General features: G+C 39.6%; 61 protein-coding genes and 2 riboswitches (2 of these 63 running past the window's edge). Of the genes, 40 read left to right on the forward strand and 21 right to left on the reverse strand.

Annotated elements, in window-relative coordinates:
* Positions 1-380: the 5' portion of a phosphatidylglycerophosphatase A family protein gene (locus ACFFGV_RS09860; protein WP_377347231.1), read on the reverse strand. Its footprint begins 118 nt before the window's first position; 380 of the gene's 498 nt are visible here — the first part of the coding sequence; it begins with the start codon at positions 378-380; its stop codon lies beyond the left edge, outside the window.
* A gap of 172 nt (positions 381-552) precedes the next feature.
* Between ACFFGV_RS09860 and ACFFGV_RS09865 the strand changes: the two genes are divergently transcribed.
* The 6 genes from ACFFGV_RS09865 (at position 553) to ACFFGV_RS09890 (ending at position 7,561) form a co-directional block, all read left to right on the forward strand.
* Positions 553-1,533, forward strand: a complete 981-nt coding sequence (locus ACFFGV_RS09865; protein ID WP_377347234.1) for a YutH/CotS family kinase-like spore coat protein — start codon at positions 553-555, stop codon at positions 1,531-1,533.
* A gap of 71 nt (positions 1,534-1,604) precedes the next feature.
* Positions 1,605-2,573, forward strand: a complete 969-nt coding sequence (locus ACFFGV_RS09870) for a 2-hydroxyacid dehydrogenase (RefSeq protein ID WP_377347237.1) — start codon at positions 1,605-1,607, stop codon at positions 2,571-2,573.
* A gap of 272 nt (positions 2,574-2,845) precedes the next feature.
* Entirely contained in the window at positions 2,846-4,147 is a 1,302-nt protein-coding gene (locus ACFFGV_RS09875; protein WP_377347239.1) for a homoserine dehydrogenase, read from the forward strand.
* The gene (thrC, locus tag ACFFGV_RS09880) at positions 4,147-5,208 is read left to right on the forward strand and encodes a threonine synthase (protein ID WP_377347242.1); all 1,062 of its coding nucleotides are present in this window, start codon (positions 4,147-4,149) and stop codon (positions 5,206-5,208) included. The genes ACFFGV_RS09875 and thrC overlap by 1 nt, the downstream gene beginning before the upstream one ends.
* Positions 5,205-6,128 (forward strand): homoserine kinase, encoded by a 924-nt coding sequence (gene thrB / locus ACFFGV_RS09885; protein WP_377347246.1) that lies wholly within the window; start codon positions 5,205-5,207, stop codon positions 6,126-6,128. The genes thrC and thrB overlap by 4 nt, the downstream gene beginning before the upstream one ends.
* A gap of 179 nt (positions 6,129-6,307) precedes the next feature.
* Positions 6,308-7,561 carry a dicarboxylate/amino acid:cation symporter gene (locus tag ACFFGV_RS09890; RefSeq protein WP_377347249.1) on the forward strand — a complete coding sequence of 418 codons (1,254 nt, stop codon included), beginning with the start codon at positions 6,308-6,310 and terminating at the stop codon, positions 7,559-7,561.
* 120 nt (positions 7,562-7,681) lie between these two features.
* Here ACFFGV_RS09890 and ACFFGV_RS09895 read toward each other — a convergent pair whose 3' ends face one another.
* Entirely contained in the window at positions 7,682-7,903 is a 222-nt protein-coding gene (locus ACFFGV_RS09895) for a NifU family protein (protein WP_377347253.1), read from the reverse strand.
* Positions 7,904-8,097: 194 nt separating this feature from the next.
* Here ACFFGV_RS09895 and ACFFGV_RS09900 point away from each other — a divergent pair, with 194 nt between their 5' ends.
* The 4 genes from ACFFGV_RS09900 (at position 8,098) to lipA (ending at position 10,714) form a co-directional block, all read left to right on the forward strand.
* Positions 8,098-8,421 (forward strand): DUF1462 family protein, encoded by a 324-nt coding sequence (locus ACFFGV_RS09900; RefSeq protein ID WP_377347255.1) that lies wholly within the window; start codon positions 8,098-8,100, stop codon positions 8,419-8,421.
* 95 nt (positions 8,422-8,516) lie between these two features.
* A complete protein-coding gene (locus tag ACFFGV_RS09905) occupies positions 8,517-8,753 on the forward strand; it encodes a YuzB family protein (RefSeq protein WP_377347441.1) in 237 nt (78 codons plus the stop codon).
* Between the two features lie 158 nt (positions 8,754-8,911).
* Positions 8,912-9,730, forward strand: coding sequence for an octanoyltransferase LipM (gene lipM, locus ACFFGV_RS09910; RefSeq protein ID WP_377347257.1), 819 nt, complete (start codon positions 8,912-8,914; stop codon positions 9,728-9,730).
* Positions 9,731-9,766: 36 nt separating this feature from the next.
* The gene (gene lipA, locus ACFFGV_RS09915) at positions 9,767-10,714 is read left to right on the forward strand and encodes a lipoyl synthase (protein WP_377347259.1); all 948 of its coding nucleotides are present in this window, start codon (positions 9,767-9,769) and stop codon (positions 10,712-10,714) included.
* 41 nt (positions 10,715-10,755) lie between these two features.
* On the opposite strand, the gene ACFFGV_RS09920 is transcribed toward lipA, so the two are convergent.
* The gene (locus ACFFGV_RS09920; RefSeq protein WP_377347261.1) at positions 10,756-11,460 is read right to left on the reverse strand and encodes a DUF2225 domain-containing protein; all 705 of its coding nucleotides are present in this window, start codon (positions 11,458-11,460) and stop codon (positions 10,756-10,758) included.
* A 180-nt stretch (positions 11,461-11,640) separates the two neighbouring features.
* Between ACFFGV_RS09920 and ACFFGV_RS09925 the strand changes: the two genes are divergently transcribed.
* Both ACFFGV_RS09925 and ACFFGV_RS09930 read left to right on the forward strand, forming a co-directional pair.
* Entirely contained in the window at positions 11,641-12,003 is a 363-nt protein-coding gene (locus tag ACFFGV_RS09925) for a HesB/IscA family protein (protein WP_377347263.1), read from the forward strand.
* Positions 12,004-12,083: 80 nt separating this feature from the next.
* On the forward strand, positions 12,084-12,224 hold the full coding sequence (locus ACFFGV_RS09930; protein ID WP_377347267.1) for a hypothetical protein: 141 nt from the start codon (positions 12,084-12,086) through the stop codon (positions 12,222-12,224).
* A 374-nt stretch (positions 12,225-12,598) separates the two neighbouring features.
* Here the strand turns inward: ACFFGV_RS09930 and ACFFGV_RS09935 are convergent, their stop codons facing one another.
* Positions 12,599-12,889 (reverse strand): hypothetical protein, encoded by a 291-nt coding sequence (locus tag ACFFGV_RS09935; protein WP_377347270.1) that lies wholly within the window; start codon positions 12,887-12,889, stop codon positions 12,599-12,601.
* A gap of 357 nt (positions 12,890-13,246) precedes the next feature.
* Between ACFFGV_RS09935 and ACFFGV_RS09940 the strand changes: the two genes are divergently transcribed.
* Together ACFFGV_RS09940 and ACFFGV_RS09945 are read left to right on the forward strand one after the other, a co-directional pair.
* Complete coding sequence (locus ACFFGV_RS09940) at positions 13,247-14,443, forward strand: thermonuclease family protein (RefSeq protein ID WP_377347272.1); 1,197 nt, start codon at positions 13,247-13,249, stop codon at positions 14,441-14,443.
* Positions 14,444-14,490: 47 nt separating this feature from the next.
* On the forward strand, positions 14,491-15,456 hold the full coding sequence (locus ACFFGV_RS09945) for a hypothetical protein (protein ID WP_377347274.1): 966 nt from the start codon (positions 14,491-14,493) through the stop codon (positions 15,454-15,456).
* Positions 15,457-15,699: 243 nt separating this feature from the next.
* Here ACFFGV_RS09945 and ACFFGV_RS09950 read toward each other — a convergent pair whose 3' ends face one another.
* The 3 genes from ACFFGV_RS09950 to ACFFGV_RS09960 all read right to left on the reverse strand — a co-directional run bounded on the left by ACFFGV_RS09950 (position 15,700) and on the right by ACFFGV_RS09960 (position 18,071).
* On the reverse strand, positions 15,700-16,335 hold the full coding sequence (locus tag ACFFGV_RS09950; protein WP_377347277.1) for a GRAM domain-containing protein: 636 nt from the start codon (positions 16,333-16,335) through the stop codon (positions 15,700-15,702).
* Between the two features lie 14 nt (positions 16,336-16,349).
* The gene (locus tag ACFFGV_RS09955; RefSeq protein WP_377347279.1) at positions 16,350-17,585 is read right to left on the reverse strand and encodes a YHYH domain-containing protein; all 1,236 of its coding nucleotides are present in this window, start codon (positions 17,583-17,585) and stop codon (positions 16,350-16,352) included.
* Positions 17,586-17,756: 171 nt separating this feature from the next.
* Positions 17,757-18,071: a hypothetical protein gene (locus tag ACFFGV_RS09960; protein ID WP_377347281.1), complete on the reverse strand. Its 315-nt coding sequence runs from the start codon at positions 18,069-18,071 to the stop codon at positions 17,757-17,759.
* A 189-nt stretch (positions 18,072-18,260) separates the two neighbouring features.
* On the opposite strand from ACFFGV_RS09960, the gene ACFFGV_RS09965 reads away from it, so the two are divergent.
* The 4 genes from ACFFGV_RS09965 (at position 18,261) to ACFFGV_RS09980 (ending at position 21,606) form a co-directional block, all read left to right on the forward strand.
* Complete coding sequence (locus tag ACFFGV_RS09965) at positions 18,261-19,388, forward strand: hypothetical protein (protein WP_377347283.1); 1,128 nt, start codon at positions 18,261-18,263, stop codon at positions 19,386-19,388.
* Positions 19,389-19,443: 55 nt separating this feature from the next.
* Complete coding sequence (locus ACFFGV_RS09970) at positions 19,444-20,016, forward strand: hypothetical protein (RefSeq protein WP_377347285.1); 573 nt, start codon at positions 19,444-19,446, stop codon at positions 20,014-20,016.
* 105 nt (positions 20,017-20,121) lie between these two features.
* Positions 20,122-20,358 carry a HesB/IscA family protein gene (locus ACFFGV_RS09975; RefSeq protein ID WP_377347287.1) on the forward strand — a complete coding sequence of 79 codons (237 nt, stop codon included), beginning with the start codon at positions 20,122-20,124 and terminating at the stop codon, positions 20,356-20,358.
* A 693-nt stretch (positions 20,359-21,051) separates the two neighbouring features.
* Positions 21,052-21,606: a hypothetical protein gene (locus ACFFGV_RS09980; protein WP_377347289.1), complete on the forward strand. Its 555-nt coding sequence runs from the start codon at positions 21,052-21,054 to the stop codon at positions 21,604-21,606.
* A gap of 44 nt (positions 21,607-21,650) precedes the next feature.
* Here ACFFGV_RS09980 and ACFFGV_RS09985 read toward each other — a convergent pair whose 3' ends face one another.
* Positions 21,651-22,640 (reverse strand): NAD(P)/FAD-dependent oxidoreductase, encoded by a 990-nt coding sequence (locus tag ACFFGV_RS09985; protein WP_377347292.1) that lies wholly within the window; start codon positions 22,638-22,640, stop codon positions 21,651-21,653.
* A 328-nt stretch (positions 22,641-22,968) separates the two neighbouring features.
* Here ACFFGV_RS09985 and ACFFGV_RS09990 point away from each other — a divergent pair, with 328 nt between their 5' ends.
* The 3 genes from ACFFGV_RS09990 to spsC all read left to right on the forward strand — a co-directional run bounded on the left by ACFFGV_RS09990 (position 22,969) and on the right by spsC (position 25,637).
* Positions 22,969-24,192 (forward strand): NAD(P)/FAD-dependent oxidoreductase, encoded by a 1,224-nt coding sequence (locus tag ACFFGV_RS09990; protein ID WP_377347294.1) that lies wholly within the window; start codon positions 22,969-22,971, stop codon positions 24,190-24,192.
* Between the two features lie 202 nt (positions 24,193-24,394).
* A complete protein-coding gene (locus ACFFGV_RS09995; RefSeq protein ID WP_377347443.1) occupies positions 24,395-24,706 on the forward strand; it encodes a YuiB family protein in 312 nt (103 codons plus the stop codon).
* A gap of 232 nt (positions 24,707-24,938) precedes the next feature.
* Positions 24,939-25,637: a stationary phase survival protein SpsC gene (gene spsC, locus ACFFGV_RS10000; RefSeq protein ID WP_377347296.1), complete on the forward strand. Its 699-nt coding sequence runs from the start codon at positions 24,939-24,941 to the stop codon at positions 25,635-25,637.
* A 216-nt stretch (positions 25,638-25,853) separates the two neighbouring features.
* Here the strand turns inward: spsC and ACFFGV_RS10005 are convergent, their stop codons facing one another.
* The gene (locus tag ACFFGV_RS10005) at positions 25,854-26,327 is read right to left on the reverse strand and encodes a divergent PAP2 family protein (RefSeq protein WP_377347299.1); all 474 of its coding nucleotides are present in this window, start codon (positions 26,325-26,327) and stop codon (positions 25,854-25,856) included.
* 315 nt (positions 26,328-26,642) lie between these two features.
* Here ACFFGV_RS10005 and ACFFGV_RS10010 point away from each other — a divergent pair, with 315 nt between their 5' ends.
* The gene (locus ACFFGV_RS10010) at positions 26,643-28,133 is read left to right on the forward strand and encodes a leucyl aminopeptidase (RefSeq protein WP_377347301.1); all 1,491 of its coding nucleotides are present in this window, start codon (positions 26,643-26,645) and stop codon (positions 28,131-28,133) included.
* Positions 28,134-28,172: 39 nt separating this feature from the next.
* On the opposite strand, the gene ACFFGV_RS10015 is transcribed toward ACFFGV_RS10010, so the two are convergent.
* Both ACFFGV_RS10015 and deoD read right to left on the reverse strand, forming a co-directional pair.
* A complete protein-coding gene (locus ACFFGV_RS10015) occupies positions 28,173-28,562 on the reverse strand; it encodes a YuzC family spore coat inner layer protein (RefSeq protein ID WP_377347304.1) in 390 nt (129 codons plus the stop codon).
* 100 nt (positions 28,563-28,662) lie between these two features.
* Positions 28,663-29,373: a purine-nucleoside phosphorylase gene (deoD, locus tag ACFFGV_RS10020; protein WP_377347306.1), complete on the reverse strand. Its 711-nt coding sequence runs from the start codon at positions 29,371-29,373 to the stop codon at positions 28,663-28,665.
* 240 nt (positions 29,374-29,613) lie between these two features.
* Between deoD and ACFFGV_RS10025 the strand changes: the two genes are divergently transcribed.
* A complete protein-coding gene (locus tag ACFFGV_RS10025; RefSeq protein WP_377347308.1) occupies positions 29,614-30,102 on the forward strand; it encodes a cation:proton antiporter regulatory subunit in 489 nt (162 codons plus the stop codon).
* A gap of 6 nt (positions 30,103-30,108) precedes the next feature.
* Positions 30,109-31,287: a cation:proton antiporter gene (locus ACFFGV_RS10030; RefSeq protein ID WP_377347311.1), complete on the forward strand. Its 1,179-nt coding sequence runs from the start codon at positions 30,109-30,111 to the stop codon at positions 31,285-31,287.
* Between the two features lie 47 nt (positions 31,288-31,334).
* On the opposite strand, the gene kapB is transcribed toward ACFFGV_RS10030, so the two are convergent.
* Positions 31,335-31,712, reverse strand: a complete 378-nt coding sequence (gene kapB, locus ACFFGV_RS10035; RefSeq protein ID WP_377347313.1) for a kinase-associated lipoprotein KapB — start codon at positions 31,710-31,712, stop codon at positions 31,335-31,337.
* A gap of 160 nt (positions 31,713-31,872) precedes the next feature.
* Here kapB and ACFFGV_RS10040 point away from each other — a divergent pair, with 160 nt between their 5' ends.
* Together ACFFGV_RS10040 and ACFFGV_RS10045 are read left to right on the forward strand one after the other, a co-directional pair.
* Positions 31,873-32,088, forward strand: a complete 216-nt coding sequence (locus tag ACFFGV_RS10040; protein ID WP_377347317.1) for a hypothetical protein — start codon at positions 31,873-31,875, stop codon at positions 32,086-32,088.
* A gap of 100 nt (positions 32,089-32,188) precedes the next feature.
* Positions 32,189-32,773 (forward strand): superoxide dismutase family protein, encoded by a 585-nt coding sequence (locus tag ACFFGV_RS10045; protein ID WP_377347320.1) that lies wholly within the window; start codon positions 32,189-32,191, stop codon positions 32,771-32,773.
* Between the two features lie 338 nt (positions 32,774-33,111).
* Here the strand turns inward: ACFFGV_RS10045 and map are convergent, their stop codons facing one another.
* From map to ACFFGV_RS10060, 3 genes are all read right to left on the reverse strand, one after another.
* Positions 33,112-33,864, reverse strand: a complete 753-nt coding sequence (gene map, locus ACFFGV_RS10050) for a type I methionyl aminopeptidase (RefSeq protein WP_377347324.1) — start codon at positions 33,862-33,864, stop codon at positions 33,112-33,114.
* A 76-nt stretch (positions 33,865-33,940) separates the two neighbouring features.
* Positions 33,941-35,116: a MalY/PatB family protein gene (locus ACFFGV_RS10055; protein ID WP_377347326.1), complete on the reverse strand. Its 1,176-nt coding sequence runs from the start codon at positions 35,114-35,116 to the stop codon at positions 33,941-33,943.
* A 98-nt stretch (positions 35,117-35,214) separates the two neighbouring features.
* Positions 35,215-36,066, reverse strand: a complete 852-nt coding sequence (locus ACFFGV_RS10060; protein WP_377347329.1) for an alpha/beta fold hydrolase — start codon at positions 36,064-36,066, stop codon at positions 35,215-35,217.
* A gap of 487 nt (positions 36,067-36,553) precedes the next feature.
* Here ACFFGV_RS10060 and yugI point away from each other — a divergent pair, with 487 nt between their 5' ends.
* Positions 36,554-36,952, forward strand: a complete 399-nt coding sequence (gene yugI, locus ACFFGV_RS10065; RefSeq protein WP_377347331.1) for a S1 domain-containing post-transcriptional regulator GSP13 — start codon at positions 36,554-36,556, stop codon at positions 36,950-36,952.
* Positions 36,953-36,994: 42 nt separating this feature from the next.
* Here the strand turns inward: yugI and ACFFGV_RS10070 are convergent, their stop codons facing one another.
* Positions 36,995-37,228, reverse strand: coding sequence for a DUF378 domain-containing protein (locus ACFFGV_RS10070; protein WP_377347332.1), 234 nt, complete (start codon positions 37,226-37,228; stop codon positions 36,995-36,997).
* Positions 37,229-37,402: 174 nt separating this feature from the next.
* Between ACFFGV_RS10070 and ACFFGV_RS10075 the strand changes: the two genes are divergently transcribed.
* The 3 genes from ACFFGV_RS10075 (at position 37,403) to ACFFGV_RS10085 (ending at position 40,788) form a co-directional block, all read left to right on the forward strand.
* On the forward strand, positions 37,403-38,569 hold the full coding sequence (locus ACFFGV_RS10075) for an iron-containing alcohol dehydrogenase (RefSeq protein WP_377347334.1): 1,167 nt from the start codon (positions 37,403-37,405) through the stop codon (positions 38,567-38,569).
* 180 nt (positions 38,570-38,749) lie between these two features.
* Entirely contained in the window at positions 38,750-40,102 is a 1,353-nt protein-coding gene (locus ACFFGV_RS10080) for a glucose-6-phosphate isomerase (protein WP_377347336.1), read from the forward strand.
* Between the two features lie 281 nt (positions 40,103-40,383).
* Positions 40,384-40,788: a YugN-like family protein gene (locus tag ACFFGV_RS10085; protein WP_377347338.1), complete on the forward strand. Its 405-nt coding sequence runs from the start codon at positions 40,384-40,386 to the stop codon at positions 40,786-40,788.
* On the opposite strand, the gene ACFFGV_RS10090 is transcribed toward ACFFGV_RS10085, so the two are convergent.
* A complete protein-coding gene (locus ACFFGV_RS10090) occupies positions 40,777-41,781 on the reverse strand; it encodes a potassium channel family protein (RefSeq protein ID WP_377347340.1) in 1,005 nt (334 codons plus the stop codon). The two genes, ACFFGV_RS10085 and ACFFGV_RS10090, sit on opposite strands and share 12 nt — an antisense overlap.
* Before the next feature lie 242 nt (positions 41,782-42,023).
* The gene (locus ACFFGV_RS10095; protein WP_377347343.1) at positions 42,024-42,416 is read right to left on the reverse strand and encodes a VOC family protein; all 393 of its coding nucleotides are present in this window, start codon (positions 42,414-42,416) and stop codon (positions 42,024-42,026) included.
* Positions 42,417-42,637: 221 nt separating this feature from the next.
* A riboswitch (purine riboswitch) is annotated at positions 42,638-42,739 on the forward strand.
* A gap of 183 nt (positions 42,740-42,922) precedes the next feature.
* On the opposite strand from ACFFGV_RS10095, the gene ACFFGV_RS10100 reads away from it, so the two are divergent.
* The 5 genes from ACFFGV_RS10100 (at position 42,923) to ACFFGV_RS10120 (ending at position 47,751) form a co-directional block, all read left to right on the forward strand.
* Positions 42,923-43,507 carry a xanthine phosphoribosyltransferase gene (locus tag ACFFGV_RS10100; protein ID WP_377347345.1) on the forward strand — a complete coding sequence of 195 codons (585 nt, stop codon included), beginning with the start codon at positions 42,923-42,925 and terminating at the stop codon, positions 43,505-43,507.
* Complete coding sequence (locus ACFFGV_RS10105; protein WP_377347347.1) at positions 43,504-44,811, forward strand: nucleobase:cation symporter-2 family protein; 1,308 nt, start codon at positions 43,504-43,506, stop codon at positions 44,809-44,811. The genes ACFFGV_RS10100 and ACFFGV_RS10105 overlap by 4 nt, the downstream gene beginning before the upstream one ends.
* 217 nt (positions 44,812-45,028) lie before the next feature.
* Positions 45,029-45,388 (forward strand): SH3 domain-containing protein, encoded by a 360-nt coding sequence (locus ACFFGV_RS10110; RefSeq protein ID WP_377347349.1) that lies wholly within the window; start codon positions 45,029-45,031, stop codon positions 45,386-45,388.
* Positions 45,389-45,718: 330 nt separating this feature from the next.
* On the forward strand, positions 45,719-46,777 hold the full coding sequence (locus ACFFGV_RS10115) for a M20/M25/M40 family metallo-hydrolase (protein ID WP_377347351.1): 1,059 nt from the start codon (positions 45,719-45,721) through the stop codon (positions 46,775-46,777).
* Between the two features lie 82 nt (positions 46,778-46,859).
* Positions 46,860-47,011: riboswitch (FMN riboswitch) on the forward strand.
* Between the two features lie 158 nt (positions 47,012-47,169).
* Positions 47,170-47,751: an ECF transporter S component gene (locus ACFFGV_RS10120; RefSeq protein WP_377347353.1), complete on the forward strand. Its 582-nt coding sequence runs from the start codon at positions 47,170-47,172 to the stop codon at positions 47,749-47,751.
* 114 nt (positions 47,752-47,865) lie between these two features.
* Here the strand turns inward: ACFFGV_RS10120 and ACFFGV_RS10125 are convergent, their stop codons facing one another.
* The 3 genes from ACFFGV_RS10125 to ACFFGV_RS10135 all read right to left on the reverse strand — a co-directional run bounded on the left by ACFFGV_RS10125 (position 47,866) and on the right by ACFFGV_RS10135 (position 49,960).
* Complete coding sequence (locus ACFFGV_RS10125; protein ID WP_377347355.1) at positions 47,866-48,231, reverse strand: TraR/DksA C4-type zinc finger protein; 366 nt, start codon at positions 48,229-48,231, stop codon at positions 47,866-47,868.
* A gap of 38 nt (positions 48,232-48,269) precedes the next feature.
* Positions 48,270-48,653 (reverse strand): hotdog fold thioesterase, encoded by a 384-nt coding sequence (locus ACFFGV_RS10130; RefSeq protein WP_377347445.1) that lies wholly within the window; start codon positions 48,651-48,653, stop codon positions 48,270-48,272.
* 359 nt (positions 48,654-49,012) lie between these two features.
* Positions 49,013-49,960: a 1,4-dihydroxy-2-naphthoate polyprenyltransferase gene (locus ACFFGV_RS10135; RefSeq protein WP_377347357.1), complete on the reverse strand. Its 948-nt coding sequence runs from the start codon at positions 49,958-49,960 to the stop codon at positions 49,013-49,015.
* A gap of 260 nt (positions 49,961-50,220) precedes the next feature.
* Here ACFFGV_RS10135 and ACFFGV_RS10140 point away from each other — a divergent pair, with 260 nt between their 5' ends.
* The 5 genes from ACFFGV_RS10140 to ACFFGV_RS10160 form a co-directional block, all read left to right on the forward strand.
* On the forward strand, positions 50,221-51,609 hold the full coding sequence (locus tag ACFFGV_RS10140; RefSeq protein WP_377347359.1) for an isochorismate synthase: 1,389 nt from the start codon (positions 50,221-50,223) through the stop codon (positions 51,607-51,609).
* Complete coding sequence (menD, locus tag ACFFGV_RS10145; protein WP_377347361.1) at positions 51,606-53,342, forward strand: 2-succinyl-5-enolpyruvyl-6-hydroxy-3-cyclohexene-1-carboxylic-acid synthase; 1,737 nt, start codon at positions 51,606-51,608, stop codon at positions 53,340-53,342. The genes ACFFGV_RS10140 and menD overlap by 4 nt, the downstream gene beginning before the upstream one ends.
* Before the next feature lie 12 nt (positions 53,343-53,354).
* Positions 53,355-54,170 carry a 2-succinyl-6-hydroxy-2,4-cyclohexadiene-1-carboxylate synthase gene (gene menH, locus ACFFGV_RS10150; RefSeq protein WP_377347364.1) on the forward strand — a complete coding sequence of 272 codons (816 nt, stop codon included), beginning with the start codon at positions 53,355-53,357 and terminating at the stop codon, positions 54,168-54,170.
* A gap of 24 nt (positions 54,171-54,194) precedes the next feature.
* The gene (menB, locus tag ACFFGV_RS10155; RefSeq protein ID WP_377347366.1) at positions 54,195-55,013 is read left to right on the forward strand and encodes a 1,4-dihydroxy-2-naphthoyl-CoA synthase; all 819 of its coding nucleotides are present in this window, start codon (positions 54,195-54,197) and stop codon (positions 55,011-55,013) included.
* Positions 55,014-55,590: 577 nt separating this feature from the next.
* A protein-coding gene (locus ACFFGV_RS10160) for an o-succinylbenzoate--CoA ligase (protein ID WP_377347368.1) crosses the window boundary here: on the forward strand, positions 55,591-55,892 show its beginning. It continues 1,192 nt past the right edge of the window; 302 of the gene's 1,494 nt are visible here — the first part of the coding sequence; it begins with the start codon at positions 55,591-55,593; the stop codon falls past the right edge of the window.

A 55,892-nucleotide genomic window follows, 5' to 3' on the forward strand; every position in this document is an offset into this window, starting at 1 on the left:
AGAATACCTGGTTTCTGTTTATCAATATAGCCGTAATTAGTGAATCCAATGGAGCCATATACATTAACGATTGATAATGCAATAATTTCGTCTACCCCATATAATCCTTCATCTGAATCAATAGTTTGCTGAAGTGGAGCTTCCAGCATGCCTTTTTCGGCAAGAACATCTAATTGAATGCCTGTCACAATTGCGTTCTGAACTTCTCGTTTAGAGATAACTCGTTCTACGTTATGTCGACATTCATCTAAAGATAATTCATCATGATATTTTGATTGTAAGTAATAGACAAGATCAGCCATGTCATCGACTGTGACACCTCGTTCGGTTAACCATTCTCTTGCCTTTTTTTCTAGAGCGGACATTTTCTTTTCTGACATGTTTATCACCTATTCCTTCAAATTGACTATCTACTCTTAATATAACCTACACTTTATTTTATGAATCAAAACTTGTTCTGTGTTTCAAGGAACATAAAGTGCAATTGTTCTTCTTTTGTCTATTATACATAAAGATATTATTAAGGAGAAATTTAGAAGGCAGGTGCGGAAAATGAAAGAAGATATACAATCCCAGTACAATATTATGCTTGGAAGGGAATGGAAGTATTTTGGCTACCGAAGCTTTGATACTCAGGAAGGACCAGTTACTATAGTGCCTGGACACCACTTAACGGAAGAGGAAGCTTTAGAGCAGAGGTCATTGTGTGAGTTTCTGCATGCTAACCAATGGACTTACAGTACGTTTCCTCTCTTCACCAAAAATGGGGATATGAAGGCAACCATTAACGGACGAGACTATATGCTCGTTCGTACAGGAATGACATTGCCGAAAGATTCAGCACACGGTACATTGCTTGCTCAATACCACCATCTTGGCTCTCAATATCCGTATCAGCCCCAGCATATCTCCCGTTATGGACAATGGAAAGCATTATGGGAGGAAAAAATCGATGCTTGGACAAATGTATATAAGCGGGAATGGGGAGCACACCCAGCATCCTCCTTTCAAAGGCTATTTATTGAAACATATCCTTATTTAGAAGGAGTGATGGAGAACGCTATTCAATATTTACAAGAGAGTGAACAGGATTGGAGATACGGGGAGTATGATCAAGGTGCATTTACAGCCCAAAGGCTCCTACCAAAAAATCTCCAGCAAACGATATGGTCTCATACTATGGTATATGACCATCCAGCACGAGATATCGCAGAATGGATAAGAGCTACGCTTTTTGAAAAGCAGGAGAACGGATTTCAAGAGGTGCGGACTTTCATGGAAGGATACGAACAGCAGCGTCCTCTTTCTGCTTTTGGATGGCGTCTAGTGTATGCTAGATTAATCTTACCCGTTCATTTACTCGACCAGCTGGATTATTGCTTCCACCAGGATCAAGTACCAAATAATCGTGCGGAGTACATGCTAAAACAGGAGCTAACCAATCAGGTCGTCTATTATCGTTTATTGCAGCGGTTCTTCGATGAGGTTCAATTAGATGCTAAGAGATTGCATATCCCTGTGCTGGATTGGTAGCCTTCCGTTTAGATATATTACTCCTAGCTATGCTATTCTATAGAGAGAGCTAGCATATTGGAGGGAACATTATGTCTAAACCTTATGTATTTATTACTCGCACCTTACCAGAAACCATTGTCGAGCCCTTTCGTTCTTCACTGGATATCCATATGTGGCCCAAAACGGAAGAACCGGTAGAACGCTCTACCTTATTAGCTGAAGCAAATAAGGCTAATGCTATTATAACCATGCTTAGCGACCATATAGACGAGGAAGTGTTGGAAAACGCTCCCCGTTTACAGGCGATAGCAAATTTAGCTGTAGGCTATGACAACATTGATATCAATCTAGCACATGAGCACGGGATTACCGTAACAAATACTCCAGATGTTTTGACTGAAACGACTGCGGATTTAACATTTGGCTTGCTTATGGCAACAGCAAGGAGGCTGTTGGAAGCAAGTGATTATGTGAGAGAAGATAAATGGAGTAACTGGGCACCGCTCCTATTAGCAGGACAAGATGTTCACCATAAAACTATTGGGATTGTTGGTATGGGCAGAATAGGAAAAGCGGTAGCTCATCGAGCCCAAGGCTTCCATATGAATATCCTCTATCATAACCGCAGTCACGATGAAGAAGCAGAACAACAATTAGGCGCAACCTACGCTTCATTTGATGAGTTACTAGAGCATTCTGACTTTGTGGTCTGCCTGGCACCACTGACAGAGCAGACAAAGCATATGTTTCATAAAGCATCCTTCCAACGTATGAAATCATCGGCCATTTTTGTTAATGCTTCCAGAGGAGCAAATGTTGTGGAGGAAGACTTGTATGAAGCACTAGTGAAGGGACAAATAGCTGGGGCAGGCTTGGATGTGTTCGAAGAGGAACCAATCCATAACGACCACCCGCTCCTTTCCCTATCCCAAGTAGTTGCCCTGCCACACATCGGTTCAGCGACCATTGAAACAAGGCAGGATATGATGAAGCTATGCTTGGAAAATATCCAGCTTGTACTAGATAACAAACAACCGAAAACGAAAGTTACCATATGATATTGGATTTAAGCTGTCGAGAACATCGACAGCTTTTTTTTCTTAACATGGATGAAAAGAGGCATAGCATAGCGAAAAAAATTACACCCCATCCCATTGTGTAATATCACTCCTCCTAGTAGAGATAAAAAATAATCTCTTCATTGTATCCACCCCTATTGTAAAAATATAATAAATTTTCTAATTACTATTGTTTTCTTGAGACAGGAATTATATAATGTCCCTTATAAATAAACATATGTACATTTGAGAAATACACAGGAGGGGACACAATGCAAGAAGCAATTAATGTAGGGTTATGCGGACTTGGTACAGTAGGTTCAGGTGTAGTGAAAATTTTAGAAAACCATAAGAGAGATATTGTACATCAAGTTGGGTGTCCCATTGAAGTAAAGAAGATATTAGTGAATGATGTGAACAAGAAACGAGATGAAGCGGTAGATTCCGCGCTGTTAACTTCAAATGTAGAGGAGCTTGTTGAGGATCCTGAGATCGATGTCATAGTGGAGGTTATGGGAGGCATCGATGGTACGTATAAAGTATTAGAGAAGGCGCTGCAGAATAAAAAACATATCGTCACTGCCAATAAGGATATGATGGCGGTTTATGGTGCGCCTTTATTGCAATTAGCTAACGAAAACCAGTGTGATGTTCGATATGAAGCGAGTGTAGCAGGTGGAATTCCGATTATCCGTTCGTTAACGGATGGTTTGGCATCAGACCGAATTAACAAAATTATGGGGATAGTGAATGGCACAACGAACTATATTCTAACGAAAATGATGGATGAGGGGCGGACGTTTGAGGATGTCTTAGAAGAAGCTCAGCGACTAGGGTACGCTGAGGCTGATCCGTCCTCTGATATTGATGGTATTGATGCAGCTAGGAAGGTAAGCTTGCTATCCACACTTGCTTTTTCCATGCCAGTAGATTTAAGTGATGTGGACGTGAGAGGGATAAGAGGGATGTCCTATGATGACCTGGCCTATGCAGAGCAGCTTGGTTATACCATTAAGCTTCTAGGCATAGCTGCAAGAGGAGAAGACAAGATTGAGATGAGTGTACAGCCTACACTTGTTCCACATAGCCACCCGCTTGCTTCTATAAAAGACGAATATAATGCAGTTTACGTGTATGGAGATGCAGTTGGAGAAACGATGTTTTATGGGCCGGGAGCTGGTCAGCTGCCAACAGCTACTGCTGTAGTTTCCGACTTAATGGATGTGGTGAAGAATATTCGCCTTGGTGTAACAGGTCGTTCCTCCGTTAATCCTCAATATCAGAAAAATCTAAAGGAATTGGATGAAGTATTTTCTAAATTCTTTTTCCGTTTAGAAGCGGAAGATGAGGCAGGAACCTTTCTAGCTATCACCTCAGAATTTGCTGCACACGATGTAAGTCTGGATAAGATCATTCAGATGCCAAAAGGGAATGATAAAACTGCTGAAATTGTCCTTGTGACCCACCAGGCAAGCCGGGCGCAAATTGATGACATTTTAAAGAAGCTGGAAAGTCTGAGCGTTATTAGAGGCATCCATAGCTACTATAGAGTAGAAGGAGAGGAAGAACAGTAATGGCATACGAAGGGTTACTCTCTCAATACAAACAATATTTACCTGTAACAAGTCAAACTCCTCTCTTTTCGTTACGAGAAGGGAATACACCACTCATTCCGTTAGAAAAGGTTTCTCAAGAGCTCGGAATCGATGCTTATGCCAAAGTGGAGGGAGCAAATCCGACAGGGTCCTTTAAAGATAGAGGTATGGTGATGGCTATGGCTAAAGCGGTAGAAGAAGGGGCGAAAGCCGTTATTTGTGCCTCTACAGGAAATACTTCTGCTTCTGCTGCAGCCTATGCTGCACGAGCTGGCATAAGGTGTGTCATTGTCATTCCAGAAGGGAAAATTGCCCAGGGAAAGCTTGCTCAAGCCGTAATGTATGGTGCGGAGGTGTATTCTATTGAGGGGAATTTCGATGAGGCATTGGAAATCGTAAAAGAGTTAGGAGCCTCTGATGATTTTACGCTTGTTAATTCTATTAACCCATATCGAATTGAAGGACAGAAAACGGGTGCCTTTGAAGTATGTGATGTGCTTGGCCATGCTCCTGATCATTTATGCATTCCTGTTGGAAACGCGGGAAATATTACAGCTTATTGGAAAGGGTTTAAAGAGTATCATGAGCATCACCAAACAGGCCTTCCTACTATGAGAGGGTTTGAAGCTAGCGGATCTGCTGCCATTGTTCGGAATCAAGTCATTGAGCAGCCCGAAACGTTAGCAACGGCTATTCGAATTGGAAATCCAGCCAGCTGGGACAAGGCAGTGGAAGCTGCTGAGGAATCATCCGGGCAAATTGATGAAGTGAGTGATGAGCAAATTGTAGAAGCGTATCAGTGGCTTGCCAGGTCAGAGGGGATTTTTGCTGAGCCGGCATCGTGTGCTTCTTTAGCTGGGCTATGGAAGTCAGTACAGCTTGGGGAGATAGCCAAAGGGGAGTCTGTTGTATGTGTGTTTACAGGGAATGGATTAAAAGACCCTCAAACAGCTATTGATACGAGTACCCTTCAGCCTGTGGTGCTTCCAAATGATCGCGAAGAAGTTATAGCAGCCATTAGAGGGCGTGTTCCTTCATGACTCACGAATTAACATTTAGAATACCGGGCAGCACCTCCAACCTAGGTCCAGGTTTTGACTCTATTGGTGTAGCGATAAATCTGTATTTAGAACTGACCATTGTACCTTCAGATAAGATGGAGTTTATTGCAGGAACACCTGATTTACAAACGATTATCGATCAGTCAGATAATTTAATTCGAAAGACGGCAGAGGAAGTAGGAGCACGGTACAATCGAGGAGAGCTTCCTTCCTATGTAGTAAAAGTGTCCAATGACATACCACTTGCTAGAGGACTAGGAAGCAGTGCTGCAGCTATCGTTAGTGGTATTGAATTGGCTAATCATGCTTACGATTTGCAGCTGTCAGAATGGGAGAAAGTGCAGCTTGCTACTGATATGGAAGGGCATCCAGATAATGTTGTGCCTTCCATTGTGGGAGGATGTGTCGTTGCCCATTATGACGGAAAAGAGGTATCCTACCAACGGTTGTCGATCGAACCATGTCGATTCATCGCTATGATTCCGGAGCAGGAATTAAAAACGAGCGAGGCAAGAAGTGTGTTGCCAAGGGAAATGAGTTATTCCAATGCTGTAGCTGCTAGTTCTGTAGCAAATGTACTAGTTGCAGCAATTGCTACAGGGAATTGGGCATTAGCAGGAAGAATGATGGAAAAGGATCGCTTTCATCAATCCTATCGCAAGCCATTAGTTCCCCATTTCGAATCATTACAACAATGGCTAGAGTCAAATGGAGCATTTGGGACGTTTTTAAGTGGCGCAGGGCCTACCATACTTTCCCTTGTAGATGCTTCTACATCTATGCAGATTTTGCAGCGGGTACAGTCAGCGTATCCAGCTTTCTCCTGTAAAGTGTTACAGGAAGACCAGCAAGGGTTAGAAATAATGACAGTAGAAAATTCCAATGAGATGAAATCCTAGCATAAAGGGTGTTTCCGTGGAGCAACTGCGGGAACCACCCTTTTTGTATGTGGTTTACTGTAATTCCCATTTGCGAAATTGTCGAAATAATGTTGAAGCTTATGGTATTGACCTTATATAATTAATGTTATCGTTACTCATTTACAACGTTAAAGTATAGTAGATTTGGAGGTTTAAAGATGTCCTTAACCAAAAAGATATTAATTGGTATGGTATTGGGTATTATAGTCGGTTTAGGCTTAAATGCCATCGGAGGAAGTGTGCAGGATGTATTACAGCAATATGTCTTATTTCCACTTGGGCAAATTTTCGTCAAGCTCATAAAAATGCTAGTAGTACCAATAGTAGTAGTTTCTCTCGTGCTTGGAACGGCGGGGATAAGCGATCCTAAGAAGCTTGGGAGACTTGGATTTAAAACGATTGCCTTCTTTCTTGTTACTACAGCAGTTGCGCTGACATTAGCCCTTTCTCTCGGAGCTATTTTCCAACCAGGTGCTGGCGGTACTCCTATTGAAGCTGGTGAATTTAATGCAGAGGAAGCACCTTCTGTTGTGGATACGCTATTAAATATTATTCCTACTAATCCAATTGATGCAATGGCTCAGGGAGAAATGCTGCAAGTAATTGCCTTCTCCATTATAATTGGCTTTGGGTTGTCTCAAATTGGGGAAAAAGGAAATCGAATTTATACTCTGTTTGAGCAGGCTAATGAACTACTTATGTATCTTGTGCATATAGTTATGAAGTTTGCACCTTATGGCGCTTTCGCATTAATTGGGGAGGCTATTGCCAGTCAGGGGGGAGATGCCCTCTTGAAAATGTTCAAGTATATGCTTGTCGTCTTAGTCGCATTGCTCGTTCATTTACTTGTAACGTATGGCTCTGCACTATCTCTTCTAGGCAAGATTAACCCGTTTGAGTTCTTTAAGAAGTTCTCTCCAGCCATGATTGTAGCATTTAGTACTTCAAGCAGCTCAGGGACATTGCCAGTCTCTATGCGCACCTTGCAGGACAAATTAAATGTTCCAAAAAGTGTGAGCGGATTTGTCCAACCTCTGGGTGCGACAATAAACATGGATGGAACAGCGATAATGCAAGGAGTAGCTACTATGTTTATTGCCCAAATGTACGGGATAAACCTTGGAATTGGGGAATTGTTAACAGTAGTGTTAACAGCAACTCTTGCTAGTATTGGTACAGCAGGTGCTCCAGGTGTAGGACTCATTATGCTGTCCATGGTGCTTACGGCTGTAGGGCTGCCAGTAGAGGCAATCTCACTAGTGCTTGCTGTCGATCGCTTGTTAGACATGTGCCGAACTTCTGTCAATGTGACAGGTGATGCAGCAGCAGCCTATATTATAGCCCGTTCTGAAAAAGGAAGAGATGAGTATGCTACTGTTTCCTCAGAAGATGGAGCTACCACTTCCTCTTAACATCGAAACTCATTAGAAAACTCCTGGTCATGGACCAGGAGTTTATTTTAAACGGTTTAGTTTGAAAACAAGCTCCGTATTTCTAATGGAGCTTGTTCCTTCTATGTGTTCTAAAATATATTAAAATACTTGTTCTACTTCGCGAATGCCAGGAACTTCTTCTACAAGAGCACGTTCAATTCCTGCTTTCAGCGTTATGGTAGAACTTGGGCAGCTACCGCACGCACCCATTAGACGAAGACGCACAATACCTTCTTCCACATCTACAAGCTCAACGTCACCGCCGTCTCGTAGTAAAAATGGACGAAGTTTATTTAAAACTTCCTGTACTTGTTCAGTCATTATCCATCTTCTCCTTTCCTTATCTTTATTATAAAAGGTAAAGCTGTAAAAATCTATTGTATCGTGTTATTTGACGCGACAAAAAATGATATTTCTTCTATTTACTCTTTACTGAGAACCATTTTCATTTTATCTTTTTTTGTACATTTTGTAAAATAGAATGAAGGGATAAATAACAACAAGGGGGAAATACGATGGGGAAAGCGATTGTAACGGTGTATGGGGCAGAGCAAAAATGTGCAAGTTGTGTTAACCTGCCAAGTGCAAGAGAAACTTATGATTGGCTGGAAGCTGCCATTAGCAGGAAATTTGAAAGTACTGAAGTTCAATTCGTTTATATCGATATCGACCATCCGCATACGGAGGAAGAGCATCGGTACTATATCCAAAGAATTGTCGATGAGGAGTACTTTTATCCGCTAGTTGTAGTGAATGGAGAAGTTGTTGGGGAGGGGAATCCCAGGTTAAAATCCATTTATGCAGCATTACAGGACACAGGTTTGGAACCGGTGTCATAATTCGAGCACCCATCTTTTCTTTTTCCAAGGTACTATGATAATATGTATGATTGAGTAGGGGATTCAATCACTTTAGGACTGTTGAGGTGAAATTATTGAATCCGATTATTGAGTTTTGTATGAATAATTTAGCAAGCGGGTCCCAAAGAGCTCTAGAGGAGCTGGATAAGGATCCGGAACTTGATGTTATAGAATATGGTTGTTTAAGCCATTGTGGCTTGTGCGCGCAATCGTTATTTGCGCTTGTAAATGGGGATCGAGTTACCGCTGAAACCCCAGAAGAACTAGTTCAGAACGTATATCAGCATTTAGAAGAGAATCCCCTGTTCTAAAACGCGATGGAAATACCATCGCGTTTTTTTGTGGGAAGTGTTATCTTATTATTATAAGTTTTCAAAACGTTAAAATATTTACAGCGTACTAGTACTCTTGTTAAAATATTCTGTAGTGTTTTACCTTAGTAAAGTTATTGGATGAAAAGAGGCTCAGCATGAAAGATACATGGTATTTTATTGATTCAGGCTATGCTTCTCCAGCCTTCAACATGGCTTTAGATGAAGCATTGTTGAAATGGCACAGTAACGGAGAAATACCTCCTGTACTACGTTTTTATGGCTGGGAGCCTGCAGCGCTGTCAGTTGGATATTTTCAAAAGCTTAAAGGGAAAATAGATGTGGAGTCGGTACATAATCATGGCTTTGAATTAGTTCGTCGTCCTACAGGTGGGAGAGCTGTATTGCACGACAAAGAGCTGACCTACAGCGTGATTGTGTCAGAAAATTACGAAACAATGCCGTCCACCGTAACAGAAGCCTATCGGGTCATTTCACAAGGTTTATTAGAGGGATTTCTGGAGCTTGGCATCCAAGCGGAATTCTCTGTTCCAGAGGGAAAGCTCGAACAAACAGGCTCAGCCGTATGCTTTGATGAACCATCCTGGTATGAATTAATTGTCGAAGGTAGAAAAGCGGCAGGTAGTGCCCAGACTCGTCAAAAGGGAGTCATACTCCAACACGGCTCCATACCTATTGAAGTGGATGAGGTAACCTTATTTGATTTGTTTATTTATCCGAATGAACGGGTGAAGGAGCGTGCGCGGAAAGCATTTGGCACTAAAGCAGCGGCCATCAATGAAGTAGCAGCGAGGCATATTGATGTGGACGAAGTGAAAGATGCTTTTCGAAAAGGGTTTGAAAAAGGTCTGGACGTCGAGTTTAAGCCATTTACACTTTCAGAGGATCAACTTCAGGAAGTACAAAAGCTAATGAATGAACGTTATTTAGCTGATGATTGGAACTATTCTCGTTAAGGCAATGAATTAAAGTAAAGAAAGGGAAGTGAGAACATGGCTAAAAAAGAAGAACACGTTCGTAAACCGGATTGGTTAAAGATTGATATTAAAACGAACAAGTCGTATAATCGATTGAAAAAAATTATGCGGGAAAGAAATTTACATACAGTTTGTGAAGAAGCAAAATGTCCAAACATCCATGAATGCTGGAGTGAACGTAAAACAGCCACTTTTATGATTCTAGGGGATACATGTACACGAGGGTGCCGTTTCTGTGCGGTTAAGACAGGACTACCAAATGAACTGGATCGACAGGAGCCAGAAAAGGTAGCAGAATCTGTGGAATTAATGGAATTAAAGCATGCTGTTGTAACAGCGGTTGCTCGTGACGATCTTTCTGATGGTGGTGCGGGGATCTTTGCAGAAACAGTAGAAGCTATCCATCGCCGCATGCCAGGTTGTACAGTAGAGGTTTTACCTTCTGATATGAAGGGGGATTATGATAGTCTTTACACTTTGATGAATGCAGGACCAGATATCTTTAACCACAATATTGAAACCGTACGACGCCTTACGCCTAGAGTCCGTTCAAAAGCGACATACGATCGTTCTTTACAATTATTAAAGCGGGTAAAGGAGATAGCTCCTAAAACGCCAACGAAATCCAGTTTAATGGTGGGGCTTGGAGAGACCAAGGAAGAGATCCTTCAAGCAATGGACGATTTACTAGCTCATGATGTAGATATTATGACGATTGGACAATATCTACAGCCTACGAAAAAGCACTTAAAGGTACAGAGATATTACCATCCAGATGAGTTTGAAGAGCTTCGTCAAATCGCTTTAGAAAAAGGATTTCAGCATTGCCAGGCAGGCCCACTTGTTCGTTCTTCCTATCATGCGGATGAGCAAGTAAATGAAACATCCCTTCAGCGTCGGATGAAGTATGCAAAAGGGTATGAAGAAAATCGAGAAGAAAAGCTAGACACATTAAACTTTTAATTATGAAAAGAAACGTCTCTTAGGCAGGGACGTTTCTTTTATTATCCAGAGCTTCTTAACGACCTTTTCCGTTTGTCTCGAATAAGATACCATTGGTTTCTGGCCATTTCTATTATCTTCGGGTCAAAAGTGTTTTTTCTATTATCAACGACCTTGGAAAAATACTGTATGGCAGCTTTGTCATTCCCTAAGCGTCTATTTAACTCACCAATTAAGTACAGTATTTTTAGAGGGGACATACCATGCGCAAGTGCATCATCCTCTGCGTAAGCTTGTTTGTACAACCTTTCAGACAAGTGGATGAATCTTTTTTCATTAATATGATCATTACGTTTTCTGTAGAGCCATACTAAACGTAAAGCCAACCCTGCAAGTACAATTGCCTTTTCCTTTTTTAGGGACCCGGTATATATAGCTAGCTTAATCGTATGTACAGCATCCTCTACCGTTCTTTCTCCACTGAAATCCTGATAGGCCCATCTATTGACTAATTGACTATTAAGTCTTTCCCTATCTTGTTTAGCAAGGATGGGGGTGGACTGGTCGGAGAAGGAATACCCACAAGAAGGACATACATAAACACCATATAGCAATGGGCTGAGTGTTTCGTCTTCGTACGTCGTACAAAAATCAGCGTCTGTATGAAGTGGTTTAATGAAACGAGACCTCACCCTTTTAGTATGATAGGTATTGGAGCAAAAGGGACAGGTGATTTGTTTGTCATAGAGAGGCTGGATCCCTTCCATCAGAATACCTCCTTAAGTAATAGTTTCACTTAGTTCTAATTTACTATATGTCAGGAGGTAACTCAATTACTTTTGACTCAGGAGAGGAAAGTGTTATGAGATGAAGTTAGTGTGCTTAAATTGATACATTCTAAAAATGTTAGTATACTGTAAATAAGAAGTAAGTTAGGAGGAATGCAAATGGCTATTCATATTTCAGATAACGCAAGCCTTCAAATCAAAGAAATGATGCAGGACGAGGAAACAGAAAACCCGAGGCTTCGTTTTGGTGTTAAAGGTGGAGGCTGTACCGGACTTTCCTATGTGATGGGCTTTGATTCCGAAGTAAATGAAGAATTAGACAAAACATTCGATATAAACGGTATTCCTGTAGTCATGAATAATCAAGATTTAGCAATCGTAGAAGGTACAACGATTGATTTTAAACAAAACATGATGGGTGGCGGATTCACCATCGATAACCCGAACGCCATCGCTAATTGCGGTTGTGGCTCATCCTTCAAGACGGCAACAAATGCAGGTTCACCGGATGAGAATTGTTAATTTAGAACAGTAAACATTTTTATAGCTGTGAACTATACCTTCTCGATAGTAAATGTCTAACTATCCGAGGAGGTTTTTTTATGTCTTTAAACAAGCGGAAGAAACGTAAACCAGTAGGGAAAATGACAAATAAGAAGGAATACCCTAAACTCACTCTGGATCAAGCTTTGGATATGGTGATTGCAGGAAAAAGTGCAGAAGGATTACGTGAAAAACTTTAAGTGATAATCGTAAAACATGGGGGTACTTTACAAAGTGGTTAGAGGAAAACTATGAAGTTGAAACAGTGGATGAACTTACTCCCCAAGTATTTAGAGATTATATTAATTATTGTAAATATTATGCTCAAAAGTACGCTGGGCATAAATTTATAAAAAGTGAGAACCAAGATGTTGGGCTTTCAGAAACAACTATACGATATAAATGGTATTCAATTCTACTTGGATCATAAGTAGCGTAAACACCTTTATTTCCATACTCTTCTTTATAACTATCTACTTTATGAACCTCACTTAAATCCATGTTTCTAGATATGTTTTTGTCTACAAAGTAAACCATTACCTCCTTCCGTTGTCCAAAGAATATATTTATCTCTTCAAGTGTTCCTGAGTAATGCTAAAAAGTAGGAGTACCTATTAGTCCAGAACACACCAATAAGGATGTCGCATTTTTGAACCAATTGGTGGTTAATTACCTCTTGTGCTTCGTTTCCATTATATGTAGGTACAACATCATTTTCCCAACGACTAGGGAGTAATATTACTCCCAAATCCTCAGCGAACTTACTATTCCATTTATTTATTGTATTTTCGACCTCCTCTCTTTCATTATTAACATCTGATGGAGATGCTATCATTACATTTAAGACAAGTGCGTTAAAACTCATTTATTTATTTAACTCCCTTAAAAAATATTGTATAAGTTCCATAAATATGAAATATACCTCAACTACTCTTTTCTATAAAAGTTATTCATTACCTTTCCTGTAAATGTAAAATTCACTCTGTAATAGCTACAGGTTGTTTTAAAATTAAGCGAGCGAATATTCCTAAAGTTCCATTTTAAAGTATAAGAATCTATTTATTTCCCAATTTTATGTAAATGAATAATGTGTTAATGGTATAATTAACTCATATTCTGATTGTTTGTAAGGAAATTGATAATGACTGACAACTTTAAGGGGCTGTTTAGCAAAGCTAAAGCAAAACGACAGCTATAGGTAAATAAATAAGGAGGGATACTTATGTACACCATCTTTCAACTTATTATACTAATAATCTTGTTTGGGGCTTTTATTGCTTTATTTAGAGGTCATCTCAATTTATTTAAAATCATACCAATTCCAAGTAGAAAAATAGCAATAGTCTTCATTATAATTTGTTTCATCATTATAGGCATTACGCCAGCTTCTTTAGGTTCACAGGCTTCTAGTAATGATTCTGAATCGGAACAAGAAGTTGAAGAAGGAACAAAAGAGAATAATAAAGAAGTTGGTGCTTCAGAAGAAGCTACAAACGCAGAAGACATAAATCAAAAAGATGAAACCACTAAAGATGGTATTGAAAATAAGAAAAAAGCAGAAGCGCAGGATAAATCAAGTGATGATACTAAGGGAGATGCTTCGTCAGAAAACGACAACAGCAATGACGAAGCGGAAAAGAGCGACGAACAACCATTAAAACAACCATCAAAACAATCAGAAAAAGCTTTTAATGAAGATAATGGAAAGGTCTCTGCAACCGTCACTGGTATAGTTGATGGAGATACAATTGATGTCAATGTGAACGGTAAACAAGATACGGTAAGGCTGTTACTAGTAGATACACCAGAAACAAAACACCCAAGCAAGCCTGTTCAAAAGTTTGGTCCAGAGGCGTCACAGTTTGCAATGGAAAAGCTATCTGGAAAGCAAATCAAACTTGAATATGATGGTCCTAAACGTGACAAGTATGATCGTCTTCTTGCTTACATATGGGTGGATGGAAAGATGTTTAACCAGATGCTTTTGGAGCAGGGACTAGGTCGTTATGCATACGTTTATGACCCACCATATAATCATTCGAGTGAGTATATGAAGACTCAGGACAGAGCTATGAGCCAAGGTAAAGGTATATGGAGTATAAATGGATATGTAACTAGTGATGGTTTTGATAGCCCTGAACAGAAAGAAACCCAAACAGCTAGTGCTTCTCAATATAATAGTTCTAGTAATGAATCTAGCTCCAATCAAACTAGCTCAAGCACTCAACAACAATCTAGTAAAAGTGATAGTAGTTCAAATTTAAAATACAATCCAAATGGTCCTGATAGAGACTGTGGGGATTTTGATACACATGCAGAGGCACAAGCATTTTTTGAAGCTGCAGGTGGACCTGCAAGTGACCCGCATAGGTTAGATGGTAACGATAATGATGGTTTAGCATGTGAAAGTTTACCTTAATTGTAAAGTAGAATATTACCTTACTAAGAAAATGGGGGAGTATAAACTTGAAGAGAAGATACAAATTAATAATGCCACAAAAAGACCTACTTGTTAGTAAAGCATACAGAATTGAAGAATATAATTATGCCAAAGACATTAATGTTACGATAAGTGAATTTTTAGCACAACAAGAAGGGGAAATGCAAAGCATACGTGACACAATACGTAAATTTAATTCTATAGAAATGCCAAAGATTAGTTCACCAATAAGAGATGTATTAATTAGTCAGCAAGAAGCAATCCGAAATATTGTTAAATCAAATTTTAATACAATAAATTTATTTAATAATATGAACCTAAGTGCAAGTATTGGAGATGCTATTTCTGATCAAAAAGCTACCTACCGCTTTATTAATGGAACGATAAGCAATAATTTCTTAAAAGAAAGTCTTGCAATACAATCATCATTAGGAGATGTACTAATACAACAACAGATAACATCAAGTTACGTCAGAGAAGCTATGGATAAATTTCAAAAGTCATTACTTGAATTTAATAAAAAAGATATGGATTGGAGTCAACTTGGTTCAATTATAGATAGTAGCAAACAACTACTTGAAGGTGTCCAAGGTAACTTAGTAACAAATGAGCCTGGAAGTTTAGATGGTTTTATTATTAAAGAAGAAAAAGAAGAATATAATGAAGAATCTATGATGAGTAATTTAGTTGAATTATTTAATAATGTGTTTAAAGTTTCTAACACACTTAATCCACAGTACATCTGGGTAATATTAAATAGATTAGCAGTAATACTAACTATTATGCAGTTTTTACAGCCAAATTCTAATGTAACAAATAATTATAAGGTGGAACAACAGAACATTAATATAATACAAATTGAGAATAACTACATTTATGAGAATAAGTATTATATGAAGAGAAGCGGAATAAATAATGCGAGGTATGAGAGATATGATATTAACATAAGCGATGTAAAAAACTTAGAGTTTACTGCTGGTGAGGACACATAGATTTTATAGTAAAACGCTCTAGAGAGTTTATCTAAAAATTATTTAGGAGAAATAGATAGGGGATTAAGGAAGAGAACTGATGAGGCTTTAGAAGAAAACCTATGGTTCTTTGAAAAATTAGAAGAAAAAGATATTAATAATGTATAATCTTTTTGGTTTTCTTATAGTAATGTGGACAAACACATACCCAAGAGAGTGTGACTTATATTGTTTACACGCTCTTGGCTATGTTATAACTATAACCTATTGAAATTGAGTTAATTGCTTATTTAAAACTTCAATAAGCTTTCTAAATTGTTCTTTATCAAAGATTTCATCAAACTCAAGTTTCTTTGTTCCATACTGTATAAATAAGCCTTTCTCAAGCAAGCTATCTTTGAATGGTCTTACTTCTTTAATAGTTTGATATCGCAATTTTTGGCTGAATTCTAAATCTTTTGAAACAAACCATACTCTGTAATTGGTTGCGATTAAATAGCCTTTAATCTCTTTATTCTTAGTTTTGTCGAACTCACATTGGATAAAAGTTAAGCCTCTTTCATCCTTATCAAAAATATGTGATAATAACTTGCGAAAAAAGACACTATTCTTTCTAACTTCATCGTATTCATAGTTCGTGTAGCCTGTATGCTCTAAATCTACAAGTTTAGTTAACAATGATTTGACTTCTTGATGCTCCTTTTCTTTCTTCATTTCCTGTTGTTTTTTTCTTTCAATAGCACGAGCTTGAGCTTCTTGCTTCTTTGTTCTTCTTTGTTCTTCTTTATCTTGTCTATATGTTAGGACCTTATTATTCACTTCATTAGGGTCACTATTTTTTGCTATCACTTTAATAAAAGCATCTTCTACCTTGTAGCAAACTGTTCTATACACTCCCATTTAACTCTCCACTCCTATGCAATCATTTTCATAGCTACGTAGTAACGACGACCTAGCCACCCCAGAGATATAAATCCTAAAAATAGTAATGTGACTACAGTGTCTTCCTTCTGTTCTCTCTTGAATTCTGTAAAACCTTCATTATAATAGTGGCTAAAGATTTCTTTTGAGCTTGAATGTTCATCTGGAACAGTCATTTCTTCACCGCTTAGTCCTTGTTGATAAGCTGTTTCTTGGATTTTGATGACCTCTTTGTTAGATTCAAAACCTTCTTTATACCAACTTATATATCTAGATTGTTTAAAGTTAGGCTCTTTATAATTAAGCATAGTAAAGGCATCGTCATAGCCTTTCTGAATATAAGTATCTTCAAGTTCCTTTTGACCTTTTTCAAAACCATCCATATATGCTTTCACGAAATTATCTTCTAGATCATCAGGTATGTTTTTGCTATCTTTCTTACCGTCCTCATAGCCAGTTGTATTAAACTGTTTCTCTTTTTCTTTAATTTTTTCTGCAATTGCTTCATCAAATCCTGTTGAAAAAGAAGTACTTAAGACTTTATTGTTTTTGTATTTAGATGGAACAGCAAATTTATTGTTTTCTTTCCCGAAGTTATAACCATCTTTTTTAGCTTGTTTTTCTTCAGCTTCAATTTCCTTTAAGCCTTCTTCATACCCTTTGCTATAACCAGAGCTATATCCTTCTTGATATGCTTCTGAACCTTTTGATGCTTCACTGTTCTCTGCTGCTTTAGCATATCCATCTTTATAGCCGACCGAGTGACCGTCTTCCTCTCCATTATCTTCTTCAACCTTAGCTACTTGAGCTGGGCTTCCATTGATTTTAGAAGTGTCATACCCAGATGGGACTTCACATGGAATTCCATCATCAACAACATTACCCCAACCATCCAAACGTTCTGGATCATAGTCTTTGCTATACCCTTTTTTGTTCCAATAGGCTACAACCTCATCATAAGAAGAGAAGTCGGAGCAGTCCTTGTCATGCGACTGTGTGCTACTTGGGGTAGTAGTTGATTGACCACTGGTGCTGTTGCTAGAGTGGGAAGAACTACCAGTATTATGATAATGGTAACCACTACATAGACCTTTAGCTTGGGATTTGGAGGAACAGTTGTGACCACCACTACTGTCAGTTCTTCCTGAATGGGCATAACTAACTTCTTGGAAGCTTAAGCTTGCTAAAATAATAACCATAATAAATGCTAGTTGCTTCAAAACCTTCATCTCGTATCTCCCTTTTATTAATATAGTCCTTACTTATTTTACATTGAAATCCCCACCAATCATAGAAAATTTTTACATTAATAGAAGAAAAATACCTATAGTCTTTTAACTTATATATCAAAAATATCGTCATATAAAAAAAGCAACTGCAAATGCAGTTGCTTGAAAGAATTACGATTGTGGTACTGATAAATTCATAGCTCTCATTAAATCAATAGCAGACATATGTGGTAAGTGGTTGATAAATTGCTTTGCATTAGCATAGTCGAAAAATCTGAAGTGCTCCAATTCTTTATCTACGTTATAAACATCTTGGAGTGAGTCATAATCCAATGAAAAAACACTCACAATAGTGTCGTTAGTGATTGGTTCGTTTGCTGAAAGAATAACGACACCTAAACTCTTGTCCATTGAGCTGATACATGTTCCTTCAACTGTTGCTGAGTCAAATAGATTGTTCGGGAAGTGAATTGTTGGTTCATTCATTACATCATCTCCTAAAATATAGTCACATAAGTATTTAGACAGAACTTCATTATTCCCTTCTTATTACTCATTAATTTACATTATATTAACAAATATGTTTGTTTATATTAATTCTTGGAGGTATTTTGGTGAGTGTGTCAAATAATAAAACATAGAACCAATTGAAGTGGGAGAGGTGGGACTGGAATCTTGAGGAAGAAAGTTTATATAAGCCCGAATACTCAAAGTGAAATAGTACCGTTACTAGGAGAGAGTATGTTGCTTTATGATGAAGTGTATTTAGATATAACAATACCAAGCTTCTTTGATGTCATTAGTAAAAATATAGGAGGGAATTCACTAGAATATTTATTAGAGAATGGAATTCTAAGGTTTACTAATGATTCTAGTCACTACGTAATTGGAAGCCAACAAAATAGCCCTGAAGAAAAATTTATTTTTTCACTAACTGATGATGAAGAAAAAACACATAAAAAAAAAAAAAAACAGTCTATTAAAAAGACACTTAAACCATTTTACTCTAAAGGGTTAATAGATAAGGTGTTAAATAATATTGAAGAAACTGGAGTTGACCATGGCAAAGTGTTAGAAGCAAGTGTATATGATTTAGACAACATTCCATATGTAAAAGAAGTATTGAATTTTGTTGTTGATTATTTCGAACTACCAAATTTTGAATTTGCTAGAGGAGATAACGGAGGAGTGATTTTTGACCCGAAAAGACAGTTGAAAGAAGACGAAAGAAAGAATGTTACTGAATTAGCGACATTCGGACTCCATATAATTGCGGAAACTAACCAAAAATTGTTCTTATCTAGAGTGTTAGGAGAAGTAAGTTGTGAAAGAGAGCTAGAACCTTTTTTGAAGCGTAAACTTGGAACAGTTTTCGAAAATCATAAAGTCAAAGATTTAAGCGATAATTTCTTAGAGCTATGTGAAATCAATAACTTTCCTAACATTAAAGAAGCAGTTGCATCAAATATGTTATCTATAGAAGACTTAATAAAGCTAAGGGAAAGTAAAAATGGGAAAGTGCTTAGAGTATGGCTTGATTCTACTACAGATCGCTGTGTAACTAAAAAGGTTAACTTCACAAAGGAAGTTGCAAAACAAATGAGTATGTCTAATAACATTGATCTTCCTACAAAAACTTTAACTTTTCTTGCTATTCAAAGTGTAGGAATACTAAATGCTCCAATGGGAATTGTAGCTTCAGCAGGTACTGAATTTGTTTTACCTTATTTGCAAAATTATTGGAGACCAAATCTATTTTTTGATAAAGCAAGAAAAATAGTCCCTAAAACTCAAAACGCATAACTTAGGTAAAGAAGTAGCAACAATAACTTTATATGAATGTGGGGGTAACTATACTATGGATTATTATACGCAATTTTTATCAAAAGCGATTAATAATATCCATCAAGATTTCTTTAATGTTATAACAAGTTGTGGAGATAAAACTGAAGTAATAGTTCGAGAAAGGGTTTTTTGTTATGAATTCTACCATCAAATGAGATTAATCCAAAAGAATTATGAACTAGATAGGTACATTTTGTCTGGAGAGATTGATAAAAGAGGGCATAATGAAATTGAATTACAAAGAAATCCAGATTTTGTCTTACATAATTATGGGACTAATGAAAATAACCTTATTATAATTGAAGTGAAAATTAGATTTGACAGAGATGAAATCAAAAATGATTTTGAAACGTTAACAACATACGTAGATAAGTACAGCTATCGAAAAGGGTGTTTTGTACTCGTCAATTACACAATGCAATATTTCATTGAACAATACTTATTAAGGCTTAATAATGAAGGTATAAATAACTTAAACAAAAATGCTGACGATATTTTTATACTAGCTAAGAAGGACAGCTTTTCAAAGATAGAAATAGAGACATTGAAAGATTTATTGTTAAAAACTGCTTATGAGTTGAACTAAATAATATAGTTGGGTATTATTTAGTTAACGACATTTACAATCATTGAAGCGTGTAGTTATCAACCCCCAACGTAATTCTTAACCCTGCACAGGTCTTTCCTTGTTATGGGCTTTGATTCCGAAGTGAACGAAGAGTTAGACAAAACATTTGAAATAAACGGTATTCCAGTTGTTATGCACAATCAGGACATTCCTATTGTAGAAGGAACTATTATCGATTTTAAGCAAAACATGATGGGTGGCGGATTCACTATCGATAACCCGAACGCCATCGCTAATTGCGGTTGTGGCTCATCCTTCAAGACGGCAACAAATGCAGGTTCACCGGATGAGAATTGTTAATTTAGAACAGTAAACATTTTTATAGCTGTGGACTATACCTTCTCGATAGTATATTTACTATTGGAGAAGGGTTTTTTATTAACAGCTTCTGTCGCTTTATATAAGCGCCCATATGGAAGACTTGAAGGCGAGATAAGGTTGGTCTCTTGCTGAAAGGCGAGTTGAGTGGTCGGAAATAGCTCCGCTTTCCTACGACTCCACACGACGTGGGGTCGTTCACCATTGCTATAGGATGTAGCGCTTTTAGGTGAACTTCCTTTTGAGCCTATTTGAGTGGTTCTCGAAGCTAAAAGAAAGAAAGCTCCTTTTAGCGTTGATTGGGCTGGAATCACGGAGACTCCCGCGGAAAAACGAATGAGCAGAGACCCCGGAAGGCGGCGTTCTTTGCCGACTGAGGAGGCTCAGCCGTTCGTCCGTAGGAAAGCGAAGTGATTCCAGCCCAATCAACTACTCTTTCTATACTCCTTCCAAATTATCTCGAATCCAAGTCTTCCACTATCTCCCCATCATATGGAACATCAACTCGGGTCTTTAACCAAGTTCGTTCATAAATAGAACATCAAGAAGAATTTTTATCCGGATATTGTTAACCTACCGTATTTACATACACTCTCCTCTAACTCCATTCTGAAGTTTCAATATCCAATTCCAGTGAAATGGTAATGTACAACGTTTTTTCAAGGAGGTCGTACGATGAGAATAAAGATGGGGCTATTAGCGATATGTCTTGGAAGTGCAATGGCATTAACCGCCTGTGCGTCAGAAGGAACCAGTAATAAAGAGGATTCTTCTACACCAACAGATGAAGAATCACAAAATAAAACAGAACAAGATAAGAGCGGAGAGGATATAAAGAAGCTCACAGAGGATAAGGCTGAAGAGCTAATGACTGACTTCGAAACAAGGCTACAGCCTCGTGTAAATGAAGAGGGAAAGGTTGTAGAGTACGATACAATTGAAGAATTAACAACGTATGTGGAGGAGACAGCTTCAACAGATTTAGCAAAGAAACTAGTGAAGGAGTTGTATGAAGAGAAGGAGGATGGCCTGTATGTGAAGCCAGACAAGCTAGGGCCATTTCTCAATCCAGATAAAAACTATACGTTAAACAAAAAATCGGAAACGTCCTATGATTTGGTTCAAAAAAATGAAACAGATGCAAACGGGAAATACACGATGACCATTACTTTCAAGGCGAATGAAGGAACCTACGAAATTGCAAATTATCAAATAGACAAATCTGCATAAAAAAGCTGGGAGAAACTCTATCTCCCAGCTCCTTTACTATAATACTATTGGCCGAACAGGCTAGTAGAGTGCATTGGCTGTACTTTTGCTTTTGGATCGATGTAAGCTTTTGCATTGTTTACCGCTGTTGGACCTTCTCCAAATCCAGAGGCAATAAGCTTCACCTTTCCAGGGTATGTGCAAATATCGCCAGCTGCATAAATGCCAGGGATGTTCGTCTCGCTCTTGGAATTTACGACAATATTGTTTTTCTCAATTTCCAGGTTCCACTCTTTAATGGGACCAAGGGAGGAAACAAAGCCGTAATTTACAATCAGTGCATCAACATCGATAGTGTGGGTAGCGTCACCCTTCGCTTCTTTTAAAACAACTTGTTCAATGCGATCCTCTCCTACTAACTCTTCTGGATTGTAAGGAGTCATGATGTTAACACTAGAATTATTCAACTGCTCAACACTGTGTTCGTGAGCACGGAACTTATCACGACGATGGACGAGTGTTACAGAATTGGCAATTGGTTCGAGCATTAAGGACCAGTCAACTGCAGAATCTCCGCCTCCACATACCATAACGTTCTGACCGGCAAATTTCTTCATATCGTCGACATGGTAATGAAGGTTACTGCTCTCAAATTGTTCACAGTCCTGAATTTTTAATTTTCGTGGAGAGAAAGCCCCGTTACCCGCTGTAATAATGATCGTTTTAGAGTAATGGACTCCTTCATTTGTAATCATTTTAAATGTTCCATCTTCTAGTTTTTCTACCTTCTCTACAGATTCTCCTAAAGCGACGGTAGGGTCGAAATAGTTTGCTTGCTCTGTTAGGTTATCTACTAAATCCTGTGCACGCACCTTAGGAAAGCCTGCAACGTCATAGATATATTTTTCAGGATATAATGCGGTGAGCTGCCCGCCTAAATGTGGAAGGCTTTCGATAATTTTCACGCTTGCTTGTCTCATGCCACCGTAGAAAGCTGTGAACAAGCCAACAGGGCCTCCACCGATTATCGTTATGTCATATACTTGTTCAGACACACTGATTCCCCCAATTCCTTATTTATATAAATGTTATTTTATCATAAACATAGACGTTCAGAATTTATAATACCAAAAAATTAGGATATAATAAAAAATAAAATATTAGAAATGTCTGAATGTCGACAAATTCTCCTTAAAGGGTTGAAAATTAGAGTCAAAACGACTAAGATATTCCCTAGAAAATGTTTTACGAAATTATGACAATTCTATTATAGTATGCAGTATTCCTTTTTTTTGTGCAAGATTTCGTGAATTGAGTCACAAGACATCCACGCACCTGGACGTTGGGGTGTAAGAAAATCTTTAGTAAATGGAAGTGATATGTATGAACAGACCAAAGATAGTCATACTTGGTGCAGGCTATGGCGGAATGATTTCTACCGTTAAGCTACAGAAAATGCTTGGTGCAAACGAAGCAGATATTACATTAGTTAATAAGCATAATTACCATTATCAAACAACGTGGCTACATGAAAATGCGGCTGGTACTCTTCACCAGGATCGTACTCGCATTAAAATTAGCGACGTTGTAGATTTGAACAGAGTTAATCTTGTTCAAGATACGGTTGTTTCCATTCATCAGGATGAGAAGAAAGTGAAGCTTGAGAATGGGGAGCTCACGTATGATTACTTAATTGTAGGACTTGGATTCGAAGCTGCCACATTCGGTATTCAAGGACTTCTAGAGCATGCCTTTACGATTAGTAATATTAATAGTTCCCGCCTTATTCGCGAGCACATTGAATACAACTTTGCTCGTTATAATAATGAGAAAGAAGAACGTCCGGAATTATTAAATATTGTAGTAGGCGGAGCTGGTTTTACTGGTATCGAATTTGTTGGGGAATTGGCAAATCGTGTACCGGAACTTTGTGAGGAATATGATATTCCAAGAGAGAAAGTTCGCATTTTAAACGTAGAGGCTGCACCAACTGCTCTCCCAGGTTTTGATGAGGAACTTGTGGAATACGCTATGAACCTTCTTGAAGGGAAGGGCGTTGAATTTAAGCTAGGTACCATGCTGAAGGAAGTTACAAACAACAGCATTATTGTGGAGAAGGATGAGCAGCGCGAAGAAATTCCATCATCTAATGTAATCTGGGCTGCAGGTGTTCGTGGTAATTCTATCGTCGAAGAAGCTGGCTTTGAATCCGCTCGCGGCCGTGTGAAAGTAGGAGACGACCTCCGTGCACCAGGATATGACGATGTGTTTATTATTGGAGACTGTGCGCTTGTAATGGATAAAGAAAATGATCGTCCTTATCCTCCAACTGCTCAAATCGCTATCCAGGAAGCAGAAACCACCGCTCATAATATCAAGACATTGATTAATGGGGGAGATCACCTTGAGAAGTTCGTCCCAGACTTGAAAGGAACGGTTGCTTCTCTTGGAGAAGGCCAAGCTATTGGTGTCGTATTCGGCGGTAAGAAATTATTTGGCTGGACAGCTTCCGTAATGAAGAAAGTTATTGATAACCGCTATTTATTAAAACTTGGCGGTGTTGGACTATTACTTAAAAAAGGTAAATTCAACATTTTTACTAAATAATACGAGTAGATTAGCATAACTTGTAGAAAAACATCGTTTTTCTACAAGTTTTTTAAAATCCAAATTTCCTTCCTTAAACGAATTAACGGAGAAACCGTATTCATATTTTATTAGGCATCGACTTGTTTTTCTCTGGTAATCATTATAAAATAACATGAGAAATAGTATTGGGTCGGAATATAGGGAGGAAGCATCATTGAATATCATACAAGCTGTTGTGTCTGTTTTATTGTTCTTTGTATTGTTTTTCGGAATCGCTTTTTTAATAAATATGCTGCTTAGACAAACATGGTTGTTAGCTTTTATATATCCAATCATTGTAGTGTTTATTGTAGATAATATATCGACAGCTGACTATTTTCTATCCTTCAGCGAGTCTATTCAAACGGCGGGAAGTCATCTCGTTAATCTTCAGATAGTTGATATTGTTATTCTTTCATCTGGGTTAGCCGGTACGATTGTATCGGGAATTATTATTAAAATGCTTCGGGTCCGAGGCTACCAGATGTTTTAACTAGTGTATTAATCATAAGGCCGCTATTGTTCATTTTGAATAATAGTGGCTTTTTTTTTATGAAAAAAATGGGTGAAATGGTATAGCATGAATGGAATAGAGTGAAGGGGTACGGAAGAAAGAGGTTTGTATGGAGGGGTACTGGTTTGCTTATTTTTCTGAAAATTTGATAGTGGATATGAATACTTTCAAGATAAATTGGAAAGGATGACACTCAGAGAGGTGTTATCTATTGAATAAAACGAAAACATTTGTAAAGAGATTTGTCATGTCCCTATTGTTTATAGGTGCACTTAGTACGACGTTTACATCTGTGACGAATGTATCTGCCTTTGATATAGGCGCCTGGCTACAACAACAAAGCAAAATAACATATGAAGAAAAACCTTCCTTTATGGAACATGTATGGAAGAAAACGGCTTTAGAGATGAAGGGGTTGAAGCACATTGCTGCCAACCAAACCTATATTTCGAATGAGAAGGTGGAAGCGCCGAAGAAGCTAGGTGATGCGATTGATGTTTCTAATTACCCAACTGTAGCTGTTTTAGCAACTGGGTACACAGCGGGAGTAGAATCGACAGGAAAGAACCCTGGTCATCCTATGTATGGAATTACTTATTCTGGGGTGAAGGTGAAAAGGGATTTATATTCTACAATTGCTGCGGATTTAAGTGTATTTCCAATTGGAACCATTTTATTTATACCTGATTATGGGTATGGAGTGGTAGCAGACAAAGGCTCAGCAATAAAAGGGAATAAGATTGATTTATATTACGAAACAGTAGACGATGTATATAACCACTGGGGTAAGAAAACGGTAGAAGTATATGTAGTGAAAAAAGGAAATGGGTCCTTAACAGAGGAAGAGCTTGAACTGTTGAATGAGGACGAAGCATTACAAGTGTTCCGCCAGCAAATAAAAGGTAAATAAAGGGGTGGACCAGAAGTGGTTTAGCCTATAAAAAATCCGAACTACTAATAGTAATCTTCATTTGAGGATTCAAGTTAGTTCGGATTTTTCTGTGTACATTTCTATTCTACTACTATCCCGATAGAATGGGGATTATTGTTATGTTGCAGCCCTTTTTTGTATATTGGCTCTCATAAACACCAATGTTTAATGCTGCGTTGAGCCATATTAGCGGGATCAAATTAGTAAAAATAATACAATGCTAATAAGGATTCCTGTAATACCGCCGAAGAACACTTCGATGGGCTGATGTCCTAATAATTCTTTTAATTCTTCTCTTTTCTCATACTCAGCCTTCTTATTCCAAACCCGTGCTTCTTCTACCATATGGGTGAAATCCTTTGCCAACTTATTAAGAAGAATTGCTTGTTCTCCAGCTTGCCTTCTGACTCCTGTTGCGTCGAACATTACAATAATAGCAAGAACACATGCAACAGCAAATATATTAGAATCAAGACCATCCGTTAATCCGATCGCTGTAGCCAATGCGGTAACAGCAGCAGAGTGACTGCTTGGCATACCGCCTGTGGAAAAGGCAAGACCGGGATTGAACCGCCTTGATGCAATAAAATGAATAGGGATTTTTACTACCTGGGCAAAGATTATAGCTGTTAACGCAGCCCAGAGAGGGAAATTGGAGAAGAGTTCCATGCTAGTCGTTCATCCTTTCTGCAATCAGTGACTTACATCCTAATTTTCGCTCTTACCATTTTAACACGACTAGAAAGGTGGAGGTTGCTCTAGACCGTGTATAAACGTAAAGTTCATATGAAGTTTTTGTAAATGACTCTTTGTTTTTGCTGCAAGGTAGGGAAATGTTGTCTCCGTTACCGTTCATTTGTTTTTCTGGTTATTATTGTATTATACCATAGTCCCCATCCTCATTGGGATTAGAGCATTTCTTATATGTATCGTTCCCTAATAGCGGTAATTTTCTGTATAATGAGAGGTGGAGGTGGAGAATTAATGTTTCATATTCAGCCAACAACCGAAATGTTCTCAGAATCAGAAGCAATTGTATTTGGGTTATATGAAGAAAATAAACTAAATCAACAAGTGTATGAGCAATATAATGACGCGCTTGATGGTGCACTAGATCAATACATAAAAGATGGCGATGTATCCAATGCCTACAAAAAAGTTTCTAAAGTATTTACCCTGAATCAAATACCTGCTAAACGTTTGTATATTGTAGGGCTTGGTAAAAAGGAAAATCTAACACCAAGTCGTCTCAAAGCGGCATACGGTGTCCTCTTTAAGCAATTACAGAAGGATCACATTAGTGAGGTTTCCGTATTACTCCATAGCTTTGAGACACCTCAAACAAGTGTCACAGAAGCTGCTTCTCTCATATCGGAAGCAATGATTACGGCTCCTTATCAATTTGAGCACTATAAAACGAATAATGCGAAGCCCGATACTAAGTTAACCAATGTATGTATTCTTACGGACGATAATAAACAGCATATTGAATCCGCGCTTGATAAAGGGTATGCTACTGGTCATGGAATTAACACTGCTCGCCATCTAGTACAGCTGCCAGGAAATCTATTAACTGCGACGGATTTAGCTGCCTACGCTCAATCCATGGCGGAAGAATTAGGATTTGAGAAGGAAATATTAGATAAAGAAGATATGGAAAATTTGGGGATGGGAGCCTTATTAGCAGTAAATCAAGGATCTACAGAACCTCCTAAAATGATTGTGCTGAAATATCAAGGAAAAGAAGACTGGAACGATGTAGTAGGGTTAGTCGGAAAAGGTATAACCTTTGATACGGGGGGCTATTCTATCAAGCCTAAGGATGGCATTGTTGGGATGAAGAGTGATATGGGAGGTGCTGCGGCTGTACTTGGGGCAATGGAAATCGTTGGACGTCTTAAGCCAGCACAAAATATCATTGCCGTCATTCCATCTACCGACAATATGATAAGCGGGTCAGCATTTAAGCCTGATGACGTAATTACATCATTGAGCGGGAAAACAATAGAAGTACTAAACACAGATGCAGAAGGAAGACTTGCTTTAGCTGATGGCATCACGTATGCGAAGCGGCTAAAAGCAGATCGCATCATTGATGTGGCTACTTTAACAGGCGGAGTAGTTGTTGCTCTTGGTGATATTACTACAGGAGCCATGACGAATAACCAAGCCTTTTATAAGAAGGTAGAAGAAGCTTCTCAACGAACGGGTGAACCAATGTGGCAGCTTCCTTACAACACAATGTATCAGGATAAAGTGCGCTCTAGTGATGTCGCCGATTTAAATAACTCTCCTGGAAGAAAGGCGCACGCCATTATGGCTGGTTCCTTCCTGGCTGAATTTGCAGAGGAAACCCCTTGGGTTCATTTGGATATTGCAGGAACAGCAACGACTGATTCGGTGTATGACTTAGGACCAAAGGGACCAACAGGAGTAATGGCAAGTACGATAGCAAATTATATTTTACATCTTTAGTATTCGACGGTCTCTTTTTTGCAGAAGAGACCGTTTTTGCTACCAATGCAACGCAATAGTTAAGGTACAGTTATGCTTTTCTGTGCTGTGTAAAAGGATGACTTGAATGCCATCAGGAGTGTAGTGTACCTCGTCTAGATGGTTGATGCCCAAGCTCGTAAGCTGCTTTTTCACTTGCTCGCGATCGTTTTTTTGAGCGGCCTCCATGATGGTTTGGGAGAAGGAGGAGGAGCTGGAAAATGTATTGGTTAGTGTTTCTGCCTCCTTCAATAGTATGGCGCATTGCTTGGCAGAATCCTCCAATTTAGAGGGATCAACCGGTGGGTAATTTCGATTCCGGACCAAATAAAGGGGAAGGAAGTTATAATTATAGCTTGGCAGGCAAGGGAAATAGCATCCAGTACAGGGTACATAACCATAATGCTTCATAAATATACCCTCCTTTTCCCTGTTCACTATATGTCATCCTTGTAGGTTTGTGCCTGCTTACATAAAAAAGATACCTCTAAGAAAAGAGGTATCTTATCCATTAATCTTGAATAGCGGCTTCTAATGCAACTTCAATCATCTCATTGAACGTCGTTTGACGTTCCTCAGAAGTAGTTTCTTCACCTGTGATGATGTGATCGCTAACCGTTAGAACAGATAATGCTTGACGATCATATTTAGATGCTAATGTATATAGAGCAGTTGTTTCCATTTCAACAGCTAGTACATTGTAAGCTGCTAAATGATCAAATAGCTCTTTAGCATTATCGCGATAAAAGCTGTCACTAGTAAAGACGTTTCCAACTCTTAGCTGCAGTCCTTTATTCTCACCTGCTTCATAAGCTGCCTTTAGTAAATGGAAATCAGCTGTAGGGGCAAAATCGATACCGCCAAATTCCATTCGATTCATTTGGGAATCTGTGGAGGAAGTGGAGGCAAGAATAACATCTCGAACCTTAACGTCTTTTTGAAGAGCTCCACAGGAACCAACCCGTATGAGTTTCTGAACGTCATAGCTCTGAATTAATTCATTTACATAAATGGAGATGGAAGGGACTCCCATGCCTGTACCCTGAACCGATATTCTTTCTCCTTTATATGTGCCTGTATAGCCATACATGCCCCTAACCTCGTTATAGCAAGTAGGGTTTTCTAAAAAGTTCTCCGCGATATATTTCGCTCGAAGCGGATCACCTGGTAGTAAAATTTTATCCGCAATATCGCCTTTGTTGGCACCAATATGTACTGTCATGAAACATGACCTCCTTCAATCTTTCTACCCAATAAAAATATCATACCCCAATAAAGAATACAAATGGGAACGGTTTCAAATTAAAACGGGAACTAACTAGGCTTTCTCCGTTATCCTTGGTAAAATGTACATAAATAGCAAATATCTAGTGAGATTTGCGCAAACCTTTTGGAAGTGCTTGACATACTATCCAATAGATGTACTTATTTTGCAGGCGTAGAGAAAGGGGTTCTTTAAAGCATGAATATATCAATATCAAAGCTTCCAGGTATTGGACAGAAGATTTGTTTGACCACTGCGGAAGATAGTCAGCTAGTATTAATCGTTCACCATTCCGGGAAGAGGGAGCTATATTTTTTTGATGATGCGGATAGCGATGAAGCGGACTTTGGCATGGACTTAACGGCAGATGAAACGAGGGAGCTAGGTGCTCAATTATTAGGAGCAACGTATCAGCCTGTAGACGCAGACAAATTAAAAATGTTTAATAATCAAATTCTCATCGATTGGGTAGAAATTAAACCTGCTTCCTCTCTAACTAATAAAACGATAGAAGAGTCTGAAATCCGCAATAAGACGGGTGCTACCATTATAGGGATTGTCAAAGGAGAAGACATCATCGCCATACCAGAAGCCTATACGAAACTTCAGCCTGGGGATGTCATAATGGCGATTGGTAAAAAGGATCAAATAGCGACACTAACTTCTCTATGCAAAGGAGAGGAATGATAACTTGTGACTCTAGAGCTGCCGACTTTATTAGGTGCAGGGCTCGTTCTAATATTAATTTTTTGGCTTGGGTTATTAAGTCTTAAGATAAAGCTTCCTAGTGTAATTTTATATATTCTATTAGGAATTATCATTACGGATTTGTTACATCATAACGAACTCTTGCATTTCGGAAGTGAAGTAGGCATTGTACTTCTCTTTTTCCTGCTTGGTTTGGAGTTCAATGTGAATCGGTTAGGTGATATTGCAAAGAAAATATGGCCAGCAGGTTTATTGGATGTGGGGCTCAGTCTAGGAGTTTCCCTAGCCGTATGCTTAGCATTTGGATTGGATCCATTTGCTTCTTTCCTTATTGGTGGGGTTACATATGCCACAAGTTCCTCTATCACAGCCAAGCTTCTGGATGACACGAGCAGAATGGCTAACTCAGAAACGGAATTCATTCTGGCGCTTCTCATCTTTGAAGATTTAGTAGCGCCGATTGTGGTTGCTATTCTAATGGGAATGAGCTCAGGGGACAATTTACAAACGATGGATATTGTATTATTAATCGGAAAAATTATTGCCCTGACAGTTGGGGCGATTATATTAGGGAAGACGCTTTTCCGTCGATTTGAAGAGCTGCTGGAGAAGATAGAGGATGAGGATTTCAAAATTGCCCTATTAATTGGTATAGCCTTAAGCTATGGTGGATTAGCACTTTATTTAGGTTTGTCAGAGGTGCTTGGTGCCTTTCTGGCCGGAATGATGTTATCGGAAATAGGCCGAATGGAAAGGGTGGAGCAGACAGTTTTACCAGTCAAGGATTTAATGCTTCCTTTATTCTTCGTTTATTTTGGTACAACCATTGAATTTAGCGAAGGTATCCCATATGCAGGATTGCTGCTCGTCTTAATTGGCTGGTCATTGGCAGCCAAAATATTAGTAGGTATGTTTGGAGGACGCATGTATGGTTTATCGAAGCGGGTTTCTTTTCGTGCAGGGTTGTCTATTTGCTCCAGGGGAGAATTCTCCGTTGTTATTGCAGCAGTAGCAACAGGGATGATCAAAGTGTTTAGCGGAATTTACATCGTACTAGCGGCGTTTATCGGGATGGTTCTGTTTGAAAAAGCACCTCAGATTACAAATTTACTATATGGAAAGCCGCAGAAGAAAAGCAAGAAATTACGTGTACCTGGCGATTAAAGAGAGTGCAAAGGGGACCACATCTCATGGGCCTCCTTTGTTCCTCATCAACCGAAATATTGCTGTTCTAAGTCTTCCAGCTGCGCTCTTGCCTTTTGGTTAAATTCGTTATCTTCTTGTAATTTTTCTTTCCGCTTTTGTAAAGCTGTCTTGAGGGAATCCATATAGGATGGTACTTCCCCTTCAAATGGCTTAAGAGAGGATTTTGATATGTTGGCTTTTTCATTATGACTCAACGCTTTCCTTTGATGAAAGAATACGTTCTCGGTTTGCCCAGGATTGTGCAGGTCACCTTGTTGAGGATGGCTTAACACGGCTAGAATCTTTACGAGGTAAGCAGAGCCCCTATCCTCTACTATCTCTCCAATATATTTCCCTGTTTTGTAATGGGCTGTAACCAATTCTTCTGGCTGTAAGGACGACATTGGTACGGCCTCCTTCCTTGATTTACTTGTTCGTATCATAACAAATTTAAGCTTCTGTTCATAGAACGGACATATCTGATGTACGTAAGCGTATGGTAGGCCGGTGATGGTCTGTTATAATATAAGGAAGAACGTGGACGATAAGTGAGGTTGTTACACCATGATGGAATTTCTTTATTTTCCAGAGGATAAAACGGAATATATCCCTGCAGTGATTACGCTAATCTTTTTTGCAATTGCTGCTGTTATTGTCATGCGATTGTTTGTAAAGGCTGCCAAAAAAGAAGAAGAAAAGGCGAACGAGCAGTTTGGAGAGCAAATGCAGACAAAGGACGCTTCTAAACCTAAGCATAACCATTCTTCCAGCCATGAGTAAAAGAGTACTCATGGTTTTTTTATGCCATGGTACGTTGGATAATTACATATGGAATCGGCTACACTAAGCCTAGATATTGTAGAAAAGTAGGCGATAACGTATGAAGCTGTTTCTTTATGCTAGCGTAATGATATTGCTGTTAGCAGGCTGTAATTCACAAAACAGGTCAGCTATGGAAATAGAAATGTATAATGTATCAAGTGATGCACTGGGTACGGCAACGATTTCACAAGGAGCTAACGGAGTTGATGTGAAGCTTTCCTTAACGGGGCTAGAGCCTGGTTATCATGGAATTCATGTACATGAATTCGCTAAATGTGAACAGCCAGATTTCCAATCTGCTGGTAACCACTTAAATCCAGATGGTAAGGTTCATGGATTAATGAATCCGGAAGGTGCTCATCTTGGAGATTTACCGAATATCGAAGCCGATTCGAGTGGAAAGGTAGAAGCAGAATTGACGCTTCCCGAAGCTACATTGCAAGATGGTAAAACGTCTTTGCTGCGTAATAATGGAACATCTTTAATAATTACAGCTGGAGAAGACGATGGTATGAGTCAGCCATCTGGTAATGGAGGAGAGCGTATTGCTTGTGGGAAGATACAATTAGAGGAATCTAATAAACAGGACGCTCCTTCTAATCCAGCTGAAGATGGCACGGACCAACAAAAAGAATCTTCTTAATACATTTAATCGCGTTAATTCTGTTTAATAACATTGCCCTAAACAAAGCCGTATCACTCATGCTGTGATACGGCTTTATGATTTATCTGGAACGTGTCATTGCTTAAGCAGTACTCTACTTTGATTGATATATATTTGTGCAATCTTGTGCATGGTTTACGACCAATGCTGGTAGGCTGATCTGTATCGTTGGGAACTTAGCGAAGACTTGGATTCGAGTTATTTTTTTCAACACTACCCATTATATCTCGAATTCAAGCTCTGCTCATAAGGGAGCTTTTCCGACGTATTCACAGCAAACATTAGCACGCAGTGTTCAAGAGTAACCAATCTAGGCATTACTTTTCTGACACGGTGAGGACGAGAGGGCCGTCTTTAGTTATAGCAATAGTATGTTCATACTGAGCAGAGAGCGTGCCATCTAGTGTTCTGGCAGTCCAGCCGTTGTCATCTCTTGTAGTATGCCATTTTCCAATATTCAGCATAGGCTCTATTGTGATGACCATGCCCTCTTTAAGGCGCTTGCCAGTACCTGGAGTACCATAGTGAAGTACAGAGGGCTCCTCATGGATAGTGGGACCAAGCCCATGTCCTGTAAATTCTCTTACGACACCATAACCCTTGTCTTCAGCAAAGCTTTGGATAGCGTGACCGATATCTCCTAGACGATTGCCGACAACTGCCTGCTCAATCCCTTTCCACATTGCTTGTTCTGTGTTCGTTAATAACAAGTCAGCTTCTTCTGATACAGTCCCTACGCGATAACTCCAAGCAGAATCGGCTAACCCGCCATTTAAATTAGCAACCATGTCTATCGTAACAATATCGCCTTCCTCTAGTGGGGAATTCCTTGGAAATCCGTGGCAAACCTCGTCGTTAATCGATGCGCACGTGGCGTATTTGTATCCTTGGAAGCCTTTTTGTTCAGGCGTTGCCCCATGCTCAGCCATATATTCTTCAACGAATGCGTCAATTTCCATAGTGGTGATGCCTGGCTTCATTCGCTTGGCGATTTCTTTATGGCAATCAGCTACGAGCTGACCTGCCCTTTGCATCATGTCAATCTCTCTAGCACTTTTTCGTGTTATCATAAGAGCTGCTCCTTTCATTCCATTAGCATAAAAACTCCTTTCCTAAGTATATGTAGAAAAGGAGTGAAATGCTGTATTATGCCCTTTCTATGGCTTGTAGAATCCGATGCACGCCTTCTTCTAGTATGGAAGGAGGACACGCGATGTTAATCCGCATGAAGCCTTCCCCATCCTTTCCAAAAGATGCCCCATCATTTAAGCCAACTTGAGCTTCCTTTTGCATGAATTCTTTCAATTCCTCATGACTTAGCTGCAGACCTCTGCAATCTAACCATACCAAATAGGTTCCTTCTGGTTCTACAACTTTTATTTTATCTGTGTTGGAATGGATTGTATCCATTACATACTGTTTATTACTATCCAATACGTGAATAAGCTCATTCAGCCAGGATTCTCCATGCTCATAGGCAGCTTCCAGCGCGGTAATTCCTAATGTATTCAGCATTTTTACGCCAACACCTTGTAGCCCAAATTGTTCCTCAATTTTCTTTCGGAACTGCTTATTTGGAGTTACGATATAGGATGCTTGTAATCCAGCGATGTTAAACGTCTTTGTCGGCGAAAGACACGTAATTGTTTGATAAGCTATATCTTCAGATAAAGATGCTATAGGAATGTGAGTATAGCCTGGTAGAATAAGATCAGCATGAATTTCATCCGCAAAAATTAACACATTATATTGCAGACAAAGCTCTGCCATGCGTTTAAGCTCCTCTTTCGTCCATACTCTGCCAACTGGGTTGTGAGGACTGCAGAGAATAAAGGCTTTCACCCCTTGCTGCAGCTTCTTTTCAAAATCTTCGAAATCAATTTCAAAGCGTCCGTTCTGCTCAACCAATGGGTTTTCAACCAATTCCCGTTCATGCTTCTGAACGACATTGAAAAAAGGAGGATATACTGGTGTCTGAATTAAGATTTTATCCTCCTTTTCTGTTAGAGCCTCCACCATCGTATGTAGAGAGGGTACAACACCTGGGCTATACTGAAGCCAATCCGTGTTAATTTCCCATTGATGGCGATTCTGTAACCAGTTCTGAATACTCTGGTGAACTTTATCATCTGTGATGGTATAGCCAAAAACGCCATGAGCTGCTCGTTCTGCTATCGCATTCTTTACAGCATCTGGTGTTTCAAAGTCCATGTCCGCCACCCACATAGGTAAAACCTCTTTATTCTTGAATAAGGTTTCCGTCATATCCCATTTAACAGAGCGCGTATTCGTTCTATCAATTACTTTATTGAATTGTGTCATTCCGTCATCCTCCTTTTTTGGGCAATTACTATTTCCTATCATACAAAACAACTGATTATTTTTAAATGAAGATGCATTGCACAAAGGAAGCGACCTTGCTAAGAGGTCGCTTGTCTGTGTTCTGTACAAAATTGTTTAATACGATCCGTAAGAATAGCCGGTACTTCTTCTGGCAATAAGTGTCCGATTTGCTCAAATGTTTCTAACGTAGCCGTTGGCATGTCTTGTACTAATTTATATCCTAACGAGACTGGTAGTACTCTATCTTCCTTTCCCCAGAAAACCAGGCATTCTGTAGAAATGTCTCGCAAGTGTTGAGAAGGTAAATCGCCTTCTCGGTCACGAATCAGCTTTGACAGACAATGAAACATATCCTTCTTTAAAAAGGGTCTCATATACTCCTGTAGCATTTCTTTGTTAATGGTTTGTGGATCATATACGCATTGAAGTAATGCCTGGTAAGCCCCTTTCTTGTACAAGTACTTTTTTATAAAAAAAGGAAAAAACGGCAGCATGCTAACCATATGCATGACACGGCTAGCTTTCTTCTTGTACGTGGATGGAGCGAATAAAATTAGTTTATCTACTCTTTCCGGGAATAGATGGGCACACAATAATGCCACTTGTCCTCCCATTGAATGTCCTGCAATAGAGGCTTTTGGAATATCATGATCATCCATCAGCTCAATAATAATTCGAGCAAAATTACGGTACGTATAATGATACGTACTCACTTTGTCCGTATCCCCAAATGGGGGGTAATCAAATGTGAAAATGTCGAAGTGCTCCAAAAGCTCGGGTATCATAAATCTATAGCAAAACTTTGAAGAGAATAACCCGTGTACAAATACAATTGCAGGTTTCGGAGTGGGAGAGGAGGAATAATATTGATAGGATACATTAATACCATCATGGTACAGCCACTGCTGTTCTTTGTGAATCTTGCTCACCGTTACTCCGCCTCCATATGCTTTTTTCAATTAGTCAATATTTCATGGAACACAATAGGTGAAAGAAACGCTATATAAGTTAATAAACCATTTATAGTAAACCTAAACGTATAAATGGGCATTCGTTCTTATTCGTACAAAGTTGATTGTAAATGGTAACACAAGTGGGGTGGATGTAAAAATAGTTTTTACTAAAGGAATGTAAACATACGAGCAGTTAAGGAAAGGGATTATTTAACTAATGAGGGCAAAAAAAAGACAAAGCGTTCGAACGCTTTGCCACACAGGGGGAATACGAGAAAGTCTTACGGTATAATAATAGCCCATTCTTGACATGATTAAACCTATTTTTTAATATTTTTTTAGAGCATTTTTGGTACGTATAAATAAATTAATAAACCCTTTTGCTACATAGGGGAGAATATGATAAAATTATTTATTGCGTGAAAAGAAAACGAGAATATAATTAATCGGGAGTTGTTTCAGCATGGCAAAGTTTGAAGAAGGTCAAGTATTAGAAGGTAAAGTAACAGGAATTCAGCCTTATGGCGCATTCGTAGCTTTAGATGAAGAAGTTCAAGGTTTAGTTCACATTTCCGAAGTAACCCACGGGTTTGTTAAAGATATTAATGAACATTTAACTGTAGGAGACGATGTTAAGGTGAAAGTACTTAACGTTGATGAAGAGAAAGGTAAATATTCTTTATCCATTCGTGCTACAGAAGAAGCTCCACAACAACAGCCAAAACAACGTAAACCTAAACAACAGCAGCAACAACAGGCTCAACAGCAAGAAGAGTCTCCTGCTGGGTTTAATACGTTGAAAGATAAGCTTGATGAGTGGATTAACCAATCTAAAGAACGTGAAGATCAATTCCGTAAATAATAAAAAATTCCGGTCCTCGTGACCGGAATTTTTTTGTTTTTATTAAGCCTCTGGCTCTGGGTCTTTAGCCATTTCTTCACTTGGTTTGAAAAGCAACCCAAGATTGATAAGACCACTAATACCAACAAGTGTATAAATGATACGGGCAAAAGCACCGCTTTGTTCACCGCCACCGAATAGAGCGGCTACTAAATCAAATTGAAACAAACCGATAAGTCCCCAGTTAACTGCACCAATAATAACTAGAAGTAACGCAATACGTTGAATAGTACTCATTGTACGTATTCCTCCTTACAATTTAAGTTGGTTCTGTATTAGCTTTACTTAATTGAAAGAAAATATGCATCGACTTCGTTTTTTATTGAGAGTTATTTACAGTTGCGTTTTCTTTGAAATTTCATAACAGGTTGCACATAATAGAGAATGCAAAGAAGCAGAAAGGGGATTTGTATGGAGAATTTTGTTTTTTACAATCCAACAAAACTAATTTTTGGAAAAGATCAATTAAAATCATTATCAGATGAAATCCCAAGTCATGTTCATAATGTAATGTTAGTGTATGGCGGAGGAAGTATTAAACGTAATGGTTTATACGATAACGTTGTGAATAAATTAAAAGAGTTAAATGTATCTATCAGCGAGCTTTCAGGTGTGGAGCCCAATCCGCGCTTGAAGACTGTTCGTAGAGGTGTAGAAATTTGTAAGGAAAACAATGTAGACTTCATCCTTGCAGTTGGGGGCGGTAGTGTCATTGATGCTACAAAGACTATTGCAACAGCAGCTAAATATGATGGAGATGCATGGGATTTAGTGACACGTAAGGCGGCTCCGGCAGACGCTATTCCATTTGGTACTGTGTTAACACTTGCAGCTACTGGTTCTGAAATGAATGCTGGCTCTGTTATTACTAACTGGGAAACAAATGAGAAATATGGCTGGGGTGCTCCACCGTTTACAAATCCATCCTTCTCTATCTTAGACCCAACGAATACGATGTCTGTTCCAAGAGACCAAACGATTTACGGTATAGTAGATATGATGAGTCATATCTTTGAACAGTATTTCCACCAGCCTACTAATGCACCAGTGCAGGATCGCATGGCTGAAGGGGTATTGCGTACTGTAATCGAAACAGCACCGAAGCTTCTTGAAGATCTGGAATCCTACGAGCACCGGGAAACTATCTTGTATGCAGGTACAATCGCCTTGAATGGAATGCTCCAAATGGGCTATCGAGGAGATTGGGCAACCCATAACATTGAGCATGCAGTTTCGGCAGTATATGATATTCCTCATGCTGGGGGCTTGGCAATTTTATTCCCTAACTGGATGAAGCATAACCTGGATCATAACGTAGACCGTTTCAAGCAATTAGCAATCCGTGTATTTGATGTTAATCCAGAGGGTAAAGAGGACCGTGAAGTTGCTTTAGAAGGAATTGAGCAATTACAAGCTTTCTGGGCTTCCCTAGGTGCTCCAACCACACTAGCTGATTATGATATTGGTGATGACCAATTTGATTTAATCGTGGACCGCGCAATGAAACGTGGACCATTCGGTAATTTTAAACAACTACAAGATGAAGATGTGCAGCAAATATTAGCAATGTCTAAGTAACATCAAAAGAAACAGGTTGAGAATCAACCTGTTTCTTTTGATTGTGTTAAAAACAACTGTAATAGAACGCCTTAACAAAACTTTTACATCTGTATTCGCTTACATTAGAGACAGTTCTTGATTTGATGTAACCGTTTCGATAAAGTTAGGTTTAGGAAGAAAATTGGAGGGATACATACAATGACGCATATTACATTCGATTACAAAAAAGCACTATCTTTTTTTGGTGAACACGAAATTAGCTACATGAAAGATAATGTGAAGCTAGCCCATCATGCCCTTCACGAAAAAACAGGAGCAGGGAATGACTTCTTAGGCTGGGTTGATTTGCCGAGTAATTATGATAAAGAAGAATTTAACCGTATACAGCAAAGCGCTGAAAAGATAAAGTCAGATTCCGATGTACTGCTAGTCATTGGCATTGGTGGTTCTTATCTTGGTGCGAGAGCTGCTTTAGAGATGCTGAATCACTCATTTTATAATCAACTTAGAAAAGAGCAGCGCAACACACCAGAAATTATTTTTGTAGGCAATAGTATTAGCGCGCCATATATGCGTGACCTGTTTGACTTACTTGAGGGCAAAGATGTATCTATTAATGTCATTAGTAAAAGTGGTACTACTACAGAGCCTGCCATTGCTTTTCGTGTATTCCGTGACTATATTGAGAAGAAATATGGCAAAGAAGAAGCACGAAAGCGTATCTACGCAACTACGGATCGCCAAAAGGGTGCACTGAAGACACTTGCGGAGGAAGAAGGATATGAGAGCTTCGTCATTCCGGATGATGTTGGCGGCCGTTTTTCTGTATTAACAGCGGTTGGATTACTACCAATTGCAGCAAGCGGTATCTCCATTGAGGATATGATGCAGGGTGCTCAAGCAGCCCAAGAGCAGCTGGCGGATTCTGATATTGATCATAATCCTGCTTATCAATACGCAGCAGTTCGTAACGTTCTTCACAATAAAGGAAAAACTATTGAGATGCTTGTCAACTACGAGCCTGCCTTACAATATTTTGCAGAATGGTGGAAGCAGTTATTCGGAGAAAGTGAAGGTAAAGACCAAAAGGGTATTTTCCCTGCCTCTGCTAATTTCTCTACAGATCTTCACTCCATGGGGCAGTATGTTCAAGATGGCCGAAGAGATTTATTTGAGACTGTAATTCATGTTGAAACGCCTACAAAGGATATTACCATTGAAGAAGACGAACAGAATCTGGACGGTTTAAATTACCTTGCTGGTAAGACGGTGGATTATGTGAATGAAAAAGCCTTCGAAGGCACACTACTTGCTCATACAGATGGACAAGTACCAAATTTAATCCTCCACGTTCCAACACTTGATGCGTACACATTTGGTTATATGGTATATTTCTTCGAAAAGGCTTGTGCGATCAGCGGGTATCTCTTAGGTGTGAATCCATTTGATCAGCCAGGAGTAGAAGCCTACAAAAAGAACATGTTCGCATTACTTGGTAAACCAGGCTTTGAAGCACAAAAAGCAGAATTAGAAAAACGGTTAAATAATTAAGACCGTATTCTACTACAATAGGTTAGGAAAAAGCCCGGCAATGGCCGGGCTTTTTTATGTTTTGCTATATGAACAAAGTGTGCATTGCTGGAGTATTTCATTTCGATGGTCTGGGAAGAGGTTGTTGTCGCACTGCCTCAATGCCGTAATGGTGGGAATCGCGCTCACGATGGCGGAAACGAAATTAAACAATAGATAATCGCAATGGGAAGAAATAAAAGGTATAGTAATTTGCCTGGGTAACGGACATGCTAATAAAAAAGCGAAAGGCAGGGAAAAGCATGATTCCAGTTCCTTCTAAAATTGAATCGCAAATTTTCACCTTATATGATCTTGAACAACGGTTAAAACCGCTTGGATATGTTATTGGCGGCAATTGGGACTACTACCATGGCTCCTTTGATTATGAAATTGATGATAAAGTAGGCTATCAGTTCCTTCGAGTTCCATTTAACGTAGTTAATGGTCACCTTGACGATAAAGAAGTGACGGTTAAGCTTGGTGAGCCATTTCTGTTATCTCATAAATATCAAATAGGCCTAGACGATAATGTACATGTTGGAAATAAAACAGCATCCTTTGACCAATTCTCTGAACCAGAGGATCCCGATGCAGAATTTCCTGAAGAATACGTTGGGGTTGGGAAAGAGCTAGTTCAGGAACTGGAAAGCACCTTATTGTCGTAAAGGAGATAATACGATCAAGTTATCCTTCTCTTGTAATATAGTTTTCGCTGGTGGATTAATCTTCAATTCACCAGCTTGTTCTATGCCTAATAATAAGTCCTCTTGCTTTAGGAATTCAAAAGAACAATGTAAGAACGTTTCTCCGATAAGTTCTGTTGGAACCTCCAGTTGTTTATACTGCTGTGTAGAGAGCTGCTTCACAAGTGTATCAAACGGATGGGTACGTCCTTTTCGGTATAGAGAATGAAAAAAGAGGGTGCTCATAAAGTCGTTAGATCTGACTATTGTGTCAGACCCAGCGCGCTTAGCATTGGCTATTTGTTCCTTCGTAAGAATTTCCGATATAATAAATATATCGTTATTCATCCCTCTTATTGCAACTGTGGCAAGAATGCTTGATTGATCTGCTTGTTTTTCAACCATATTGGGGTCAGAAGTAATAATAGCGGCTCTTGCTTTATATATATTTGCTCTTATTAACGTTTCATCCTCTGAACCATTTCCTTGGATGAAATGGATAGGGTACTGTTTATACGAAATAGAATCTAATGTATTGTCTATTAATACGATGTTTTCATTTGGAGCAAATTCCTGAATCATATCAATAAGTTGCTTCGTTCGTTCATTCCAGCCTACGAAAATAATATGCTCTTCTCCTCTATACTCTACCTTTCCTTGAGAAAGATCTTGTTCGTATCGAACTGTGGAAGCAGATACTGTAGCCATATAGAAGGTCACGAGACCCCCTCCTGCAATGATTAACAGCACGCCAAGTATTTTTCCAATGATAGTAACGGGTACAAGATCTCCATAACCAACTGTTGATCCAGTGATAACAGCCCACCATATCCCATCAAAAATGGTAGGGAAAACGTGTGGCTCGACAAAATGTATAATCATTCCAAAAAAGACCATAAAGAAGCTTACTGTAAGTAGTAATCGTAAAAAAATGGGGGTTCGGAAATACCACTGGAAAAAAGTATGAATGCTCATTTTTTCCTCCGTACTTTTTTATCTTCAGTATAGTCAAAAATGAAAAGAACAAACCCTCAGAAGGATTTGTTCTAATTGTAGGAGCACACCAATTTTTGTGGCAGTACCTCAATGCTTCAAAGATTGCAGTGGAGGAACAGTTAACCGAACGAACATAGGCAAATGTTTCATATGTACATTTGCCCATGTTCTTTATATAAGTGCACTGGTCTTCCCAGTAGTTTAAGCAACCTATTGATTGGTCAACGTCTATCTTCTGGATCAGCTTCTGATCGCTTTTCCGCCAGCTCATGAACGTTTCCAAAGGGATCTTTAAATGCAATACGATCTCCATCTGGGAACCATTGTGGTTCATCACTCATTAGCTGAACTCCTCTTTCTTTCAAGTCTTTCATTTTCTCTCTTAAATTCGAGACCTCGAACGTTATGATGGTTGAGGATTCGTTCCAAATCTCAATGTTTGTGTCTTTTTCTGCCTTATGAAGAAGTAAGCGCATATCATTCCCCGTATCTACATCTACGGCTATTGGATAGGTGTTATATTGGTCCTTTACTTGTAAATCCAATACTTCTCTGTACCATTCCATGGCAAAATCCAAGTCGCTTACATAAATATTAATGATACACATCTTCATTCGTATCGTCTCCTTCTAGATATAAGCTTTAGCAATTTTCTGGTGAGTAATCGAATTGTAGTCTATTTTGTCTATATGTGAAATACCCTATCTGAAAAATAATAAAACAACACTTGCTATCATTGCTCAATAGACGAATGATTTGTTATTAATATATAAAATAGTTCGTAAAATCATTTTTATGTATTGATAATATTAGTGTGATTGTTATAATGAGAATAATTTCATATAACGGATGTGCTCATATAATAGTGGAAATAAGGTCCACGAGTCTCTACCGAATGACCGTAAATCATTCGACTATGGGTATGGCTTTTGTTCAGCTGCTTTGGATAGTAGTGTAAGCTTTATGTTGATTATTCAAGAAGGCTCCATGAACAGTGCGATACTCGTGCTGTTCATGGAGCTTTTTTATGTTTGTGACATATCTAACTTCCTAATCCATTTTCCAGTTAATGTACTCATATAGCACCCGTTTTATGCTATTCAAAGGAGGCTAAACCAGCATGAAGCTAGTAGAAGAGAAAATAAAAGCAGAAGGTAAAGCATTAGACAGCCAAGTGTTAAAAGTGGATTCCTTTATGAATCATCAGGTGGATCCTAAGTTTATGAAGCAAATAGGAGATGCATTTGCCAAGGCGTTTCACGGCAAGAGGATTACTAAAATTCTGACCCTGGAATCTTCGGGTATAGCACCAGCAGTGATGACAGGGTTGGTATTAGGTGTACCTGTTCTATTTGGTAGGAAGAAGACATCGTTAACCTTACAAAATGGGCTGCTGAGCGCTGAAGTGTACTCTTTTACCAAACAAGAAAGCAGTACTATTTCTGTATCAGCTGAGTATCTTCAACAGACTGACGTCGTGCTTATTATTGATGATTTCCTGGCAAATGGACAAGCTGCACTAGGCTTATTAGACATTTGTCGCCAAGCTGGGGCTGAGGTAGCCGGCATTGGAGCTGTAATAGAGAAAGTATTTCAGGATGGTGGTAGAAAGCTTAGGGAACAAGGAGTAATGGTGGAGTCCTTAGCTAAAATAACAGCTCTAGAGGAAGGGGAAGTGTTTTTTGAAGAGGAGGTAAAAGCATGAAGCAGTTCTTTTCATTAGGTGCCATCGGACTACAACATGTATTAGCTATGTATGCGGGTGCTGTTATTGTTCCGCTGATTGTCGGCGCTGAGCTTGGCTTGAGTGGAGAGGAGCTAACGTATCTTGTCTCCATTGATTTATTGATGTGCGGAGTAGCAACTATTCTACAGGCAATGAGCAACCGTTTCTTTGGCATTGGGCTGCCTGTCGTGTTAGGGTGCACCTTTACAGCAGTCGCACCAATGATTTCAATTGGGTCCTCCTATGGGATTACCGCTATATATGGAGCTGTCATATGTACTGGGTTGTTTATTGTTGTGAGCGCACCACTCTTCGGAAAACTAGTTAAATACTTTCCTCCGGTTGTAACAGGGTCTGTTGTAATGATTATTGGGATAACACTTATTCCTGTAGCCATGGATAATATTGCAGGAGGAGCTGAGAGCGAGAATTATGGGGCCATTCGAAACCTACTGCTAGCTGGAGGTGTTCTTAGTGCCATTATCGTCCTGCAGAAACTTTTTGCAGGCTTTGTGCGAGCAGTTTCTATCTTAATTGGACTCGTTGGAGGTACAGTGGTCGCCGCCTTTATGGGAATGGTGGACTTTGCTCCGTTATGGGAAACAGCTTGGTTTCATTTTCCAAAGCCCTTTTATTTCGGGACACCGACCTTTGAGCTTGCCCCCATCATTACGATGATTCTAGTAGCTATTGTCAGCTTAGTAGAGTCAACTGGAGTATATTTCGCACTTGGAGATATTTGTGAGCGTGAATTAGATGAAAAAGACATAGCGAAAGGCTACCGTGCAGAAGGAATCGCGATATTTTTTGGCGGTTTAATGAATGCCTTTCCTTATACAACCTATTCCCAGAATGTCGGACTCGTCCAGTTATCCGGGGTTAGAAAACGGAATGTAATCTTTATTGCTGGCGGAATGTTAATCAGCATCGGGTTGATTCCAAAAATAGGAGCTATTACTACACTCATACCAGAGCCTGTATTAGGTGGAGCCATGATTCCAATGTTTGGGATGGTTATCGCATATGGTATTAAAATGTTAGGAAAGGTAAACCTTCAGGACCAGGAAAACCTTCTTATTATTGCTTGTTCCGTCGGGATGGGTCTTGGTGTTACCGTAGCACCTGATTTATTTAATAAGCTGCCTTCTCAAATTCAAATTCTTACAGATAACGGTATTGTTGCAGGAAGTTTTACAGCCTTCTTTTTGAATCTTTTCTTAAAAACAACCTCGCTCCGTTCTAGAAAAGAAAATGTCAAAACAACAGAGGATATAGCTTCATAATGAAGTAAAAGGACATGTTTTTGATACTCGCTGTTCATGGTACCCCTTTATGTTAAGGAATGGGTAAAGATCCGGACTATGTGAGTTGGTAAACTTTATTACAATTTTCTAAAGAAATGTTGAGATTCCCCAACCTTTTTTGTTTATCCGTTACAATAGGTACAGTTCAACGTATTGTGTGACTTATTTTATATGACAGTGTAAAGGGGAAACGATTATGATATATGAGGTCATTAAAGAGCATGTAAGTAATGATCCCAACCCAATTCAACTACAGAAGGGTGATTACGTAACCTTTACTGATCGCTTAAGCGGTCCAGAAGGGTATGAACGATGGGTCTATTGTGTGAAGGAAGATTCTGAACAAAAAGGATGGGTTCCTGAACAGGTTATTTATAAATATCACGATGAAAAAGGTATCATCATGAGAGACTATATTGCAAAAGAATTGAACGTTCAATCTGGGGATAAATTTCAAATCATTGAAGAGCTGAACGGGTGGGTTTGGGGCAAGCTGATTCCTTCCAATGAAAAAGGCTGGCTTCCAAAAGACCACCTCGAGCCAAGCAGGGAATAGACCATACAAATGCTTAAGCAACATACAGGGACTACACTGTGTGTTGCTTTTTACATTCTATCTGGAAATGAATGGTGTTAGGGATTAGTATAAAGTTCCCTTATTCCCTATGACCTCGTCTCATCTTATGTTTCGAGGAAGTTTCGCATTTTTTGAGCCATACTTTTGCTATATTGGTGTGAACGGACTTCGAAACTCTCTTAATGATTCAGTATACTGGCTATTTAAAATGTAAATAGAAACTGCTGGAGGTGGGGTTGGTATAGGATGATGGTCATTAGGGATGGATATTGGTATGATAGGTGCAAATAGCTAAGGAGGCTGATGAGGATGGAAAAGAGCCAACAGGATTTTTTGTTTGAATTGCTACATACCGCTAGTCCATCAAGCATGGAAATGAACATACAGAAGAAGTGGATGAATTATGTGAAGCCGTTTGCTGATGAAATTAGAACTGATAACGCAGGTAATGTAATTGGTGTACTAAACCCGGAGGCTGATTTCACCATTTTACTTGCAGGACATTCAGATGAGATTGCACTTGTCGTCAATCGAATAGATGATAATGGCTTCCTTTACATTGATAAGATGGGAGGTATTAATCCTAAAGCAGCTGTCGGGATGAAGGTGACCATATTAGGCCATGGGGGAAATCTCACAGGTGTAGTAGGGGTTAATGCTCAACACCATGGTGGATTAAAAGGAGATTTCGACTTAGAAGATGTATTCATTGACTGTGGAGCTCAGTCAAAGGAAGAAGTGGAGAAGTATGTTCAAATTGGGGACCTTGCTGTTTATAAGAGAGAACCAGAAATATTAATGGATCGCTACATATCTGGTCGAGGGCTTGATAATCGAACGGGAGCATTTATCGTAGCTGAAGTCCTACGCAGACTATCAGAGAAGGATATTCAGGTCGGAGTATATGCAGCAAGCACTGTCAATGAGGAGACTAACATGGGAGGAGCCTATTTTGCAGCGGCGGGTCTAAATCCAACCATGGCTATTGCTGTTGATGTTACGTTTGCAACGGATTATCCAAATGTGAATACTCGAAAATATGGAGATGTCCGGTTAGAGAAAGGACCAGTGTTAGCTAAAGGAGCTCCTATTAACCGTAAAATTAACCAACTATTAGAAAAAGCAGCACGCTCTTTGGATATGAAGGTGCAATACGAATTGACTCCTCGTATGACTGGTACAGATGCAGATAAAATGCGTTTAACTGGACGAGGAGTACCGATTAGCTTAGTTTCATTACCGTTACGCTATATGCATTCACCAGTTGAAACGGCTAGTATGCAAGATATAGAAGAAGAGATACAATTACTAGTTTCCATGATTGAAAATATGACCGGAAAAGAAAGCCTTAATCCTTTAGACGAGTAGAGGTTACCTTTAATTCAAAACTTTTTGCTGTTCAAATGATAACTTTTTTATTATAATGAGAATTGTAGTCAATTAAATACGATTCCATCTTCGGGGCAGGGTGAAATTCCCGACCGACGGTAAGGAGCCCACTTGGTGTTCTAAGTCCGTGACCCGGGAGGCCGAATAGGCCAAGCGGTGGACCTGGTGAGAGACCAGGACCGACAGTTACAGTCTGGATGGGAGAAGATGCTGAGCGAAAAATAGGTATGTCTATACCTCTATTTCCTAATGTCTTTTTTACCCCTGAAGTGTTTTATTAATACTTGAGGGGTTTTTGATGTTTATGGATTAGGAAACGCTCACCTTCATCTGGGATGTGAATCGGCTATAAAAGATGAAGGAGGAGATCGATGATGCAACCAAGCAAAGGGCGCTCATCAAAGCTATTAAAACTCATCACACTATCCTTGATGAGTACTATTTCTGTATTATTAATGCTACTAGATTTTCCATTGCCATTTATACCTGCGTTTCTAAAGGTGGATTTCAGTGATATTCCCGCACTGTTTGCGGCTTTATTATTCTCACCCGTTGCAGGGATTGTGGTAGAAGGGATTAAGAACCTTCTCCACTTCGCATTAGGAAGCGGCGACCCGATTGGAGCCTTTGCAAATTTCTTTGCAGGCCTGCTATTCATTCTGCCAGTTTCCGTACTATATCATCGCTATAATAGTGTTAAGAGTATGGTTTCCGGATTAGTTACCGGAACGGTTATTATGGCAATAGGAATGTCTTTCCTTAATTACTTCATTGTCTTACCAGCTTACTCTTGGTTGATGGGCTTTGAACTAGAGGGATCGAAGCTTGTATATATTACTGCAGGTATTATTCCGTTTAATGTTGTAAAAGGGCTTATGATCGGTTTGTTATTTGTGCCGCTCTTTATGAAGCTCAAACCATGGTTTGATCAAAAACGTGTAAATGTTACGTAGAGAATATAAATAATAAAAGCAGCTGCGATGTCGCAGCTGCTTTTATTATTTCTTCTAGAGTCAGGGTATGGTGCGCTTAAATTGGCTGTAAATGCAGTCTGGTTAAGGGTTTTGTTAATCTTCTTGTTCTTCCACAAGGTACCTTGCAGTTGGCATAGCTTCTAAACGTTCATATGGAATTGGTTTTCCAGAATGTTCGGAATATCCATACGTACCATTTTCAATTCGACGGAAGGCAGCATTAATTTCTGCTAATTGACCTTGTGCATGCTCATTTAGCGTATAATCCTTATCCCTTTCAAATTTTTCTGTTCCTAAATCGCCAGGGTGGTTATCTACATCTGATAATTCTCCAACGGAGTTTTCAGGGTACCCTTCACCATTCTCGTATCCTTTATGATTGTGCAGCTCTTTCTCCACACTTGTTTTCATTTCCTGTAATCTTTGCTTTAAAGTTGCAATTTGTTTATCTGATAACATATTCAAAGCCCCTTTCTAAGTAGTGATAGTGGGGAGCTTTATTTTCTAGGCACAACTCCAACAGTACACCTGGATGTACAGATTAATTCGTCCTCTTCATCCACAATCTGTATTTGCCAGACTAGTGTGCTTTTACCCACATGCACAGGCTCAGCCACCGCGTAAACTGTACCATTGCGTTTGCTACGGATATGGTTGGCATTTATTTCGATGCCAAACACCTTGTTCTCCTCTGCATTGACATGCAGGAAAGAGCCAATGCTTGCAGCCGTCTCGGCGAGAGCGACGCTTGCTCCCCCATGTAAATAGCCTAATGGCTGATGGGTGCGATGATCGACTGGCATGGATAGCACCACTTTTTCCTTTTTCATGGAGACCTCTTCTATCCCTAAAGCTCCCAGCATTGAGTTTTTATAATCCATTTCCATTGTTCATCTTCCTTTCTATCTTATTCCACACACATAAAATGCCAAACCTCTTGGCTATGTAATGTATTCCAGTATTATCTCTGTAAATCCTCCCTACAACTATACATTTGCCTTCGAAAGAGTTTCTCTGAAAATATACTAATAGCTATAGGGTGGAGGTCTACGTCAATCCATGCTTAAGTGAAGCGAAAGGAAGTGGCTATGTGAGTTTTACCTTTATGTAATGGAACACAAAACATGTAGAAAGAATGAGCCCAACGCTCCAAAAAAAGCTCCCAATCCTTAAAGGTGGATGGGAGCTTTTGTTTCTTCTTATTATTAGGATACTCAAATAAGTATTCCAATGCTTGTCCTCATAGAGAAAAGGGTATAATTAATTGAAGCAATAACGAAATACCTAATAAAAAACCGAAAATAGTATTGGTTTGTGCTGTGAATTTCATAGCCGGTAACATTTTGATAGGTGATTCGTTATCTGCAAATCCGTTAACTGCTTTGATTGCTTTTGGTGCGCTGAGCCCAACGATTAAGGACCATATTGGTAATATACTAAATAGGATAAGCAGGATGACGGTTCCAAAAGCCGAGCTGAACAGAACGGATAGAAAAATAACAGCACGATCATGGCCTAATAAAATGGCCATTGTTTTTCGACCGTTTTCTTTGTCGCCCTCTAGGTCGCGAATGTTGTTAGCTAACAGAATGGCTCCAATTAATAATGCTACAGGGATGGAAACCAGAATTACTGTACCTGTAATAGAAAGAGTTTGGATATAATAGCTAATACCAATAATGACAGTTCCCATGAAAAATCCAGACACTATTTCTCCAAAGGGTGTATATGCAATTGGGTAAGGACCGCCGGTGTAGAAATACCCAAAGGCCATGGAAATAGCTCCGATTGCAGCAATCCACCAGCTTGTAGCAATACAAATATACACGCCGAGCAGTATCGCTATTCCGAAAAAGCTTAAGGCTAAATATAAAATTTTGTTCGGGTGAATTCCATCACGAACAATTGCACCACCTATTCCAATGGATTCTTCTGTATCTAAGCCACGAACAAAGTCATAATATTCATTGAACATGTTCGTCGCTGCCTGTATTAAAATGGATGCCAACAGCATTGCTAAAAATAGCATAACATTTACAGATTCCTCTAAACTGGCCAAGGCGGTACCAACAAATACAGGAACAAAAGCAGCTGTTAGCGTGTGTGGACGTAAAAGCCTCCACCATACTTGCCAGCCTTTTCGTTCGTTCAATGCTGATCGTATTTCATCTTTCTTTATGCTCTGCATTTTTGTCTCTCCCTTGGGGGTCAGAACTTCACTAATTGCCCATACTTTAGTTTAGGCAAACAGGTTTAGCCTGTCAATTGCTTGAAGCAACAATCGAAAGTTTCTACGATATTGGAGGGAAATGTAGGCATATCTTGAGGAATATCACGAAACAGCATACAATAAGAATGGGAAATTATGAACAAACGATTATTTTTCGATATAATGAAATGGTCATATTATTTAAGAATGATAGTCCCTGTTGATTGGAGGGCGAGATTTTGTTTCATACTACTTCAGTATTATACGAGCAATTATATAAGTCATTTCGTAATGTACAACCAATAGAAACCACCACATTAATGAGCATCACTACCCATATAGACCCTGTTGATCCGCTGGCATTTCATCAGGCGGGTCGTTCACATCAGGGGGAAAGGTTTTACTGGTCTAATCACGATCGCACTCTTACACTAGTGGGGGTGGGACAAGCGGTTTCTGTTGATTCAGAGCAGGAGGGCTTTCAGGTGACGGAGGAATCATGGCGTAAGCTGCTGCAAGCTGCCGCGGTAGATAATCCTTATTCTGTTTCAGGGACAGGACCTGTAGCGTTTGGCGGGTTCGCTTTTGATCCGTTGAAAAGCCCGTCCGCTACGTGGGGTGACTTCCCAAACAGTTCCATGATGGTTCCAACCTTTTTACTGACTAAATATAAAGGGGAATACTATATTACCATCAATACTATAGTAGAGCCTGGTACCTCAGTTGAATTTAAGCTAGAAAGTCTTGCTGAAACCTGTTCTGAGTTACTAGAGCATGCTTTAGCTCCAGAGGCGACTCCTTATCTAGTGCAGCAGGAGGAGGTAGCGCCAGAGGAATGGAAGCACATTGTCCAAAAAGCTACCGAAGAGATTAAGCAAGGAACGCTTGGGAAGGTCGTGCTTGCAAGAGAATTGATTGCAACGTTTTCGAATGACTTACATGTAACATCCTTATTGTCGATCCTGGAAAAGCAGCAGCATCAAAGTTATATATTTGCCTTTGAACGAGGGGAATCATGCTTTGTGGGAGCTACACCGGAGCGTTTGGTGAAAGTAGAGGATCGTCAGCTCCTATCTACCTGTTTAGCAGGTACAATTCCGAGAGGCGGGACGAAGGAAGAGGATGAAAGACTAGGAACTAGCCTGCTGACGGATGAAAAGAATCTACAAGAGCATGACTTCGTTGTGCAAATGATTCGAGAGGCGATAGAGGCATGCAGTGATGAAGTGAAGGTACCTACTGAACCCGTTCTCTATCCTCTTCGTAATTTACAGCATTTATACACTCCCGTTCAGGGTAAGTTGAGAGAGAATTACTCCATACTTGATGTAGTGAAAAGACTTCACCCAACCCCAGCTCTTGGCGGTTACCCAGTGAAGGAATCATTAGAGTTTATTCGAAATGAAGAGCCTTTTCATCGAGGTTGGTATGCTTCTCCTGTAGGGTGGTTTGACGCAAGGGACAATGGGGAATTTGCGGTTGCTATTCGTTCGGCTTTGATACACCGTAATCAGGCAACCTTATTTGCTGGTTGCGGAGTTGTGGAGGAATCACAGCCAGAGGTGGAATACGAAGAAACTGCGATTAAATTTTTGCCGATGCTTAACGCATTAGGGGGATATCTATGAGTCATACAGAACAACTGACAAGATATGTAGCAAATTTTATAGATGAGCTTGCTCAGGGAGAGATGACGGATGTCGTTATCTCTCCTGGTTCTCGTTCTACACCATTAGCGATGACCTTTGCAGAGCATCCAAAGATAAAGCATTGGATTCATATGGATGAACGTTCCGCAGCTTTCTTTGCACTTGGGATGGCAAGAGAACAACGTAGGCCTGTTGCTATTGTTTGTACTTCTGGTACGGCAGCAGCAAATTATTATCCGGCTATTGTCGAGGCTTTTTACAGTCGAATTCCTTTAGTGGTGTTAACGGCCGATAGACCTCATGAACTGAGGGATGTTGGTTCACCCCAGGCTATAGATCAAATCAATATGTTTGATAAATATGTGAAATGGTTTCAGGAAATGGCGCTGCCAGAGGACCATCAAACTATGCTGCAATATGTAAGAAGCATGGGCTCTCGAGCGTTGTCTACTGCTCAAGATTCTAACCCAGGTCCTGTTCATTTGAATTTCCCTTTTCGTTCTCCTCTCGTGCCTGATTTTACTTTGTCAGACGTATGGGGAGAGGAGAGAAATGTCCAGCATCGTCCTGTCCTTTCGGGTAAAAGAACCCTGAAGCTGGAACAAATTCAGTTCATAAAGGAGAAGATAGCATCACACAGTAAAGGAGTTATTGTGTGTGGTCCACAAATGGATCCAGAATTGGCGGAGGCTGTTACTGATCTAGCCAAGCACCTTCAACTGCCGGTATTTGCTGACCCATTGTCTCAGGTTAGAGCAGGTTATCATGAAAAAGATCATGTCATTGAAAGCTACGATGCCATTTTGAAAAGCGAAGAGATGAGACAGAAATTTAAACCCGATTTTATCCTTCGTTTCGGTGCGATGCCGGTCTCTAAGCCGTTTACGTTAATGCTCCATGAACACCCAGAGATTACCCAATTTGTCTTTGAGGATTTTGAAGGGCATAGAGAACCAACCCATACCCAATCTTTCTTCGTGTATGCCGATGGTACATCGTTCTGTCACCATTGGGTAGAGGAAGTTGGTACATGGATGTTTGACAAAGCCTGGCTGGACAAATGGAGAGAAGCTAATCGTATGGCAAAGGCATGCCTTTTAGAAGATTCCTACGTTGAACCTATTTCAGAAGGTCATGTTATCACTAATGTAATGGATAGTATTCAAGCCTCTCATGCTGTTTTTATTGGGAATAGCATGCCTGTCCGAGATTTGGACACATTTTTCTTTACAACGCCAAAGCCAATTGAAGTATATGCCAATCGTGGAGCAAACGGGATCGATGGTGTCATTTCCAGTGCATTAGGCACAGCCGCACACGGTAAAGAAGTAACCTTAATAGTAGGGGATATTTCTTTTTACCATGATGTAAACGGCTTATTAATGGCCAAGCAATATGGCATTAACTTACGGGTAATAGTTGTAAATAATGAAGGGGGAGGAATCTTTTCCTTTTTACCACAAGCATCTAGTCCAGACCATTTTGAAACTCTTTTTGGTACACCATTACAGTTAGATTTCCAAAAGGTGACTGAAATGTATGGAGGTACTTTTTATCGTGCTAGTAGCTGGGATGAATTCCAAGAAAGTCTAAATATAACTGCAGAGAATAGTGGTTTACAGGTAATAGAAGTGATTACTAATCGTCAAGATAACGCAGATTGGCATCGAGGCAAATGGAGCAAAATTAAGCAGGCATTACTTCAGCTCTAGGAGGACAGTACCATGTATATAAATATAAATGACACAACGTATTACGTAACTCAATCCGGGGATGGTCCTCCTGTTTTATTATTGCATGGATTCACTGGCGCACATTCCACGTGGAGCGATTTCATGTCCAGCCACCCTTCCCTACATTGCGTCGCAATAGATATGCCGGGACATGGAAGGACAGAAGGGGATTTGGATTTTACAATGGAATCGGTCTGTAAGGATATTGCCACCCTGCTCGATTATCTACAATTAGATGAGGTTCATCTGCTCGGTTATTCCATGGGGGGGAGAACAGCACTATCGTTTGCAATGATCTTCCCAGAGAGAGTTGCCAGTCTCACGCTAGAGAGTGCCAGTCCAGGGCTTGGAACAGTACAAGAACAGCTTGCCCGGCAAACAAAAGATGAAAGCTTAGCGGAACAAATTGAAGCAAAAGGGGTGGAGGCTTTTGTTGATTATTGGGAAACACTTCCCATGTTTTCCACGCAGCAGGATCTTCCTTATAATACGCAACATGTCATTCGTAAAGAACGTGTACAGCACTCTGCTAAGGGCTTGGCTGCTTCATTAAGAGGGATGGGAACAGGGATTCAGCCCTCATGGTGGGATCGCCTTTCAACCTTTGAGCAACCTGTATTGCTCATTACGGGAGAAAAGGATGAAAAGTTCACATCAATCGCTAAGAAGATGGAAAATCAATTCCAAAATGCAAGGCATGTCGAAATAAAACAAGCTGGTCATGCAATTCATGTGGAACAAACGCGATTTTTTGGTAAAATAGTAGATGATTTCATTTTAGGAATGGAACCTGGTGAAAGCGCTTAACAAAATTGTGAGGAGGATTTACTTATGACAGTAGAATGGATAAATGAACGTCATTATGAAGATGTCCTTTATCAGACATATGACGGCATCGCAAAAATTACTATTAATCGTCCGGAAGTTCGTAATGCCTTCCGTCCGCAAACCGTAAAGGAATTAATCGATGCATTTACATATGCGCGTGATGATTCTAAGATTGGTGCAATTATACTTGCTGGTGCAGGAGACGATGCTTTTTGTGCTGGAGGCGATCAGAAAGTACGCGGCCATGGTGGATACGTAGGAGAAGATGAAGTTCCACGTTTAAACGTATTGGATTTACAACGTCTTATCCGTGTAATTCCTAAACCAGTAGTAGCAATGGTGTCCGGCTATGCTATTGGCGGAGGACACGTATTGCACGTAGTGTGTGATTTAACCATCGCAGCTGACAATGCTATTTTTGGCCAAACCGGACCAAAGGTTGGCAGCTTTGATGCAGGATACGGCGCAGGTCTATTAGCAAGAATCGTAGGCCATAAGAAAGCCCGTGAAATCTGGTACTTATGTCGTCAATACAATGCCCAGGAAGCGGAAGAAATGGGTCTTGTCAACACAGTAGTACCGCTAGACCAATTAGAAGCTGAAACAGTACAATGGTGCCAGGAAATGCTTGATAAATCTCCAACGGCACTGCGTTTCCTAAAGGCTTCCTTCAATGCAGATACAGACGGCCTTGCAGGACTTCAGCAAATGGGTGGAGACGCAACTCTATTGTACTACACTACAGAAGAAGCAAAAGAAGGAAGAGACGCCTTCAAAGAAAAACGCAAACCAGACTTCAAACAATTCCCGAGATTCCCATAAGCAAAGCGGAAGAGCCCGTTTAGCGACGTATGGGCTGGATGGTCTCGAATGAGATAAAGGAACCACGAAGAGCGAAGCGAATCGATGTTGACTTATCGCAAGGAGAGGACAGAAGGCCACTAGTCGCTGGGATCTGAAGCTGGATCAAGCAAAGCGGAAGAGCCCGTTTAGCGACGTATGGGCTGGATGGCCTCGAATGAGATAAAGGAACCACGAAGAGCGAAGCGAATCGATGTTGACTTATCGCAAAGAGAGGACAGAAGGCCACTAGTCGCTGGGATCTGAAGCTAGATCAAGCAAAGCGGAAGAGCCGTTTAGCGACGTATGGGCTGGATGGCCTCGAATGAGATAAAGGAACCACGAAGAGCGAAGCGAATCGATGTTGACTTATCGCAAGGAGAGGACAGAAGGCCACTAGTCGCTGGGATCTGGAGCTGGATCAAGCAAAGCGGAAGAGCCCCGCTTTAAGAATGAAAATCAAAAATAAAACATTTAAACCCTTGCACAGCTTTGCAAGGGTTTTGTTGCTTATTGGTGGTCTATACTAGGAGAAGATTATGGGAAAGGAGAATACGTGATGACAACACACACTATTCCTCATTGGTTAGATAAACGAGCCCACCTGACTCCGGATAAAGTAGCTGTTTACTTTAAGGATCAGGCGGTTACTTTCCAACAACTTCAGCGGCAGTCCTTCATTTTTGCACAGCAGCTATCGACGATTGGAATTCAACAAGGGCATCATGTTGCAGTTTATGCCCATAACTCTTTAGATTTGGTTAGGCTGATTCACGCTTTGTCCTACATAGGAGCGGTTGGCGTATTTCTAAATACCAGGCTTACTAGGGACGAAATATCTTTTCAAATTAAGGATGCTAA

This window comes from Pontibacillus salicampi, from assembly GCF_042434395.1.
In the GTDB taxonomy this organism is placed as follows: Bacteria; Bacillota; Bacilli; order Bacillales; family BH030062; genus Pontibacillus; species Pontibacillus salicampi.

What these genes read in the sequence shown, in the direction of transcription:
- ACFFGV_RS10135 (WP_377347357.1), bottom strand. Translation starts at nt 49,960, where the DNA reads ATGCAGAGCATAAAGAAAGATGAAATACGATCAGCATTGAACGAACGA.
- ACFFGV_RS09865 (WP_377347234.1), top strand. Translation starts at nt 553, where the DNA reads ATGAAAGAAGATATACAATCCCAGTACAATATTATGCTTGGAAGGGAA.
- ACFFGV_RS09900 (WP_377347255.1), top strand. Translation starts at nt 8,098, where the DNA reads ATGGGGAAAGCGATTGTAACGGTGTATGGGGCAGAGCAAAAATGTGCA.
- ACFFGV_RS10105 (WP_377347347.1), top strand. Translation starts at nt 43,504, where the DNA reads ATGAAGCAGTTCTTTTCATTAGGTGCCATCGGACTACAACATGTATTA.
- ACFFGV_RS09990 (WP_377347294.1), top strand. Translation starts at nt 22,969, where the DNA reads ATGAACAGACCAAAGATAGTCATACTTGGTGCAGGCTATGGCGGAATG.
- ACFFGV_RS09935 (WP_377347270.1), bottom strand. Translation starts at nt 12,889, where the DNA reads ATGAGTTTTAACGCACTTGTCTTAAATGTAATGATAGCATCTCCATCA.
- ACFFGV_RS10130 (WP_377347445.1), bottom strand. Translation starts at nt 48,653, where the DNA reads ATGGATTATAAAAACTCAATGCTGGGAGCTTTAGGGATAGAAGAGGTC.
- menB (WP_377347366.1), top strand. Translation starts at nt 54,195, where the DNA reads ATGACAGTAGAATGGATAAATGAACGTCATTATGAAGATGTCCTTTAT.
- thrC (WP_377347242.1), top strand. Translation starts at nt 4,147, where the DNA reads ATGGCATACGAAGGGTTACTCTCTCAATACAAACAATATTTACCTGTA.
- ACFFGV_RS09970 (WP_377347285.1), top strand. Translation starts at nt 19,444, where the DNA reads ATGGATTATTATACGCAATTTTTATCAAAAGCGATTAATAATATCCAT.
- ACFFGV_RS09940 (WP_377347272.1), top strand. Translation starts at nt 13,247, where the DNA reads ATGTACACCATCTTTCAACTTATTATACTAATAATCTTGTTTGGGGCT.
- ACFFGV_RS10015 (WP_377347304.1), bottom strand. Translation starts at nt 28,562, where the DNA reads ATGAAGCATTATGGTTATGTACCCTGTACTGGATGCTATTTCCCTTGC.
- ACFFGV_RS10080 (WP_377347336.1), top strand. Translation starts at nt 38,750, where the DNA reads ATGACGCATATTACATTCGATTACAAAAAAGCACTATCTTTTTTTGGT.
- ACFFGV_RS09960 (WP_377347281.1), bottom strand. Translation starts at nt 18,071, where the DNA reads ATGAATGAACCAACAATTCACTTCCCGAACAATCTATTTGACTCAGCA.
- map (WP_377347324.1), bottom strand. Translation starts at nt 33,864, where the DNA reads ATGATAACACGAAAAAGTGCTAGAGAGATTGACATGATGCAAAGGGCA.
- ACFFGV_RS10075 (WP_377347334.1), top strand. Translation starts at nt 37,403, where the DNA reads ATGGAGAATTTTGTTTTTTACAATCCAACAAAACTAATTTTTGGAAAA.
- yugI (WP_377347331.1), top strand. Translation starts at nt 36,554, where the DNA reads ATGGCAAAGTTTGAAGAAGGTCAAGTATTAGAAGGTAAAGTAACAGGA.
- ACFFGV_RS09955 (WP_377347279.1), bottom strand. Translation starts at nt 17,585, where the DNA reads ATGAAGGTTTTGAAGCAACTAGCATTTATTATGGTTATTATTTTAGCA.
- ACFFGV_RS10085 (WP_377347338.1), top strand. Translation starts at nt 40,384, where the DNA reads ATGATTCCAGTTCCTTCTAAAATTGAATCGCAAATTTTCACCTTATAT.
- ACFFGV_RS10100 (WP_377347345.1), top strand. Translation starts at nt 42,923, where the DNA reads ATGAAGCTAGTAGAAGAGAAAATAAAAGCAGAAGGTAAAGCATTAGAC.
- ACFFGV_RS10110 (WP_377347349.1), top strand. Translation starts at nt 45,029, where the DNA reads ATGATATATGAGGTCATTAAAGAGCATGTAAGTAATGATCCCAACCCA.
- ACFFGV_RS10045 (WP_377347320.1), top strand. Translation starts at nt 32,189, where the DNA reads ATGAAGCTGTTTCTTTATGCTAGCGTAATGATATTGCTGTTAGCAGGC.
- ACFFGV_RS09920 (WP_377347261.1), bottom strand. Translation starts at nt 11,460, where the DNA reads ATGGAAGGGATCCAGCCTCTCTATGACAAACAAATCACCTGTCCCTTT.
- ACFFGV_RS10125 (WP_377347355.1), bottom strand. Translation starts at nt 48,231, where the DNA reads ATGTTATCAGATAAACAAATTGCAACTTTAAAGCAAAGATTACAGGAA.
- ACFFGV_RS10040 (WP_377347317.1), top strand. Translation starts at nt 31,873, where the DNA reads ATGATGGAATTTCTTTATTTTCCAGAGGATAAAACGGAATATATCCCT.
- ACFFGV_RS09980 (WP_377347289.1), top strand. Translation starts at nt 21,052, where the DNA reads ATGAGAATAAAGATGGGGCTATTAGCGATATGTCTTGGAAGTGCAATG.
- ACFFGV_RS09950 (WP_377347277.1), bottom strand. Translation starts at nt 16,335, where the DNA reads ATGGGAGTGTATAGAACAGTTTGCTACAAGGTAGAAGATGCTTTTATT.
- ACFFGV_RS09975 (WP_377347287.1), top strand. Translation starts at nt 20,122, where the DNA reads ATGGGCTTTGATTCCGAAGTGAACGAAGAGTTAGACAAAACATTTGAA.
- ACFFGV_RS10070 (WP_377347332.1), bottom strand. Translation starts at nt 37,228, where the DNA reads ATGAGTACTATTCAACGTATTGCGTTACTTCTAGTTATTATTGGTGCA.
- lipM (WP_377347257.1), top strand. Translation starts at nt 8,912, where the DNA reads ATGAAAGATACATGGTATTTTATTGATTCAGGCTATGCTTCTCCAGCC.
- ACFFGV_RS09890 (WP_377347249.1), top strand. Translation starts at nt 6,308, where the DNA reads ATGTCCTTAACCAAAAAGATATTAATTGGTATGGTATTGGGTATTATA.
- menH (WP_377347364.1), top strand. Translation starts at nt 53,355, where the DNA reads ATGTATATAAATATAAATGACACAACGTATTACGTAACTCAATCCGGG.
- ACFFGV_RS09930 (WP_377347267.1), top strand. Translation starts at nt 12,084, where the DNA reads ATGTCTTTAAACAAGCGGAAGAAACGTAAACCAGTAGGGAAAATGACA.
- ACFFGV_RS09895 (WP_377347253.1), bottom strand. Translation starts at nt 7,903, where the DNA reads ATGACTGAACAAGTACAGGAAGTTTTAAATAAACTTCGTCCATTTTTA.
- ACFFGV_RS09875 (WP_377347239.1), top strand. Translation starts at nt 2,846, where the DNA reads ATGCAAGAAGCAATTAATGTAGGGTTATGCGGACTTGGTACAGTAGGT.
- ACFFGV_RS10115 (WP_377347351.1), top strand. Translation starts at nt 45,719, where the DNA reads ATGGAAAAGAGCCAACAGGATTTTTTGTTTGAATTGCTACATACCGCT.
- ACFFGV_RS09925 (WP_377347263.1), top strand. Translation starts at nt 11,641, where the DNA reads ATGGCTATTCATATTTCAGATAACGCAAGCCTTCAAATCAAAGAAATG.
- ACFFGV_RS10090 (WP_377347340.1), bottom strand. Translation starts at nt 41,781, where the DNA reads ATGAGCATTCATACTTTTTTCCAGTGGTATTTCCGAACCCCCATTTTT.
- lipA (WP_377347259.1), top strand. Translation starts at nt 9,767, where the DNA reads ATGGCTAAAAAAGAAGAACACGTTCGTAAACCGGATTGGTTAAAGATT.
- deoD (WP_377347306.1), bottom strand. Translation starts at nt 29,373, where the DNA reads ATGACAGTACATATTGGTGCCAACAAAGGCGATATTGCGGATAAAATT.
- menD (WP_377347361.1), top strand. Translation starts at nt 51,606, where the DNA reads ATGAGTCATACAGAACAACTGACAAGATATGTAGCAAATTTTATAGAT.
- ACFFGV_RS09870 (WP_377347237.1), top strand. Translation starts at nt 1,605, where the DNA reads ATGTCTAAACCTTATGTATTTATTACTCGCACCTTACCAGAAACCATT.
- ACFFGV_RS10120 (WP_377347353.1), top strand. Translation starts at nt 47,170, where the DNA reads ATGATGCAACCAAGCAAAGGGCGCTCATCAAAGCTATTAAAACTCATC.
- ACFFGV_RS10010 (WP_377347301.1), top strand. Translation starts at nt 26,643, where the DNA reads ATGTTTCATATTCAGCCAACAACCGAAATGTTCTCAGAATCAGAAGCA.
- ACFFGV_RS10095 (WP_377347343.1), bottom strand. Translation starts at nt 42,416, where the DNA reads ATGAAGATGTGTATCATTAATATTTATGTAAGCGACTTGGATTTTGCC.
- kapB (WP_377347313.1), bottom strand. Translation starts at nt 31,712, where the DNA reads ATGTCGTCCTTACAGCCAGAAGAATTGGTTACAGCCCATTACAAAACA.
- ACFFGV_RS10055 (WP_377347326.1), bottom strand. Translation starts at nt 35,116, where the DNA reads ATGACACAATTCAATAAAGTAATTGATAGAACGAATACGCGCTCTGTT.
- ACFFGV_RS10005 (WP_377347299.1), bottom strand. Translation starts at nt 26,327, where the DNA reads ATGGAACTCTTCTCCAATTTCCCTCTCTGGGCTGCGTTAACAGCTATA.
- thrB (WP_377347246.1), top strand. Translation starts at nt 5,205, where the DNA reads ATGACTCACGAATTAACATTTAGAATACCGGGCAGCACCTCCAACCTA.
- ACFFGV_RS10025 (WP_377347308.1), top strand. Translation starts at nt 29,614, where the DNA reads ATGAATATATCAATATCAAAGCTTCCAGGTATTGGACAGAAGATTTGT.